53 protein-coding genes, 1 other RNA gene and 1 pseudogene (2 of these 55 running past the window's edge) are annotated in these 54,589 nt (G+C 69.5%); 26 read left to right on the forward strand and 29 right to left on the reverse strand.

The features are described from left to right. Positions 1–17: the 5' portion of a DUF6473 family protein gene (locus LOKHON_RS06760; RefSeq protein ID WP_017928856.1), read on the reverse strand. 736 nt of this gene lie to the left of the window's left edge; 17 of the gene's 753 nt are visible here — the first part of the coding sequence; the start codon lies at positions 15–17; the stop codon falls past the left edge of the window. 135 nt (positions 18–152) lie between these two features. On the opposite strand from LOKHON_RS06760, the gene LOKHON_RS06765 reads away from it, so the two are divergent. Next, positions 153–1,028 (forward strand): 3-hydroxybutyryl-CoA dehydrogenase, encoded by an 876-nt coding sequence (locus LOKHON_RS06765; RefSeq protein WP_017928857.1) that lies wholly within the window; start codon positions 153–155, stop codon positions 1,026–1,028. A gap of 19 nt (positions 1,029–1,047) precedes the next feature. Here the strand turns inward: LOKHON_RS06765 and LOKHON_RS06770 are convergent, their stop codons facing one another. The 6 genes from LOKHON_RS06770 to LOKHON_RS06795 are packed head-to-tail and all read right to left on the reverse strand — an operon-like array spanning position 1,048 to position 5,578. After that, on the reverse strand, positions 1,048–1,320 hold the full coding sequence (locus tag LOKHON_RS06770; protein ID WP_017928858.1) for an HPr family phosphocarrier protein: 273 nt from the start codon (positions 1,318–1,320) through the stop codon (positions 1,048–1,050). Further along, positions 1,317–1,736 carry a PTS sugar transporter subunit IIA gene (locus LOKHON_RS06775; RefSeq protein ID WP_017928859.1) on the reverse strand — a complete coding sequence of 140 codons (420 nt, stop codon included), beginning with the start codon at positions 1,734–1,736 and terminating at the stop codon, positions 1,317–1,319. Before LOKHON_RS06775 ends, LOKHON_RS06770 begins: the two co-directional genes overlap by 4 nt. After that, a complete protein-coding gene (gene rapZ, locus LOKHON_RS06780) occupies positions 1,733–2,683 on the reverse strand; it encodes an RNase adapter RapZ (protein WP_051059657.1) in 951 nt (316 codons plus the stop codon). The genes LOKHON_RS06775 and rapZ overlap by 4 nt, the downstream gene beginning before the upstream one ends. Further along, the gene (locus LOKHON_RS06785) at positions 2,680–3,108 is read right to left on the reverse strand and encodes an HPr kinase/phosphorylase (protein ID WP_017928861.1); all 429 of its coding nucleotides are present in this window, start codon (positions 3,106–3,108) and stop codon (positions 2,680–2,682) included. The genes rapZ and LOKHON_RS06785 overlap by 4 nt, the downstream gene beginning before the upstream one ends. 5 nt (positions 3,109–3,113) lie before the next feature. Then, positions 3,114–4,847 (reverse strand): HAMP domain-containing histidine kinase, encoded by a 1,734-nt coding sequence (locus tag LOKHON_RS06790; RefSeq protein WP_017928862.1) that lies wholly within the window; start codon positions 4,845–4,847, stop codon positions 3,114–3,116. A gap of 29 nt (positions 4,848–4,876) precedes the next feature. After that, the gene (locus LOKHON_RS06795; RefSeq protein ID WP_017928863.1) at positions 4,877–5,578 is read right to left on the reverse strand and encodes a response regulator transcription factor; all 702 of its coding nucleotides are present in this window, start codon (positions 5,576–5,578) and stop codon (positions 4,877–4,879) included. A gap of 328 nt (positions 5,579–5,906) precedes the next feature. Here LOKHON_RS06795 and LOKHON_RS06800 point away from each other — a divergent pair, with 328 nt between their 5' ends. Next, positions 5,907–7,505, forward strand: coding sequence for a phosphoenolpyruvate carboxykinase (locus LOKHON_RS06800; protein WP_017928864.1), 1,599 nt, complete (start codon positions 5,907–5,909; stop codon positions 7,503–7,505). 83 nt (positions 7,506–7,588) lie between these two features. Then, positions 7,589–8,683 carry an alpha/beta hydrolase family protein gene (locus LOKHON_RS06805; protein WP_017928865.1) on the forward strand — a complete coding sequence of 365 codons (1,095 nt, stop codon included), beginning with the start codon at positions 7,589–7,591 and terminating at the stop codon, positions 8,681–8,683. On the opposite strand, the gene LOKHON_RS06810 is transcribed toward LOKHON_RS06805, so the two are convergent. After that, on the reverse strand, positions 8,680–9,315 hold the full coding sequence (locus LOKHON_RS06810; protein WP_017928866.1) for a ribonuclease T2 family protein: 636 nt from the start codon (positions 9,313–9,315) through the stop codon (positions 8,680–8,682). The genes LOKHON_RS06805 and LOKHON_RS06810 overlap by 4 nt on opposite strands. 132 nt (positions 9,316–9,447) lie before the next feature. Between LOKHON_RS06810 and LOKHON_RS06815 the strand changes: the two genes are divergently transcribed. Further along, complete coding sequence (locus tag LOKHON_RS06815; RefSeq protein WP_017928867.1) at positions 9,448–10,221, forward strand: DUF1013 domain-containing protein; 774 nt, start codon at positions 9,448–9,450, stop codon at positions 10,219–10,221. A 48-nt stretch (positions 10,222–10,269) separates the two neighbouring features. Here LOKHON_RS06815 and LOKHON_RS06820 read toward each other — a convergent pair whose 3' ends face one another. The 9 genes from LOKHON_RS06820 to LOKHON_RS06860 form a co-directional block, all read right to left on the reverse strand. Next, a complete protein-coding gene (locus tag LOKHON_RS06820) occupies positions 10,270–10,716 on the reverse strand; it encodes a PACE efflux transporter (RefSeq protein WP_017928868.1) in 447 nt (148 codons plus the stop codon). Between the two features lie 117 nt (positions 10,717–10,833). Continuing rightward, positions 10,834–11,427: a recombination mediator RecR gene (gene recR / locus LOKHON_RS06825; protein ID WP_017928869.1), complete on the reverse strand. Its 594-nt coding sequence runs from the start codon at positions 11,425–11,427 to the stop codon at positions 10,834–10,836. Positions 11,428–11,494: 67 nt separating this feature from the next. After that, positions 11,495–11,839 carry a YbaB/EbfC family nucleoid-associated protein gene (locus LOKHON_RS06830; protein WP_017928870.1) on the reverse strand — a complete coding sequence of 115 codons (345 nt, stop codon included), beginning with the start codon at positions 11,837–11,839 and terminating at the stop codon, positions 11,495–11,497. Positions 11,840–11,916: 77 nt separating this feature from the next. Continuing rightward, on the reverse strand, positions 11,917–13,680 hold the full coding sequence (locus LOKHON_RS06835; protein ID WP_017928871.1) for a DNA polymerase III subunit gamma/tau: 1,764 nt from the start codon (positions 13,678–13,680) through the stop codon (positions 11,917–11,919). 71 nt (positions 13,681–13,751) lie between these two features. Then, positions 13,752–14,141 (reverse strand): DUF202 domain-containing protein, encoded by a 390-nt coding sequence (locus LOKHON_RS06840; protein ID WP_017928872.1) that lies wholly within the window; start codon positions 14,139–14,141, stop codon positions 13,752–13,754. A 43-nt stretch (positions 14,142–14,184) separates the two neighbouring features. Then, positions 14,185–15,204 carry a ribosome small subunit-dependent GTPase A gene (gene rsgA / locus LOKHON_RS06845; protein ID WP_017928873.1) on the reverse strand — a complete coding sequence of 340 codons (1,020 nt, stop codon included), beginning with the start codon at positions 15,202–15,204 and terminating at the stop codon, positions 14,185–14,187. 137 nt (positions 15,205–15,341) lie between these two features. Continuing rightward, positions 15,342–15,439, reverse strand: an RNA gene (gene ffs, locus LOKHON_RS06850) — signal recognition particle sRNA small type. 52 nt (positions 15,440–15,491) lie between these two features. Further along, positions 15,492–16,151: an HAD family hydrolase gene (locus tag LOKHON_RS06855; protein ID WP_017928874.1), complete on the reverse strand. Its 660-nt coding sequence runs from the start codon at positions 16,149–16,151 to the stop codon at positions 15,492–15,494. Further along, positions 16,127–18,040, reverse strand: a complete 1,914-nt coding sequence (locus LOKHON_RS06860; protein ID WP_017928875.1) for a 5'-nucleotidase C-terminal domain-containing protein — start codon at positions 18,038–18,040, stop codon at positions 16,127–16,129. Before LOKHON_RS06860 ends, LOKHON_RS06855 begins: the two co-directional genes overlap by 25 nt. A 145-nt stretch (positions 18,041–18,185) precedes the next feature. Here LOKHON_RS06860 and nudC point away from each other — a divergent pair, with 145 nt between their 5' ends. Both nudC and LOKHON_RS06870 read left to right on the forward strand, forming a co-directional pair. Then, positions 18,186–19,148: an NAD(+) diphosphatase gene (nudC, locus tag LOKHON_RS06865; RefSeq protein WP_017928876.1), complete on the forward strand. Its 963-nt coding sequence runs from the start codon at positions 18,186–18,188 to the stop codon at positions 19,146–19,148. Between the two features lie 58 nt (positions 19,149–19,206). After that, the gene (locus tag LOKHON_RS06870) at positions 19,207–19,668 is read left to right on the forward strand and encodes an SRPBCC family protein (RefSeq protein WP_017928877.1); all 462 of its coding nucleotides are present in this window, start codon (positions 19,207–19,209) and stop codon (positions 19,666–19,668) included. 20 nt (positions 19,669–19,688) lie between these two features. Here LOKHON_RS06870 and LOKHON_RS06875 read toward each other — a convergent pair whose 3' ends face one another. Beyond that, positions 19,689–20,540, reverse strand: coding sequence for a prephenate dehydratase (locus LOKHON_RS06875; protein WP_017928878.1), 852 nt, complete (start codon positions 20,538–20,540; stop codon positions 19,689–19,691). Positions 20,541–20,660: 120 nt separating this feature from the next. Here LOKHON_RS06875 and LOKHON_RS06880 point away from each other — a divergent pair, with 120 nt between their 5' ends. The 5 genes from LOKHON_RS06880 (at position 20,661) to LOKHON_RS06900 (ending at position 27,061) form a co-directional block, all read left to right on the forward strand. After that, on the forward strand, positions 20,661–21,182 hold the full coding sequence (locus LOKHON_RS06880; protein WP_026147529.1) for a c-type cytochrome: 522 nt from the start codon (positions 20,661–20,663) through the stop codon (positions 21,180–21,182). 204 nt (positions 21,183–21,386) lie between these two features. Next, on the forward strand, positions 21,387–23,261 hold the full coding sequence (locus LOKHON_RS06885; protein ID WP_017928880.1) for an extracellular solute-binding protein: 1,875 nt from the start codon (positions 21,387–21,389) through the stop codon (positions 23,259–23,261). An 18-nt stretch (positions 23,262–23,279) separates the two neighbouring features. After that, positions 23,280–24,353 carry a microcin C ABC transporter permease YejB gene (locus tag LOKHON_RS06890; protein WP_017928881.1) on the forward strand — a complete coding sequence of 358 codons (1,074 nt, stop codon included), beginning with the start codon at positions 23,280–23,282 and terminating at the stop codon, positions 24,351–24,353. Further along, positions 24,354–25,481 (forward strand): ABC transporter permease, encoded by a 1,128-nt coding sequence (locus LOKHON_RS06895; protein ID WP_017928882.1) that lies wholly within the window; start codon positions 24,354–24,356, stop codon positions 25,479–25,481. Continuing rightward, positions 25,478–27,061: an ABC transporter ATP-binding protein gene (locus tag LOKHON_RS06900; RefSeq protein ID WP_017928883.1), complete on the forward strand. Its 1,584-nt coding sequence runs from the start codon at positions 25,478–25,480 to the stop codon at positions 27,059–27,061. The genes LOKHON_RS06895 and LOKHON_RS06900 overlap by 4 nt, the downstream gene beginning before the upstream one ends. 149 nt (positions 27,062–27,210) lie before the next feature. Here the strand turns inward: LOKHON_RS06900 and LOKHON_RS06905 are convergent, their stop codons facing one another. The 3 genes from LOKHON_RS06905 to LOKHON_RS06915 form a co-directional block, all read right to left on the reverse strand. After that, positions 27,211–27,900: a fumarylacetoacetate hydrolase family protein gene (locus LOKHON_RS06905; protein ID WP_017928884.1), complete on the reverse strand. Its 690-nt coding sequence runs from the start codon at positions 27,898–27,900 to the stop codon at positions 27,211–27,213. Between the two features lie 121 nt (positions 27,901–28,021). Next, complete coding sequence (locus LOKHON_RS06910; protein ID WP_017928885.1) at positions 28,022–29,500, reverse strand: D-alanyl-D-alanine carboxypeptidase family protein; 1,479 nt, start codon at positions 29,498–29,500, stop codon at positions 28,022–28,024. Positions 29,501–29,829: 329 nt separating this feature from the next. Beyond that, a complete protein-coding gene (locus tag LOKHON_RS06915) occupies positions 29,830–30,531 on the reverse strand; it encodes an HAD family hydrolase (RefSeq protein ID WP_017928886.1) in 702 nt (233 codons plus the stop codon). 146 nt (positions 30,532–30,677) lie between these two features. Here LOKHON_RS06915 and clpS point away from each other — a divergent pair, with 146 nt between their 5' ends. From clpS to LOKHON_RS06930, 3 genes are read left to right on the forward strand one after another with little or no spacing between them, the layout of a single operon-like run. Continuing rightward, positions 30,678–31,016, forward strand: a complete 339-nt coding sequence (gene clpS / locus LOKHON_RS06920) for an ATP-dependent Clp protease adapter ClpS (RefSeq protein WP_110549253.1) — start codon at positions 30,678–30,680, stop codon at positions 31,014–31,016. A 43-nt stretch (positions 31,017–31,059) separates the two neighbouring features. Continuing rightward, positions 31,060–32,055: a class I SAM-dependent methyltransferase gene (locus LOKHON_RS06925; protein ID WP_017928888.1), complete on the forward strand. Its 996-nt coding sequence runs from the start codon at positions 31,060–31,062 to the stop codon at positions 32,053–32,055. A 25-nt stretch (positions 32,056–32,080) separates the two neighbouring features. Next, positions 32,081–32,884 carry an SDR family NAD(P)-dependent oxidoreductase gene (locus LOKHON_RS06930; RefSeq protein WP_017928889.1) on the forward strand — a complete coding sequence of 268 codons (804 nt, stop codon included), beginning with the start codon at positions 32,081–32,083 and terminating at the stop codon, positions 32,882–32,884. An 18-nt stretch (positions 32,885–32,902) separates the two neighbouring features. On the opposite strand, the gene LOKHON_RS06935 is transcribed toward LOKHON_RS06930, so the two are convergent. After that, positions 32,903–33,274, reverse strand: coding sequence for a hypothetical protein (locus LOKHON_RS06935; protein ID WP_162561766.1), 372 nt, complete (start codon positions 33,272–33,274; stop codon positions 32,903–32,905). A 129-nt stretch (positions 33,275–33,403) separates the two neighbouring features. Here LOKHON_RS06935 and hemF point away from each other — a divergent pair, with 129 nt between their 5' ends. Both hemF and LOKHON_RS06945 read left to right on the forward strand, forming a co-directional pair. Next, positions 33,404–34,282, forward strand: coding sequence for an oxygen-dependent coproporphyrinogen oxidase (gene hemF, locus LOKHON_RS06940; RefSeq protein WP_245631438.1), 879 nt, complete (start codon positions 33,404–33,406; stop codon positions 34,280–34,282). An 80-nt stretch (positions 34,283–34,362) separates the two neighbouring features. Continuing rightward, the gene (locus LOKHON_RS06945; protein ID WP_017928892.1) at positions 34,363–35,061 is read left to right on the forward strand and encodes a DUF2270 domain-containing protein; all 699 of its coding nucleotides are present in this window, start codon (positions 34,363–34,365) and stop codon (positions 35,059–35,061) included. Between the two features lie 4 nt (positions 35,062–35,065). On the opposite strand, the gene hemE is transcribed toward LOKHON_RS06945, so the two are convergent. Further along, positions 35,066–36,118, reverse strand: a complete 1,053-nt coding sequence (hemE, locus tag LOKHON_RS06950; RefSeq protein ID WP_017928893.1) for a uroporphyrinogen decarboxylase — start codon at positions 36,116–36,118, stop codon at positions 35,066–35,068. A gap of 109 nt (positions 36,119–36,227) precedes the next feature. Here hemE and hemC point away from each other — a divergent pair, with 109 nt between their 5' ends. Beyond that, positions 36,228–37,172: a hydroxymethylbilane synthase gene (hemC, locus tag LOKHON_RS06955; protein ID WP_017928894.1), complete on the forward strand. Its 945-nt coding sequence runs from the start codon at positions 36,228–36,230 to the stop codon at positions 37,170–37,172. 36 nt (positions 37,173–37,208) lie between these two features. Here the strand turns inward: hemC and LOKHON_RS06960 are convergent, their stop codons facing one another. Continuing rightward, a complete protein-coding gene (locus LOKHON_RS06960; RefSeq protein ID WP_051059658.1) occupies positions 37,209–37,769 on the reverse strand; it encodes a hypothetical protein in 561 nt (186 codons plus the stop codon). A 221-nt stretch (positions 37,770–37,990) separates the two neighbouring features. Here LOKHON_RS06960 and LOKHON_RS06965 point away from each other — a divergent pair, with 221 nt between their 5' ends. Further along, positions 37,991–38,896, forward strand: coding sequence for a DUF2189 domain-containing protein (locus tag LOKHON_RS06965; RefSeq protein ID WP_017928896.1), 906 nt, complete (start codon positions 37,991–37,993; stop codon positions 38,894–38,896). 37 nt (positions 38,897–38,933) lie between these two features. Here LOKHON_RS06965 and LOKHON_RS06970 read toward each other — a convergent pair whose 3' ends face one another. Then, positions 38,934–40,574, reverse strand: coding sequence for a glycoside hydrolase family 13 protein (locus tag LOKHON_RS06970; RefSeq protein WP_017928897.1), 1,641 nt, complete (start codon positions 40,572–40,574; stop codon positions 38,934–38,936). Positions 40,575–40,726: 152 nt separating this feature from the next. Between LOKHON_RS06970 and LOKHON_RS06975 the strand changes: the two genes are divergently transcribed. Then, entirely contained in the window at positions 40,727–41,890 is a 1,164-nt protein-coding gene (locus tag LOKHON_RS06975; RefSeq protein WP_017928898.1) for a CaiB/BaiF CoA transferase family protein, read from the forward strand. Between the two features lie 201 nt (positions 41,891–42,091). Next, positions 42,092–42,712, forward strand: coding sequence for a 30S ribosomal protein S4 (gene rpsD, locus LOKHON_RS06980; RefSeq protein WP_017928899.1), 621 nt, complete (start codon positions 42,092–42,094; stop codon positions 42,710–42,712). A gap of 67 nt (positions 42,713–42,779) precedes the next feature. Here rpsD and LOKHON_RS06985 read toward each other — a convergent pair whose 3' ends face one another. After that, positions 42,780–43,592 carry a hypothetical protein gene (locus LOKHON_RS06985; protein ID WP_017928900.1) on the reverse strand — a complete coding sequence of 271 codons (813 nt, stop codon included), beginning with the start codon at positions 43,590–43,592 and terminating at the stop codon, positions 42,780–42,782. A gap of 110 nt (positions 43,593–43,702) precedes the next feature. On the opposite strand from LOKHON_RS06985, the gene hisC reads away from it, so the two are divergent. Both hisC and LOKHON_RS06995 read left to right on the forward strand, forming a co-directional pair. Further along, a complete protein-coding gene (gene hisC / locus LOKHON_RS06990) occupies positions 43,703–44,782 on the forward strand; it encodes a histidinol-phosphate transaminase (RefSeq protein WP_017928901.1) in 1,080 nt (359 codons plus the stop codon). Continuing rightward, on the forward strand, positions 44,779–45,723 hold the full coding sequence (locus tag LOKHON_RS06995) for a prephenate/arogenate dehydrogenase family protein (RefSeq protein ID WP_017928902.1): 945 nt from the start codon (positions 44,779–44,781) through the stop codon (positions 45,721–45,723). Before hisC ends, LOKHON_RS06995 begins: the two co-directional genes overlap by 4 nt. On the opposite strand, the gene LOKHON_RS07000 is transcribed toward LOKHON_RS06995, so the two are convergent. Then, positions 45,720–46,688 carry a DUF2125 domain-containing protein gene (locus LOKHON_RS07000; RefSeq protein ID WP_017928903.1) on the reverse strand — a complete coding sequence of 323 codons (969 nt, stop codon included), beginning with the start codon at positions 46,686–46,688 and terminating at the stop codon, positions 45,720–45,722. The two genes, LOKHON_RS06995 and LOKHON_RS07000, sit on opposite strands and share 4 nt — an antisense overlap. A gap of 64 nt (positions 46,689–46,752) precedes the next feature. On the opposite strand from LOKHON_RS07000, the gene LOKHON_RS07005 reads away from it, so the two are divergent. From LOKHON_RS07005 to LOKHON_RS07015, 3 genes are all read left to right on the forward strand, one after another. Then, entirely contained in the window at positions 46,753–47,298 is a 546-nt protein-coding gene (locus tag LOKHON_RS07005) for a gamma-glutamylcyclotransferase (RefSeq protein WP_017928904.1), read from the forward strand. A gap of 106 nt (positions 47,299–47,404) precedes the next feature. Further along, positions 47,405–48,586 (forward strand): hypothetical protein, encoded by a 1,182-nt coding sequence (locus tag LOKHON_RS07010; RefSeq protein WP_017928905.1) that lies wholly within the window; start codon positions 47,405–47,407, stop codon positions 48,584–48,586. A 3-nt stretch (positions 48,587–48,589) separates the two neighbouring features. Then, positions 48,590–50,788, forward strand: coding sequence for a peptidoglycan -binding protein (locus LOKHON_RS07015; RefSeq protein WP_017928906.1), 2,199 nt, complete (start codon positions 48,590–48,592; stop codon positions 50,786–50,788). 75 nt (positions 50,789–50,863) lie between these two features. Here the strand turns inward: LOKHON_RS07015 and clpA are convergent, their stop codons facing one another. Together clpA and gloB are read right to left on the reverse strand one after the other, a co-directional pair. Further along, on the reverse strand, positions 50,864–53,194 hold the full coding sequence (gene clpA / locus LOKHON_RS07020; protein ID WP_017928907.1) for an ATP-dependent Clp protease ATP-binding subunit ClpA: 2,331 nt from the start codon (positions 53,192–53,194) through the stop codon (positions 50,864–50,866). 202 nt (positions 53,195–53,396) lie between these two features. After that, positions 53,397–54,158 carry a hydroxyacylglutathione hydrolase gene (gene gloB, locus LOKHON_RS07025; protein ID WP_017928908.1) on the reverse strand — a complete coding sequence of 254 codons (762 nt, stop codon included), beginning with the start codon at positions 54,156–54,158 and terminating at the stop codon, positions 53,397–53,399. Positions 54,159–54,254: 96 nt separating this feature from the next. Between gloB and LOKHON_RS07030 the strand changes: the two are divergent. Beyond that, positions 54,255–54,589, forward strand: a pseudogene (locus tag LOKHON_RS07030) (methyltransferase domain-containing protein); it runs 428 nt beyond the window's last position.

The raw sequence follows: 54,589 nt of genomic DNA on the forward strand, positions 1-54,589 counted from the left end.
AAATTCTCGTGCCTCATGGCGTTGCCTCACCCGTTTTCCCGCCCCGCAGGAAAGCACGAAACCCTTGCGATACCGCTAAGCCCGGCCCGCCCTTGTGAGCGGGGCGGCCGCGGACCTATGGTGCGCCCGAAACCGGGAGAAGGAATTCGCAGATGGCGATCGAGAAGGTGGGCGTGGTCGGCGCCGGGCAGATGGGCAATGGCATCGCCCATGTCTGCGCGCAGGCGGGCTTCGAGGTGATGTTGACCGACATCAGCGCCGAGGCGCTCGACAAGGCGGTGGCGCTGATCGGGCGCAACCTCGACAGGCAGCTCTCCAAGGGCGCGATCACCGAGGCCGACAAATCCGCGGCGCTGGGCCGGATCACCACCACGCAGACCCTGACCGATCTGGGCCCCTGCGACCTGATCGTCGAGGCCGCGACCGAGCGCGAGGCGATCAAGACCAAGATCTTCGAGGAGCTGGTGCCGCATCTGGCCGGGCACACGATCCTGGCCTCGAACACCTCTTCGATCTCGATCACGCGGCTGGCCTCGCGCACCGACCGGCCCGGAAAGTTCATCGGCTTTCACTTCATGAACCCGGTGCCGGTGATGAGCCTCGTCGAGCTGATCCGCGGCATCGCCACCGACGACGCGACCTTCGAGGCCTGTCTCGGCGTGGTCGAGCGGCTCGGCAAGACGGCGGCGACGTCCGAGGATTTTCCGGCCTTCATCGTCAACCGCATCCTGATGCCGATGATCAACGAGGCGGTCTATGCCTTGTTCGAAGGCGTCGGCTCGGTGGCATCCATCGACACCTCGCTCAAGCTGGGGGCGAACCACCCGATGGGGCCCTTGGAGCTTGCCGATTTCATCGGTCTCGACACCTGCCTTGCCATCATGAACGTGCTGCATGACGGGCTGGCGGACACGAAATACCGGCCCTGTCCGCTGTTGACCAAATATGTCGAGGCCGGCTGGCTCGGGCGCAAGACCGGGCGCGGCTTCTACGACTACAGCGGCGAGACGCCGGTGCCGACGCGCTGACAGGGGCGGGGGAGGGGGCTCAGCCCCCTTCGCCGAAGCAATCGGTGACCAGCGCCTCGATCGCGTCGGCGAGCCGCTCGGCCTCGGCGCCCGAGGTCTCGACCTCGATCCAGGTGCCGCGCGAGGCGGCGAGCATGAGAAGGCCCATGATGCTGTCGCCGGTGGTCGACAGCCCGTCCCGGCTGACGGTGGCCTCGGCGTCGAAGGATTCGACGCATTCGGCGAGCTTGGCGGAGGCGCGGGCGTGAAGCCCCTTCACGTTGATGATCTGCAGGCGTCTTGAAGTGGTCATGTTCCGGTGCGTGTCTCCGTCTGCAGTCCCGCATCGACGATCAGGCTGTCGATGTATTTGCGCCCCGCCGTGAGCGCCGCGCGCACCGCCTCGGGGACGGATTTGCCGCGCGACTTGGCGAGCTTGATGAGCATGGGGAGATTGGCGCCGTAGAGAATGCGCCGGTCCGACACCGAGCAGGCCCGAAGCGACAGGTTCGACGGCGATCCGCCGAACATGTCGGTGACGATCACCACGCCGTTGCCGGTGTCGACGGCATCCGCGGCCGAGCAGATCTCGTCCTGCTTGGCGGCGCGGTCGTCGTCGGGCAGGATGGTGATGGCCATGACACCGGTCTGGTGCCCCACCACGTGTTCCACCGCCGCGAGGTATTCGCGTGCGAGGCCCCCATGGGCCACGATGACGATTCCGATCACGCGACTTGTCCCCGTTCGGCCGGCGGAATCCTCGTCCCGGCGCGGCGTTCCAGCTCCCTGTGACGTTTAGACACCTGCCATCCCTCCTTCGCAAGGGTCTTGGCCAATCGTTCGGTCACGGCGACCGACCGGTGTTGCCCCCCGGTACACCCAAAGCCGATGGCGAGATGCGTCTTGCCCTCGGCATGATAGGCGGGCAGCAACGGTAATACAAAATCGCACATCGAGGTGAAGAAGCCGTCAAAGCGGGGGTCGCCCGCAACATGCGCGTCGACCGCGGCATCGCGCCCGTCGAGCGGACGCAGATCGGGCTCCCAGTGCGGGTTGCGCAGAAACCGGCAATCGATCACCAGGTCGAGCCCGCGCGGCAAGCCGCGCTTGTACGAAAAGCTGTGCAGCGTCACCGCCAGCGTCCGCCCCTCGGGCGGGGCGAACCAGCGTTCGATCTCGGCCCGGCCTTCATGCGGCGACAGGCCGGTGGTGTCGATCAGCACGTCGGCGCGCGCCCGGACCGGCCCCAGAAGCTCGCGCTCGCGCGCGATGCCCGCGGCGGGGCTGTCGGCGGGGGCCAGCGGGTGGCGGCGCCGCGTCTCCGAGAACCGCTGCACCAGCACGTCCTCGTCGCAGTCGAGATAGAGCACCTGAAGCGCCATGTCGCTGCGCTGCCCCAGCCGGTCGATGACGTCGATCAGCGCGTCGGTGGTGAAGTCGCGGTTGCGCACGTCGAGCCCGAGCGCCAGCGGGCGCGTCAGCGGCGGGCCCTCCAGAAGCCGTGGCAGCAGCGACAGCGGCAGGTTGTCGATCACCTCGTGGCCGAGATCCTCGAGCAGGTTGATCGCGGTGGTCCGCCCGGCGCCCGAGGGGCCGGTGACCAGCACGAGCGTCTGTCGCCGTTCCTCGGGCGGGTCCGGCACAAGAGGGGAAGCAAGGGCAGGGTCGGGTATCATGGCTCTCTCCGTCCTGCCTTCAGATACTGCAGGATCGCGGGCGCGAAATGGCCCGTCCCGATATCGTGAAGCAAGGGGAGCGAACAGCCCAGATGCGTGACGTGACGTTCCGGCGGCAGACGTGCCGTCTCGGCCCGGCCCAGATCCACGGCGAGGCTCAGCCGCACCGGCCCACATGGCACCGCCCCGAGCAGGCCTACACCGCGCGCCTCGATCATCCCGGCGATGGCGGCGGGGCAGCTCGCCCAGAGCCCGCCGCCCGGCGCGGGGGCGAGATGGGTCCGGTCATCGGCCACCAGATCGCAGCCCAGCCCCATCAGCGCCAGCGCCAACGTCGACTTGCCGCTGCCGGAAGGCCCGGTGATCAGCACGCCGCGCCCGCGCCAGGCCACGCAGCTGGCATGCAGGGTGAGCGGCGGCGGCATCCGCCTCAGACCGGCAGGCCGACCACGAAGCGCGCGCCCAGCGGCTCGGAGGTCGGGTCGGCCTCGGTGGGGCGGATGTTCTCGGCCCAGATCACGCCGCCATGCGCCTCGACGATCTGCTTGGAGATGGCGAGGCCGAGGCCGGAATTGTTGCCGAACTGCTGCTCTGGCCGCTCCGAATAGAAACGCTGGAAGATCTTGCTCAGCGCGTTCTCGGGGATGCCCGGCCCGGTGTCCTCGACCACCACCAGCACCCGGTTCTCGCGCTGGCGCGCCCAGATGCGGATCGCGTCGCCATCCTCGCAGAACGAGATGGCGTTGGTGATCAGGTTGACGAAGACCTGCGCCAGCCGCCCTTCGAGGCCCTGGATCTCGATCGGTCGCGACGGCAGGTCGGCGATGAAGTCGATCCCCTTGAGCGTCGCCTCGCGGCCGAGGAAATCGTTCAGGTTGGTCAGCATCTTGAGAAGGTCGAACCGCTCCTCCTCCTCCTTGACCAGCTCGGCGTCGAGCCGCGAGGCGCTGGAGATGTCCGAGACCAGCCGGTCGAGCCGGCGCACATCGTGCTCGATCACGTCCAGAAGCTTTTCGCGGTGGTCCTCGCGCTTGACGATGCGCAGGCTGCCGACGGCGGAGCGCAGCGAGGCGAGCGGGTTCTTGATCTCGTGCGCGACATCGGCGGCGAACTGTTCGTTGCCCTCGATCCGGTCGTAAAGCGCGGCCACCATGCCGCGCAGCGCCGCCGACAGGCGGCCGATCTCGTCGGGCCGGGCCGTCAGGTCGGGGATGCGCACCTTGGTGGGGGCGAATTTGCGGGCGTTGCGGTCGCGCCCGGTTTCGGCGGCGGCGGCCAGCTCCGACAGCGGGTTGGCGATGGTCGAGGCGAGCACGAGGCTCAGCCCGATCGACACGAGGATGCCGACCACGAACATCTGCAGCACCTGCTCGCGCTCGCGCCGCACCAGCGCGTCGATCTCGCCCGCCGCCGAGGTGACGGCGACGACGCCGACGGCGCGGCGGCCCTGTTGGACCGGCGTGGCCACCGCGAAGATGGTGCGCCCCTGGGCATCGGTGCGGGTCTGCACCGCCGTGCCGCCCGACAGCGCGGGCGAGACCAGCGCCCGCGCCGCGTCGGCGGTGCCGAAGGCAGGCGCCGGGGCGCTGGCGGGCGAGAGCAGCCCGGCGATCGCCTCCCAGCCGGCGTTGAGCATGTCGGTCAGCACCGTGCCGCCGGGGTCGAGGGCGAGCCCGCTCACCGCCGTGCCGTCCTGGGCCGCGGTTTCGCCCACCAGCCGGCCCGACGGGTCGAACACCCGCAGCTCGATCCCGTCGCGCAGATCGAGAGAGCCGAGGCTGGCGGCCACGTCGATCCCGTCGCCGGTGATCAGGTTGACCGGCCCGCCCGAGGGCAGCTGCACCTCGAACAGGTCGGCAATCAGCTCGGCCTGGCTGACCAGCGAGGAGGCGCGCTGAAAGGCGAGATTGTCGCGCGACGGCGCGAGATAGAGCATCCCCGCCACCAGCAGCAGCAGCGCGATCAGGTTGAAGGTGATGATCTTGCGCGCCAGCGGCGAGCGGTTGAGCTGCACCAGCCTGCGGCGGCGGCGCGGGGCGGTCCCGGTCTCCGGCGTCACCCAGTCCTCGCCGAGCACCACCCGCTCCTGCGCCTCACCGCCGGTCCGGGCGGCGCGCCGGACCGAGTTGAGATCCCGCACGTCGATCTTGGGGGCGGCGGTCATGGCGCGCTCATCCTCCGGGGAAAGCCCTGTTATTCCTCGTTGTAGCGGTAGCCGATCCCGTAGAGGGTCTCGATCGCCGAGAAATCGGGATCGGCGTTGCGCATCTTCTTGCGCAGCCGCTTGATGTGGCTGTCGATGGTGCGGTCGTCGACATAGACCTGGTCGTCATAGGCCACGTCCATCAGCTGGTCGCGGCTCTTGACGAAGCCCGGGCGCTGGGCCAGCGCCTGCAGCAGCAGGAACTCGGTCACGGTGAGCGACACGTCGCGGCCCTTCCAGCTCACGGCGTGGCGCAGCGGGTCCATGGTCAGATGGCCGCGCTCCATCACCTTGTTGTCCTCGGCGACCTCGACCGGCTCGCCCGAGATCGCGTCCTGGCGGCGCAGCAGCGTGCGGATGCGCTCCACCAGCAGGCGCTGGGAAAACGGCTTCTTGACGTAATCATCGGCCCCCATGCGCAGGCCCAGAACCTCGTCGATCTCGTCATCCTTGGAGGTCAGGAAGATCACCGGCATCTGGGTCTTCTGGCGCAGCCGCTGCAGCAGGTCCATGCCGTCCATGCGCGGCATCTTGATGTCGAGCACGGCCATGTCGGGCAGCTTCTTGTTGAAGGCGTCGAGCGCCTGTTGGCCGTCATTGTAGGTTTCGACCTCGAAGCCCTCGGCCTCGAGCGTCATCGCCACGGATGTCAGGATGTTCCGGTCGTCATCCACCAGCGCGATTTTCGACATTGGCATCCCTTTCCAGCTCGATTTCTTCTTTTGGGCTTTGATCCGTCATCCTGTTTTGCCTCCCCCAAATCAAGAGCGCAGAGCGAATCGCAGCCTCAATGCCGCCCCATTTGTGCCGAAATGGGATAACCAATGGCTAAAATGCCTCACCTTTTCGGGGCGGACGGCGGCGGATTCGCCGCCTCCGAAGCGGGGCGGGACGCGTGGGGCGGGGCGGTTGCGCTAACAGTCAGGATGGTTGCGCTAACTGGATGGCCGCCTTGGAAATCATCGTGTTAAGCCGGTTGCAACGGGTCGGAAGGGCGGCCCTGTCGAGAGGAGCCGGACGATGCAGCATGGACGCGTGAACCCCGAAATGACGCTCGAGGCGCAGGGCGTGACGGGGCTGGGGGAGGTCTATTACAACCTCACCGAACCACAGCTGATGCAGGCCGCGATTCGCGCCGGCGAAGGCACGCTGGGACAGGGCGGCACGTTGCTCGTGACCACCGGCCAGCACACCGGCCGCAGCCCCCGCGACAAGTTCGTGGTCCGCTCCGCCACCACCGAGAACACCATCTGGTGGGAGAACAACGCCGCGATGGCGCCGGAAGGCTTCGCCACGCTCAAGGCCGACATGCTGGCCCATCTCGCGGGCCGCAAGGTGCATGTGCAGGATCTTCATGCCGGCGCCGATCCGGCGCACCGCATCGACGTGCGCATGGTGACCGAGCTGGCCTGGCACGGGCTGTTCATCCGCCACCTGCTGCGCCGCCCCGAGCGCGCCGCGCTCGACGGCTTCGTCCCCGAATACACCGTCATCAACGCGCCGAGCTTCCGCGCCGACCCCGAACGGCATGGCTGCCGCTCCGGCACCGTCATCGCGATCAATCTCGACGAGAAGACGATCCTGATCGGCGGCACCGAATACGCGGGCGAAAACAAGAAGGCCGTGTTCACGCTGCTGAACTACCTGCTGCCGGAAAAGGGCATCATGCCGATGCACTGCTCGGCCAACCACGCGCCGGGCAACCCCGTGGACACCGCCGTCTTCTTCGGCCTGTCGGGCACCGGCAAGACCACGCTTTCGGCCGACCCGTCCCGCGTGCTGATCGGCGATGACGAACACGGCTGGTCCGAGCGCGGCACCTTCAACTTCGAGGGCGGCTGCTACGCCAAGACGATCAGCCTCTCGGCCGAGGCCGAGCCCGAGATCTATGCCACCACGCGCAAGTTCGGCACCGTGATCGAGAACATGGTGCATGACGCCGACACGCTGGAGCTCGATTTCGAGGACAGCTCGCTCACCGCGAACATGCGCTGCGCCTACCCGCTGCACTACATCTCCAACGCCTCCGAGGACGCGCTGGGCGGGCATCCCAAGAACATCGTGATGCTGACCTGCGATGCCTTCGGCGTGCTGCCCCCGATCGCGCGGCTGACGCCGGCGCAGGCGATGTACCACTTCCTGTCGGGCTTCACCTCCAAGGTGGCCGGCACCGAGCGCGGCGTGACCGAGCCCGAGCCGACCTTCTCGACCTGCTTCGGCGCGCCCTTCATGCCGCGCCGCCCCGAGGAATACGGCAAGCTCTTGCAGGACAAGATCGGCAATCACGGTGCCACCTGCTGGCTGGTGAACACCGGCTGGACCGGTGGCGCCTATGGCACCGGCAAACGCATGCCGATCGCCGCGACCCGCGCGCTGCTCTCGGCGGCGCTCGACGGCACGCTGGCCGAGGGCGCCTTCCGCAAGGATGCGAATTTCGGCTTCGACGTGCCGGTCTCGGTCGAGGGTGTCGACGACGCGCTGCTCGATCCGCGCGGCACATGGGCCGACGCCGCCGCCTATGACGCGCAGGCCGCCAAGCTGGTGCAGATGTTCGCCGACAATTTCGCGCAATACGTCCCGCATATCGACGAGGACGTGCGCGCCGCCGCCATCGGCTGAGGAGAGCCGAGAGGGCGGGGCGGCGCTTGACAGGGAGGAGCGCCGCCCCCCTCATGGCCGGGCGAATAGGAGGAGATCCGCCCGTGCCGAGCCTGCGTCCCGCCCTGCTGATCGCCCTGCTGCTGGCCGCCGCCCCCGGCCATGCGCAAAGGGCGGGCGCGGCGGCCCCCGGAGAGGAGCCGGGGGCCGCACCGGCGATCGAAATCGACGCCGAGACCGAAGCGGCACCCGATCCGGCGTCCGATCCGGCGTCCGGCCCCGAGGCCGGAACGGGGGAGGAGGCCGGGGCCTCGGATGTCGATCTTTCCACTCTCATGGTCATCGCGCCATGGCCGCGCCCGCTGCCGCTGTCGGACGGGCGCGCGGGGCTGTCGGACCGCGTCTCCATCGAGGTCGATGGCACGCCGGTCCACGGCCTGCTGGCGACACCGCCGGGCGGGCCCGCGCCGGTGGTGCTGTTGCTGCACGGCTTCACCGGCGACCGCGACGAGCTCGACATCGCGGGCGCGGGCGAGGGGGTGTTCGCCCGCACCGCCCGGCTGCTGGCCGAGGCGGGCTATGCCAGCCTGCGCATCGATTTCCGCGGCTCGGGCGAAAGCACCGAAGGCTTCGATTTCGCGCGCACCACCTTCGACAGCCAGATCGCCGACGCGCAGGCCGCGCTCGACTGGCTGGCCGCGGATGCGCGCGTCCTCGGGCGGCCCTACCTGATCGGCTGGAGCCAGGGCGGGCTGGTCGCGGCCTCCGTCGCCGGGCGCGGCGCGCCGGTCGAGGCGGTGGCGCTCTGGGCCGGGGTGGCCGATCCGCAGATCACCTTCGCCACGCTGTTCGGGCCGAAGATGCTGGAGCAGGGCGTGCTGTCGCCCGAGCCGACCAGCGTGACGCTGCCATGGGGGGCCGAGATCACGCTGGCGCAGCCCTTTTTCGAAGCCATCCTCGACGCCGACCCGCTGGCCGAGATCGCGCGCTATGACGGGCCGCTCTTCGTCGCCCAGGGCAGCGAGGACGCCACCGTCGACCCGGCGCAGGCCGAGATGTGGCTGTCGGCCCATGACGGGCCGGAGGAGCTGTGGCTGCGCGAGATGGACCACGCCTTCGATGCCTATCAGGGCCCCGACCGGCTCGACGAGATGGTCGCCGCCACCGTCGCCTTCTTCGACCTCTTGGGCGCGCCCTAGCGGATCGGCAGCATCAGCGCGTCCGAAAGCGCGCAGTCGCGGATCACGTCCGCGCCGCAATCGCGCGGCGCAAGATCGCGGGTCAGGCAGATCCGCACCTCCTGCACCATGCCCTCCCGGCAGGTCACGGTGAGCCCGTCCGCCGAAAGATCCGGGTTGTCGCGCAAAAAAGCCTGCTCGACCACCGCGGCGGGCAGGGTGATCTCGTCATTCAGCCTGCGGAATTCCTCGGGCCGCTCGATTTGCGCGAAGGCCGCGCGCGCCGTGTCGAAATAGGTCTCCGACGACAGGCCCGAACAGGTGCCGTGCTTCTTCCACTGGTGCCAGGCCGAACCGCCGGTGCCCATGATGTCGGCCATCGCGCCCGTGTCGCGGCGCGACGGCGGGCGCGCGCCGGTGTCGCAGTAATCGGGCCAGCCCGTCTCGTATTGCGGCCAGAGCCCGTGCAGCACCCAGCCCAGGTCGCGGTCCTCGTCGCACTGCGCCGAGCCGCGCGCGTCACCTTCGCGCGCGCACCAGCCGGGCGACCAGCTTAGGCTCACCACGTAGTAATCGAATTCGCCCGCCGTCTCGGCCCGCAGCGGCGAGGCCAGAAGCGCCAGCGCCGCGATCGCTCTTGCCGCAAGGGTCATTTATGTCTTTCCTCCTGCCTGTGTGATCCCTATATAGCCCGTTGAGTTCCCCGAAAATGGAAACCAAGGACCGCCAGGCGGTCCGCCCCAGGCCGGGGCCGGGGGAAGACGTGCTTTCGAAAGGGTGTTCCAATGGCTGACAAACCGCTCATGGCGAAGGCCACCGCCGTCTGGCTGGTGGACAACACGACGATCAGCTTCAAGCAGATCGGCGATTTCTGCGGGCTGCACGAGCTCGAGGTGCAGGGCATCGCCGATGGCGACGTGGCCGCCGGCGTGAAGGGGTTCGATCCCGTCGCCAACAACCAGCTGACGCAGGACGAGATCGACAAGGCCGAGAAGAACCCGCTGCACAAGCTGAAGCTCAAGTTCAACGCCTCCGCCCAGGGCGAGGAAAAGCGCCGCGGCCCGCGCTACACGCCGCTGTCCAAGCGCCAGGACCGCCCCGCCTCGATCCTGTGGCTGGTGAAGTTCCACCCCGAGCTCAGCGACGGCCAGATCTCCAAGCTGGTCGGCACCACCAAGCCGACGATCCAGGCGATCCGCGAGCGCACCCACTGGAACATCGGCAACATCGACCCGATCGACCCCGTCGCGCTGGGCCTGTGCCGCCAGTCCGAGCTCGACGCCGCCGTGCAGCAGGCCAACGCCAAGCGCCTGCGCGACGGCTCGGCCATGACCGATGACGAACGCCGCAAGCTGGTCTCCACCGAGCAGAGCCTCGGCATGTCGTCCGAGCCCAAGATCCCCGCCTCGATGAGCGGTCTCGAAGGCTTCACCCTCTCCGAGAGCAACGCCACCGAGGAGGAGCCCGAGGAAGAAGAGGACACGCGCGACGTCAAGGACGCCGACAGCTTCTTCAACCTGCCCAAGGGCGGCGATGACGAGGACGACGACGAAAAGTGATCTCCGGCGCGCCGGGGGCCTTGCGCCCCTGGCGGCACGGCGCGCGGGTCAGGCCTGAACGGTCTGGCCCGTTTGCGTTTGCGTGTCCGGGTCGGGAAAGACCCGCTCGTAGCCCCAGGTGAAGGCGAAGGTGTAGACGAGGTAGAACATCGCGAAGGTCATCTGGACCACGAAGGATTCGACATAGCCGAGACCCAGCCACCATGAGAAGATCGGCAGCAGGATCAGCACCAGCCCCAGCTCGAACGCCGTGGCGTGCAGCACCCTCAGCGGCAGCGTCTTGGCGGTGGTGCCGCGCCAGCGCTTCATCGCGTGGTCGAAGCCGAAATTGAACGTGTAGTTCCAGCAGGTCGCCACCAGCGACGAGATCACGCTGATCGCGCCGATGTCGAACAGCGGAAAGCCGTAGACCCAGCTGCCGAGCGGCGTGACCAGCGCCAGCCCCAGAAGCTCGAAGCTGACGGCCTGACGGATACGATCTGATTTGGTGCGCATGGAGCCTCCGCATTGCCATGTCCGCCGGGCCGTCCCGGTATGTCATGCCCACGATGGGGGGAGGTCGTCCTCGCTTCTTCAGGTAGATAGCCGACGGATCGGTTCTGCCGCAAGAGGTTACAGGTTGCGCCGCGCCCTGAGCGCCGCGCTGATCGTGCCGTCGTCGAGATAATCGAGCTCGCCGCCCACCGGCACGCCCTGTGCCAGCGAGGTCACCGACACCTCCGGCAGCTGGTCGGCGATGTAATGCGCCGTGGTCTGCCCGTCGATCGTCGCGCCAAGCGCGAGGATCACCTCGGACACCGCCTCGGCGCGCACCCGGTCCATCAGCCGCGGGATGCGCAGCTCCTCGGGGCCCACGGCGTCGAGCGCCGAAAGCGTGCCGCCGAGCACGTGGTAGCGGCCCTTGAACACGCCCGCGCGTTCCATCGCCCAAAGATCGGCCACGTCCTCGACCACGCAGATCTGCCCCGTCGCGCGGCGCTCGTCGGCGCAGATGCCGCAGACATCGCCGGTGCCGACATTGCCGCAGTTGAGACATTCGCGCGCGGTCGCGCCCACCTCCGTCATCGCCTCGGCGAGCGGGGTGAGCAGCGTGCCGCGCTTCTTGACCAGATGCAGCACCGCGCGCCGCGCCGAGCGCGGCCCGAGACCGGGCAGGCGCGACATCAGCTCGATCAGTTTGTCGATCGCCTCGCGGTCACCGCTCATGACCGGGCCTTGCGCGGGCGGATGCGGCGGATCTGCGTATTTGGGGAATGGTGAAGCAGGGCGGGCCTCAGAACGGCAGGTTCATGCCCGCGGGCAGGCCGAGCTCTTCCTGGATCTTCTTCATCTCCTGCTGCGACCGCTCGGTCGCGCGCGACTGCGCGTCCTTGATCGCGGCGAGGATCAAATCCTCGACCACCTCCTTTTCGGAGGCCACGAAAATCGACGGGTCGATGTCGAGCCCGGTCAGCTCGCCCTTGGCCGTCGCGGTCGCCTTCACCAGGCCCGCGCCGCTCTCGCCGGTCACGGTGATGGTGTCGAGATCCTCCTGGATCTTCGCCATCTTGCCTTGCATCTCCTGCGCGGCCTTCATCATCTTGGACATGTCGCCCAGGCCACCAAGCCCCTTGAACATCGCTGATCTCCTCGAATGCGTTGCGCCAGAGATACGGTCGCGCAGGCCCTGTCACAAGGGCGACGGCCGATTTGCGCTCACTCTTCCTCGAACGGGTCCCATTCGTCCTCGACCTCGGCCAGCGCCTCCTCGGCCGCGTGCTGGCTGCGCTCGGCCTCGGTGCGGATCTCGGTGATCTGCGCCTTGGGAAAGGCCGCGAAGACCGCGCGCACCAGCGGGTGCGCCTCGGCCTCCTGTCTCAGCGCGTTGGCCGCCGCGTCGCGGGTCTCGGCGATGGTGGGCGCGCCGCCTTCATTGGCGACGCTGATCGCCCAGCGTGCGCCGGTCCAGGCCTGCAGCTTCTGGCCCAGCCGCTGCGCCATGTCGGACCGGGCATCCGCCGTCGGCTCGAACTCGATCCGGCCGGGGGCATAGCGCACCAGCCGCAGCGTCGTCTCGACCTCGATCAGCATGTGCACGTCGCGATGCGTGCGGATCAGCTCGACCACCTGCTCGAAGCTGGCATAGCGGGCGAGAGGATTCTCCGCCTGCGCCATGGCGGGCTGGGCCGAGCCGCGGGCCGACGGGCCCGAAGGCCCGGCATGGGTGGGGGCGGGCGCGCCGCGCGCCTGCGTGGTGCCGCCCGGCGCCGGGCGGGCGCCACCACCACCACCCCCGCCGCCCGAAGGGGGCGGGGGGACGGGCGCGTCGGCCAGCTTGCGCACCAGCTCCTCGGGGCTCGGCAGGTCGGCCACATGGGTCAGCCGGATCACCGCCATCTCGGCGGCCATCATCGCGTTGGGGGCATGGGCGACCTCTTCGAGCGCCTTCAGCAGCATCTGCCACAGGCGGGTCAGAACCCGCATCGGCAGGTTCTCGGCCATGGCCGCGCCGCGCGCCCGCTCGTCGGGGCCGACGGTGGGGTCGTCGGCGGCCTCGGGCGTGATCTTGATCACCGACACCCAATGCGCGATCTCGGCCAGATCGCGCAGCACCGCCATCGGATCGGCCCCTTCGGCGTATTGCGCCGACAATTCGGTCAGCGCCGAGGCCGCGTCGCCCTTCAGGATCATGTCGAACAGGTCGAGCACCCGGCCACGATCCGCCAGACCCAGCATCGCGCGGATCTGTTCGGCCGTGGTCTCGCCCGCGCCGTGGCTGATCGCCTGGTCCAGAAGCGAGGTCGCATCGCGCGCGGAGCCTTCGGCGGCCCGCGTGATCAGCGCCAGCGCGTCATCGGCGATCTGCGCCCCTTCGGCGTCGGCGATGCGGCGCAGCATCCCGATCATCACCTCGGGCTCGATCCGGCGCAGGTCGAATCGCTGGCAGCGCGACAGCACCGTCACCGGCACCTTGCGGATCTCGGTGGTCGCGAAGATGAACTTCACGTGCTCGGGCGGCTCCTCCAGCGTCTTCAGAAGCGCGTTGAACGCCCCCGTCGACAGCATGTGCACCTCGTCGATGATGTAGACCTTGTAGCGCGCCGAGGCCGCCCGGTAATGCACGCTGTCGATGATCTCGCGGATATTGGCGACGCCGGTGTTCGAGGCCGCGTCCATCTCCATCACGTCGACATGGCGGCCCTCCATGATCGCCGTGCAATGCTCGCACTGGCCGCAGGGCTCGGTGGTGGGGCCGCCCTGACCGTCGGGGCCGATGCAGTTCATGCCCTTGGCGATGATCCGCGCGGTGGTGGTCTTACCGGTGCCGCGGATGCCGGTCATGATGAAGGCCTGCGCGATGCGGTTGGCGGCAAAGGCGTTCTTCAGCGTGCGCACCATCGCGTCCTGGCCCACGAGATCGGCAAAGGTCTCGGGCCGGTACTTGCGGGCGAGAACCTGGTAGGCGGGGGCGTCGGACATGCATCGGGCTCCGGGGATCGGGACCGGGCCAAACTAGGCGCAGGCGACGCCGAGGTCCACCTCGCGGCGGCTCACAACAACCACAGGATCGCCCCCGTGGCCAATCCGCCGAGCGACAGCATGAGCGCGAGGGCCAGCATCCGCCGCGCGCCTTGCGCCTCGGCGTCATGGCTGGAAATGCGCGCCTGCGCGCGCCGCGCCTCGCGCGCCGCGGCGGCAAAGATCAGCAGCGCGATCAGGATGAAGATCGAGGCGACGGCCTTGGCCAGCCAGGTCGGTTCGAACGCGCCGAACACCGCCTTGAGACCGATCGCCACGCCGAGCGCGGCCATGCCGGTGCGCATCCAGCCCGCGAAGGTCCGTTCATTGGCCAGAAGCGTCCGGTCCTCGGCCCAATCGGTGCGGTCCTCGGCCCATTCGGTCCTGGCGTCGGTCTCGCGGTCGCCTTCGGTCTTGTCCATGCGTCCTCCTGCCGGACCATCAGGCCCGGCAGGAGGCGGAGAATCAATCGCCTTTGCGGCGGCGCGCGCCACGCTGGATCGACTTGTTGCGCCGGGTGATGGACTTGCCCCGCGCGCGGCCCTCGGCCAGCGTCTCGCTGTTGTGCCGGTCCTCGGCCTCCAGCTTGCGCCAGCGCGCCAGCCGCGCGGGGTCGAGATCGCCCGTCTCGATGGCGGCGCGCACCGCGCAGCCCGGCTCGGTCTCGTGCGCGCAATCCGAGAAACGGCACCGCGCCACCAGATCGGTCACGTCGTCGAACAGCTCCTCGATACCCTCGGCGGTGTCGGTGAGCTGCAGCTCGCGCATCCCCGGCGTGTCGATCAGCCAGCCGCCGGCGCGGCAGCGCCTGAGCGCGCGGTGGGTGGTGGTGTGGCGGCCCTTGGCGTCGTCCTCGCGGATGCCCGCCGTCGCCTCGGCCCCGCCGGTGAGCGCGTTCTGCAGCGTCGTCTTGCCGACGCCCGACGAGCCGACGAGCGCCAGCGTCTGGCCGGGCTTGCACCACGGCTCCAGCCGCGCCGCGTCCGCGATGTCGCGCGCATCGAGCGCCATGGCCACCACCAGCGGCGAAATCGCGCGCGCCTGTGCCAGGTAGGGGGCCGGGTCGTCCACCATGTCGGATTTGGTGAGGATCACCAGCGGCAGGCAATCGCCCGCCATCGCCAGCGCCACGTAGCGCTCCAGCCGCGCCGGGTTGAAGTCGTCATTGCAGCTGGTGACGATGCCCAAGCTGTCGACATTGGCGGCCACGAGCTGGCGCGACACGGTGTGACCGGCGGCGCGGCGGGCGATCTGGCTGCGCGGGGCCAACCGGGTCCGCGCCGCGCCGTCGCGCATGCCGACCCAGTCGCCCACGGCAAAGCTGCCGGCGCCGGAGGGCGCCATGAGCTTGACCGGGCCGTCGGGCGTCAGCGCCACGAGCAGGGTACGATGGATTTCGGCCACGCGCGCGGGCGCGTCGCCATCTTCGAGCTGTCGCGCGAAGTGATCCGACCAGCCGAGGTCGGAAAGTGTGAGATTCGTCAATGTTTTGATCCCGTCACGAAAGAACACGGGCCCGCCGGGGCGGGCAGCTTCGCGTCGGGCGCAGGGCGGCTCAGGCGGCCCCGGCCCGGAGGGCGATCACAATCTCCATGATGTCCTCCGTCATTCGTGCGTCATGCGGGTGAGAGGCTGAACACGACCCAAGCGGGACTCGTTGCGGCTGCTTCCTTCCGGACCTGACCGGGTTGGCGAGGCGCCTGCCCGCGCCAACCTCTCAAATCGCGATATAGGGAAGGGTGCGGCGGGACGCAAGCCCGTCCCGCGCCGCGTCAGGCCGGAAGCGGCAGCAGCCCCGCGGCGCGCGCGCCCGCCACGAGACTCTCGGCCAGATGCGTGGCGTGGCGGCCGTCGCTGGGGTTCAGATCCGGCACCTGCACCACCGTCATGCGCGCGGCCATGCCCGCCTGCGCGCCGGTCTCGCTGTCCTCGAAGACGAGACAGCGGGCGGGGGCGGCGCCAAGCCGGCGCGCGGCCTCGAGATAGGCGTCGGGGGCGGGCTTGGCGGCGTCGACGTCCTCGACCGTCACGATGGCGTCGAGATGTGCGTCGAGCCCGGCGGCGCGGATCTTGGCCAGCCCCGGCGCGCGGCGCGAAGAGGTGGCGATCGCCATCGGCAGGCCGAGATCCGCGATCGCCGCGATCAGCGCCTCCGCCCCGGTCTTGAGCGCCAGCCCCGGCGCGAGCCGGGCTTCGACCCGCGCGTCCCAGTCGGCGTAGAAACGCTGCGCGTCGAGCGGCTGGCCGGTGTGCGCGCGGATCAGCTCGACCCGGCGGTCGTCATGCACGCCCGCGAGGCTTTCGAAGAAATCGACGCCGATCTCGATGCCCTGGGCGGCCAGCGCCGGCAGCGCCGCCTCGTTGCACAGCGTCTCGGTGTCGACCAGCGTGCCGTCGAGGTCGAAGATCACGGCGTCATAGCGGCGGGGCATCTGGGCGTCCTTGTCCTGGCCGGGCCGCCATAGCCAAGCCTGGGCGCGGAGTCGATGGGCGGCGGCCCGCTCTCGGGGCCGAAACGCAGCCGGTAGCGGTAGAGCCCGTCATCGCCGAGGCCGAGCGGCGCGATGTCGCGGCTGCCGATCAGGAGCGCGGCGGCGCAGGCCTCGGGCGGGGCCTCGAACCACGCGGCGGTGCCGGGCAGGGCGGCAAAACGCCAGGAACGGCGCGGGCGCGGCGTCACCGGCGCGGCCGAAAGATGCGCGCGCAGCGCCGCGCGCAGCGACGGCGCCTCCACCGCCACGCGCCCGCCGCGCAGGCCCTGCGGCAGCGGCCCCGTGCCGGTCAGCCTGTGGCTGCTGGTGGCGACGACGAAGCGGTCCTCTGGGCCGACCGGGCGGCCCGCATGGCGCAGATCGCCGATCCGCGCCCCGGCCGGGCGGCTCGGGTCGATGCGCCAGCTCAGCCCGTCGATCACGTCGAAGCCGTAAGGGGGCCTGCGCGGGTCGATCAGCCGCTGGTCGCGGCGCTGCGGCAGCACCTGGCAGAACGTCGCCGCCCCGCCTTCGAGCCAGGCCAGCAGCTCCGCGCGCCGGACCACCGACAGGCAGAGCCGGTCGGGATGCGGCTGCAGCGCCCGCAGGTGGCGTTCCGTCACCGGCCCCGGCGGCAGCGACAGGTAGCCCTCGGCGCCGGCATGCCCGCCGCTTCGGAACGGGCTGACCGCGACCAGCAGCGGCAGCGCCGCCTCGGGGCGCCCGACCAGCAGCCGCCGCGCCGCCGCGCGCCACGCATCGGCGATGAGCTGCAACGAAGCGTCCGGCGCGACCAGCGCGAAATGGCTGGTGATCGGCAGGGTGGTATGGCCGACCGGGCGGCGCAGCAGGCGCCGGGTGCGCAGATGCGCCCGCTGCGCCGGGGCCGCCGTGGCGGGGTCGTGGGGCGGGCCGGTCCGGGCCACGGTGTCGAGCCGCCCGGTGCCGTACACCACCCGCCAGCGCCCGCGCGCGCTGCGGTGCAGTTCGAGATCGATGACGCCCAGATGGCTGCCGAACCTGCCGGGCTGCACCATCGGCGTGCCGCGCAGCACGCCGGGGGCGCCCGGCGCGGGATGCGCCGCATGCGTGTGGCCGAGAAACAGCGCGTCGATCCCGGGCAGCGCCGCCAGCGCCCGGCCCGCGTTCTCGGCGCCGGGCAGGGGCCGCTCGGGGCCCGTGCCGCAATGCGCCAGCGCGACGACGATGTCGGCCCCCCGCCGGCGCAGCGCGCCGGCCTGCGCCCGGGCCTGCGCGACAATGTCGCCCGCCGCGATCCGCCCGGCGAGCCGCATCCGGTCCCATTCGACCGTCTGCGGCGGCGCCACGCCGACCACGCCGATCCGCAGCACCCGCATCTTCCCGTCCCGCGTGCGCAGCCTGCGCCGCAACAGCAGCCCCTCGGGCGCGAGAGGCGTGGCCGGGCAGGTCAGGTTGGCGCTGGTGACGGGGTGGCCGAGCTGCCCCAGCACCCGCCGCAAGAGGCCGAGCCCGTGGTTGAATTCATGGTTGCCAAGCGTGCCCGCGTCGTAGCCGAGCCCGTTCATCGCCGCCGCCATCGCGTGTGGCCCGCCGCCGGTCCCTTGCGCCAGCCGCGCGCTTTCGGCATCGGCCATGGGGTTGCCATGCAGGAAATCGCCGTTGTCGAACAACAGCGTATTGGCCGCGCGCCGCCGGTGGTCGCGGATCAGCGGCGCAAGGCGCGACAGGCCCAGCGGCGCGTGCCGGTCGGTGAGATAATCCCAGGGCAGCACGTGGCCATGCAGGTCCGTCGTGCCCAGAAGCCGCAGCGCGATCCGTTCGCTTTGCCCGGCCCAGCTGTCTTGCAGCAAGTCAGGATCGGTCCGCATGCCCCCGCCCCCCTGTCGTCGCCCCGGCTCCCGCGCAGCGGCTGACTTCAACTTTAAGGGTAGCCGCGCATCTGCATAGCTTTACATCGGCGGAATGCTGCGCATTGTGCCGCGTGTCGCAACGTCACGACAGGGGAGACCGCGCATGGCCGCGTCAGATCGGATCACCTTCGGGGGTGGCGGGCTCGACCGGGCCGCCGCGCTGCGCGGCGATTCGCGGGCCGTCGCCGCGCTTGCCGCGCGGCCGGGGGCGCGGGTGCTGCCGCTGTGGCGGGGCCGGATGCTGCTGTCGGGCGAGGGGCTCGTGGCGCTGCCCTTCGATCACCCCGCGCTCGCCGGCGCGACGCCCGCCGAAGAGGCGGAGACGGTGCTGCTCGGGCGCTGTGCGGCGGGCGAAGGGATCTGGGCGCGGCCCCTGTCCGACTGGGACGGCGCGCCGCAGGAAACGGCGCCGGGCGAGGAGGTGGCGCATCCCGCGATCGGCGGCGCGGCCTTTGCCGAATTGCGCGGCCGCATGGCCGGTCTCGGCGCGCGGGAGGCGGAGCTTGCGGCGATGGGGCGCGCGGTGCTGAACTGGCACGACGCGCACCGGTTCTGCGCCCGCTGCGGCGCGCCCAGCCATGTGGCCGAGGCGGGCTGGCGGCGCGCCTGTCCGGCCTGCGGGGCGCAGCATTTCCCGCGCACCGACCCGGTGGTCATCATGCTGGTGACGCATGGCGACGCGGTGCTCCTGGGCCGCGCGCCGGGCTGGCCCGAGGCGATGCATTCGGTGCTGGCGGGCTTCGTCGAGCCGGGCGAGACGGCCGAGGCGGCGGTGCGCCGCGAGGTGGCCGAAGAGGTCGGCGTGACGGTCGGGCCGGTCGATTACGTGGCCAGCCAGCCCTGGCCGTTCCCGGCCTCGCTGATGCTCGGCTTTCATGCCCGCGTCACCGGCCCCGAGCGCCCCGTGCTGCGGCCCGACCCGGCCGAGATCGCCGCCGCGCACTGGGTGCCGCGGCAGCGGCTGGCGCGGATCTTCGCGGGCGAGGACCACGCGATCCGGGCGCCGCTGCGCGGCGCGATCGCGCGGCATCTCATGTGGAACTGGCTTGCGGGCCGGCTGGATTGACGCGAGAACCGGGGCCGCGGGCGATCACGCGCCCCATGAGGCAGAGCGAGGCAGAGCCATGGAATTCTCGTCGCAGCAGCGGGTCGCGGCCCCGCGCGATTTCGTGTTCGAGCAGGCCAGCGACTTCACCGCCTTCGAGCGGCAGGCGCTGCGCCGGGGCATCGAGGTCGAAAGCCGGGGCGGCCCCGATCCGCTGGGCCGCGGCTGGAGCGCCGCCGTCCCGGTGATGGGCCGCGAGCGGCAGATCGTCGCCGAGATCGTCGGCTATGACGCGCCGCGCGACTACGCGGTGCGCGGCGAAAGCTCGGGCGTGGAGATCCTGCTTAGGGTCGAGGCGCTGGAGGCCGAAAGCGGCAGCCAGCTGGGCCTGTCGGTGACGATGGCGCCGCGGTCGATGCCCGGACGGCTGGTGCTGCAATCGCTCAAGCTGGCGCGCGGCTCGCTGGAGAGCCGCCTCGCGGGGCGGCTCGAAGGCTATGCCCGCGAGATCGAGGCGCGCTGGGCCCGCCGCGCGGGCTGAGCCCCCGAAAGCCCGCCCGCTCAGCCGCGCGGCGCCGTCTCGTGGCGGCGCGGCGCGGCCGGGAACACGCCCATCAGCCGGATGCTGTCGGTGAAGTAGTCCAGCTCGTCGAAGGCGAGCTGGACGTTGCGGTCGTCGGGGTGGCCCTCGATCTCGGCATAGAACTGGGTCGCGGTGAAATGGCCGCCGACCATGTAGCTTTCGAGCTTGGTCATGTTGACGCCGTTGGTCGCGAAGCCGCCCATCGCCTTGTAGAGCGCGGCGGGAATGTTTCGCACGCGAAACACGAAGCTGGTCATCATGCCCGCGCTGCCGCGCCGCTTGAGATCGGGCTCGCGCGCCATCACCAGAAACCGCGTGGTGTTGCGGTCGTGATCCTCGATGTGGCGCGCCAGCACGTCGAGCCCGTAGATGTCGGCCGCGATCTCGGAGGCCAGCGCCGCGTGGCGCGGATCGCCGGCCTCGGCGATGGCGCGGGCCGATCCGGCGGTGTCGGCGCCGGTGTGCGGGGTGATGGAATGCTCGCGCAGGAAACCGCGGCACTGGCCCAGAAGCACGGTGTGGCTGGTCGCGGTCTCGACCTGCGCGAGCCGCGCGCCCTTCACGCCGAGCAGGTTGATATGCACCCGCACGAAGGCCTCGTCGACGATGTGCAGCCCGCTTTCGGGCAGCAGGTGGTGCACGTCGGCCACCCGGCCATAGGTCGAATTCTCGACCGCGATCATGCCCAGATCGGCATCGCCGCGGCGCACCGCCTCGATCGCGTCCTCGAAGGTGGTGCAGGGCAGGGGCTCCATTTTGGGCCGCGCCTCGGCGCAGGCCTGGTGCCCGTAGGCGCCGAGCTCCCCCTGGAATGCGATGCGTCCGGCCATGGCGGATCCTCCCCTGAACAGGCGTCCCCATAAGGGCAATTGGTCGCGGGACTACACCTTGCACCCCGGCACGGGAAGCGGATACATACCCCCGAAACGCCGAACGGAATGGAACGCGACATGTTCGACACGATGACCCTGACCAAGGTCGTTGGCGGCCTTTGCGGCACGCTGCTGGTCTTCCTCCTTGGTGGCTGGGCCGCCGACATCATCTATGGTGGCGGCCATGGGGGCCATCACGGCGAGGTCGAACAGGCCTATTCCATCCCGGTCGAGGATGGCGGCGATGCCGGCGCGGCCGAGGAAGAGGCCGTGCCCTTCGAGGAGATCTATGCCTCGGCCGATGCGAGCGCCGGCGAAGGCGTGTGGCGCAACTGCCGCTCCTGCCACGCGCTCGAAGAGGGCGTGAACGGCACCGGCCCGTCGCTGCACGGCGTGGTCGGCCGCGCGGTGGGCGCCGAGGCGGGCTACAGCTATTCCGGCGCGCTCGTCGCGGTGGCCGATGTCTGGAGCCCCGAGAACCTGAACGGCTTTCTCGAAGCGCCGCGCGATTACGCGCCGGGCACCAAGATGACCTATAACGGTCTCAAGGACGCCGAGGACCGCGCCAATCTCATCGCCTATCTCGATACGATCAACTGATCCCGCCCTTTGGGTGCTGCGCTTCAGGGCCGCCCCGACGGGGCGGCCCTTTTTGCATCCCGCGATGCGGCAGACACGCGCCGCTCACGCATTCTCGCCTTGAACGTCAGGCGCTTGCGCCGCTAGCCTCGCCTTCAGGCTGTCCCGCCGGAGGAGTGCAAGATGTAAGCGACCCGCCACACCGCCCGTGCCGTTTCCCGCCCCGTGGGCGAGGCGCGCCTCTGGATCACCGGTTCGGCGCTGGCGCTGGGGGCGCTGCTTCTGGCCCCGCCCGCGACCGCGCAGGAGGCCGAGGCCACGACCACCAGCCACGGCTTCGCCAATTTCGGCGAGCTGAAATACCCCGCCGATTTCGCGCATCTCGACTACGTCAACCCCGACGCACCCAAGGGCGGCGAGATCAGCCAATGGGCGATGGGCACCTTCGACAGCTTCAATTCCTTTGCGCGGCAGGGCGTGTCGGCGGCGCTCAACACGCTGCCGCTCGAAAGCATCATGACCTCGACCGCCGACGATCCCTACGGGCTCTACTGCTATTTGTGCAGCACCATCACCTATCCCGAGAGCCTCGATTGGCTGATCCTCGACCTGCGCGACGACGTGACCTTTTCGGACGGCACGCCGATGACCGCCGAGGATGTGAAATTCTCGGCCGAGCTGTTTCTCGAACAGGGCATCACCGAGTACCGCACCCGCGTCGGCAGCCTGATCGACGAGATCGAGGTGCTGGGCCCGCACGAGGTGAAGTTCAGCTTTGCCCCCGAGGCGCCGCGCCGCGACGTGGTCGGGCTGGCGGGCGGCACGGTCGTCTTTTCCAAGGCGTGGTTCGAGGAGACCGGCGCCCGGCTCGACGAAAGCCGCGACGCGCCGTTCATGGGCACCGGGCCCTATTTGCTGGAGAGCGCCGACATCAACCGGCGGGTGGTCTATGGCCGCAACGAGAATTTCTGGGGCGCGGACATCCCCTTCAATGTCGGGCGCAACAATTTCGACACCATCAGGATCGAGTATTTCGCCGACAGCGCCGCCGCCTTCGAAGGGTTCAAATCGGGCGAATACACCTTCCGGGCCGAGAACTCCTCCAAGGATTGGGCCACGGGCTATGATTTCCCGGCGGCGCAGAAAGGCTGGGTCGTCACCGAGGAGATCCCCGACGGCAATATCGGCACCGGGCAGGCCTTCGTGTTCAACCTCGACGACCCGACATGGCAGGACCCGCGCGTCCGCGAGGCGATCGGGCTGATGTTCAACTTCGAATGGTCCAACGAATCCCTGTTCTACGGGCTCTACGAGCGGGTCGAGAGCTTCTGGGAGAACTCGGATCTCGAAGCCGTGGGCACCCCGTCGGAGGCCGAGCGCGACCTGCTCGCGCCGCTGGTCGAGGAGGGGCTGTTGCCCGAGAGCATCCTGACCGACGAGGCGCGCCGCGCGCCGGTGCTCGATGCGGGCGCCAACGGCCCCGACCGCGCCACCTATCGCCGCGCCGGAAAGCTTCTGGAGGAGGCGGGCTGGAGCGTCGGCGATGACGGGTTGCGGCGCAAGGACGGCGCGGTGCTGGAGTTGGTCTTCCTGCAGCGCAGCCCGCAATTCGACCGCATCGTGAACCCCTTCATCGAGAACCTCGCGCGGCTCGGCGTGCGCGGCGTGCTGGAGCGGGTCGACACCTCGCAATACGTGGAACGCACCCGTTCGGGCGATTTCGATCTGGTCAACCATAGCTTCACGATGGGCTTCGAGCCGGGCGGCGAGTTGGAGCAGTGGTTCGCCTCCAAGACCGCCGATGACAGCTCGCGCAACCTGATGCGGCTGCGCAGCACGGCGGTGGACCGGCTGATCCAGGAGGTGCTCGACGCTGGCGCGCTCGATGAGCTGACCACCGCGACCCACGCGCTCGACCGAGTGCTGCGCGCCGAGATGATCTGGGTGCCGCAGTGGTACAAGGACGTGCACACCGTTGCCTATTACGACCAGTTCCGGCATCCCGACCCGATCCCGCCATTCGCGCGGGGCGAGCTGGACTTCTGGTGGTACGACGCCGAAGCCGCCCAGGACCTGCGCGCCGCGGGCGCGCTGCGATAAGGGAGAGCCTTCGACCGCATGGGCGCTTACATTCTCAGACGATTGCTGCTCGTGATCCCGACGCTGCTCGGGATCATGATCATCAACTTCACGCTGGTGCAGTTCGTGCCCGGCGGCCCGATCGAGCAGATCATCGCCCAGATGGAGGGCGGTGGCGACGTGTTCGAGGGCATCGCCGGCGGCGGCAGCGAGATCAGCCAAGGCGGCGAGAGCGACTATATCGGCGCGCGCGGCCTGCCGCCCGAATTCATCGCCGAGCTGGAGCGCGAGTTCGGCTTCGACAGGCCCCCGCTCGAGCGCTTCCTCACCATGATGTGGAACTACATGCGCTTCGATTTCGGGGAGAGCTATTTCCGCTCGATCTCGGTGGTCGATCTGGTGCTCGAAAAGATGCCGGTCTCGATCACGCTGGGGCTGTGGTCGACGCTGCTGGCCTATCTGATCTCGATTCCGCTGGGCATCCGCAAGGCGGTGCGCGACGGGTCGTCCTTCGACACGTGGACCTCGGGCGCGATCATCGTCGGCTATGCGATCCCCGGATTCCTTTTCGCGATCCTCTTGATCGTGCTCTTCGCGGGCGGCTCCTACTGGCGGATCTTCCCGCTCCGGGGCCTGACATCGGACAACTGGGAAAGCCTGAGCCTGATCGGCAAGGTGCTCGATTACTTCTGGCACATCGCGCTGCCGGTCCTGGCCTCGACCATCTCGGCCTTTGCCACGCTGACGCTTCTGACCAAGAATTCGTTCCTCGACGAGATCAAGAAGCAATACGTGATGACCGCGCGGGCCAAGGGCCTGTCGGAGCGCAAGGTTCTCTACGGCCACGTGTTCCGCAACGCGATGCTGATCGTGGTCTCGGGGTTTCCGGCGCTGTTCATCGGCGTGTTCTTCGGCGGCAGCCTGATCATCGAGACGCTGTTCTCGCTCGACGGTCTGGGGCGGCTTGGCTTCGAGGCGGCGGTGGCGCGCGATTACCCGGTGGTGTTCGGCACGCTGTTCGCGTTTTCGCTGATGGGGCTCGTGGTGGGCATCGTCACCGACCTGACCTATGTGCTGATCGATCCGCGCATCGACTTCGAACGGAGAGGCTGAATGGCGCTGTCGCCGCTCAACGCGCGCCGCTGGCGCAATTTCAAGCGCAACCGCCGGGCGCTATGGTCGCTCGTGATCTTTTCGGTGCTGTTCGGGCTGAGCCTGTTCGCCGAGCTTCTGGCCAATGACAGGCCGCTCCTCGTGAGCTATCGCGGCGAGTGGCGCAGCCCGATCGTCAGTTTCTATTCGGAGCAGGATTTCGGCGGCGATTTCCCGACCGAGGCCGCCTATTCCGACCCGGAGGTCGAATGCCTGATCGTCACCGGCGGTCTGACCGATTGCTTCGTGCAGCCCGACGCGCTGATCGCGGCGGTCGAGGCGGGCGGGGATCTGCCGCCGCTCGAAGAAAGCGACAGGGCTGATTTCGCGCCGGGCTGGGTGCTCTGGCCGCCGATCCCCTATGCCTATGACACCATCGTCGACGTGCCCGGCGTCGCGCCCGCGCCGCCCTCCGAGACCAACTGGCTCGGCACCGACGACACCAAGCGCGACGTGGTGGCGCGCGTCATCTACGGCTTCCGTCTCTCGGTGGTCTTCGCGATCGTCGTCACGCTGGCCTCGTCGCTGATCGGCATCGTGGCAGGGGCGGTGCAGGGCTATTTCGGCGGCTGGACCGATCTGATCTTCCAGCGGATCATCGAGATCTGGACCGGCACGCCGTCGCTTTACGTGATCATCATCGTCTTCGCGATACTGGGGCGAAGTTTCTGGTTGCTTGTATTCCTCACCGTGCTGTTCGGCTGGCCGGCGCTGGTGGGCGTGGTCCGGGCCGAATTCCTGCGCGCGCGCAACTTCGAATACATTCGCGCCGCCCGCGCGCTCGGCGTCTCCGACACGACCATCATGTTTCGCCACATGCTGCCCAACGCCATGGTGGCGACCGTCACCATGCTGCCGTTCCTCGTCACCGGGGCGATCGGCACGCTCGCCTCGCTCGATTTCTTGGGCTTCGGCCTGCCGTCCTCGGCGCCGTCGCTGGGCGAGCTGACGCTGCAGGCCAAGCAGAACCTGCAGGCGCCGTGGCTCGGCTTCACCGCCTTCTTCACCTTCGCGATCATGCTGTCGCTTCTGGTGTTCATCTTCGAGGGCGTGCGCGATGCCTTCGACCCGAGGAAGACCTTTTCATGACCGACACGATCCTCGAGGTGCGCGACCTGCGCGTGAACTTCCGGCAGGACGGCGCGCTGATCCCGGCGGTGCGCGGCGTGTCGTTTCACGTCGGCCGCGGCGAAACTGTGGCGCTGGTGGGCGAAAGCGGTTCCGGCAAATCCGTCACCGCGCTGTCGACCGTGCAGCTTCTGGGAGAGACGGCGCAGCTCGAAGGCTCGGTGACTTACGAGGGCCGCGAAATGGTCGGCGCGCCCGAGGCCGACCTGCGGCGGGTGCGCGGCAACGACATCTCCTTCATCTTTCAGGAGCCGATGACCTCGCTCAACCCGCTGCACACGCTGGAGCGGCAGCTGCGCGAATCGATCGAGCTGCATCAGGGCCTGCGCGGCGCGGCGGTGCGGACCCGCATCGTCGACCTGCTCACGCGGGTCGGCATCCGCGATCCCGAAAGCCGTCTCGACGCCTATCCGCACCAGCTTTCGGGCGGGCAGCGGCAGCGGGTGATGATCGCGATGGCGCTGTCGAACAACCCCGACATGCTGATCGCGGACGAGCCGACCACCGCGCTCGACGTGACGATCCAGGCGCAGATCCTCGAGCTTCTGGCCGAGCTCAAGCGCGACACCGACATGTCGATGCTGTTCATCACCCACGACCTCGGCATCGTGCGGCGCATCGCCGACCGGGTCTGCGTGATGAAGGATGGCGAGATCGTCGAGCAGGGGCCGACGGCGGAGATATTCGCCGCCCCGAAGCACCCCTATACGCGGATGCTGCTCGAAGCCGAATCGACCGGCCTGCCCGAGCCGGTGCCAGCCGGCGCCCCCGTGGTGGCCGGGACCGAGAACCTGAAGATCTGGTTCCCGATCCAGCGCGGGCTTCTGAAGCGCACGGTGGGCCACGTGAAGGCGGTGAACGACGCCACGCTGTCGGTGCGCGCGGGCGAGACGGTGGGCATCGTCGGCGAAAGCGGCTCGGGCAAGACGACGCTGGCGCTGGCCATGGTGCGGCTGATCGGATCGGAGGGCCGCATCCTGTTCGACGGGCAGGAGATCCAGTCGCTCAACGAACGCCGGATGCGGCCGCTGCGATCCGAGATCCAGATCGTGTTCCAGGACCCGTTCGGCTCGCTGAGCCCGCGCATGACAGTGTCGCAGATCATCGCCGAGGGCCTGGGCGTGCACGGCGTCGAGAAGGGCCGCGACAAGCGCGGGATGGTGGCCGAGATCATGCGCGAGGTCGGGCTCGACCCCGCGGCGATGGACCGCTACCCGCACGAGTTTTCCGGCGGGCAGCGCCAGCGCATCGCCATCGCCCGCGCGCTGATCCTGCGGCCCCGGCTCATCGTGCTCGACGAGCCGACCAGCGCGCTCGACATGACGGTGCAGGTGCAGATCGTGGATCTGCTGCGCGCGCTGCAGCGCAAATACGGTCTCGCCTACGTGTTCATCAGCCACGATCTCAAGGTCGTGCGCGCGCTGAGCCACAAGGTGATGGTGATGAAGAACGGCGACGTGGTCGAGGCGGGCCCGGCCGAGGACATCTTCGGCGCGCCGAATACCGGTTATACGCGCGAATTGATGGCGGCGGCGTTCTGAACCTGCGCCGCCCCGCTTGGGGCGGCGGGGTGCCATGCGTATTTAGGGAATGGTGAATGACAGGCGCGGCGCCTGGATGGGACGCGCGGCGCTTGGGGGTTCACCATTCTTCAAATACGCAAAATCCAGCCTTTTCCGCCGCCCCGCCGTCAGGGCTGGTAGCGAAACCGCGCCTCGCCCAGGCCCTCGATCGCGACGACGCAGTCCTGTCCCGGCGCGACCGGGCCGACGCCTTCGGGCGTGCCGGTCATGATCAGGTCGCCCGGATGCAGCGTCACAAGGCGCGACAGATGCGCCACGATTTCCGCCACGCTCCAGATCATGTCGGACAGATCGCCCGCCTGCGCCTCGGTTCCGTCGACATGGCAGGTGATGCGGCCCCGCGCCGGGTGGCCTATCTCGCGGGCGGGGTGGATCGGGCCGAGCACGGCGGAGGCGTCGAACCCCTTGGCCATGTCCCACGGGCGGCGCATCTCCTTGGCCTCGGCCTGCAGGTCGCGGCGGGTCAGGTCGTTGCCCGCGCCGTAGCCCCAGACATGGTCGAGCGCATCCGCCACCGCGATATCCGCGCCGCCCGTGCCGATCAGCACCACCAGCTCGGCCTCGTGGTGCAGGTTCGATGTGGCGCGCGGATAGGGCAGGGTGACGCCGCTCGCGACGGCGGCGCAGGCGGGCTTGGTGAAGAAGAAGGGCGGCTCGCGGTCGTCGGCGCCCATCTCGCGGGCATGGGCGGCATAGTTGCGCCCGACGCAGAAGATCCGGTGCAGCCCGACCTCGATGGCCGGATCGCTGGTGGCAAGGCGCGGCGCGGCGGGCGGTGTGACGGCGAGACGGGTCATGCGAACTCCTCGGCTATGCGGCGTCATCTGACGCAGGGACGGCGCCGAAGACAAGACGGCGCCGCGCTTCGGGAGGGAAAGCGCGGCGCCGAAAGGGTCGTGACGAGCGGGGAGGAGGCGCTCAGGACGGCCCGATCATGAAACACATCGCGCCGCGCGCCTGCAGGCGGCGGCAGGCGAGATCGGCGGCCTCGTTGGTCAGGCCCATGAAGTTGGCGTCGAAGCCGCCCGCGCGCTGGGTCACCCGGCGCAGCGCGCCGTCGAGCGCACCCGGCTCGTTGAGCGCGGTCTGGATCAGCACCCGCTCGGCGCTGCCACGGCTGTTGTAGCGGCCGACATTGATGCCCCAGAGCCGCCCGCCGGAGGTCGAGACGCGGGTCACGACCTCGGGCACCGCCTGCATCCGCGAGGCATCGACTGGCGCGATGGCGGCGGCGGTCATGATGATCTCGGTCGGGCGCGGCTCGGGCGTGGTTTCGGGCATCATCGCGGGCGCCACGCCGGCCTCGGCGAAAAGCTGCGCGGTTTCGGGCGCCATTTGGCTCAGATCTGTGGTCGGGGCGGCGGGGGCCGCAGCGGGCGCCTCGGCGATCTCGACCGGGGCTTGGGCAGGAGCAGGGGCGGCGGCGGCGGGCGCGGCGGAGACGAGCAGCGCGGCGGCCAGCGCGTCCTCGATGCCCGAGGTGGAGGCGACCTGCACCGCCGCGCTCGTGCCGGGGCGCTGCTGCGGGCGCAGGCTGTGCCGGACCACGCCGCTCACCCGGATGGTGTGGGCGCCGCTGGTCGGGCCGAGCGCCGGGGCCGCGGCGACCAGCGCGGGGGCCCGCGTCGCGCCGGGCGCGGTGGGCGAGGAGGCAAAGCCCTGGTCGAGCAGCTTCATCACCCGCGCGTTGCGGTTGGCGGTGGAGGTGCCGCCGAAGACGGTGGCGATGATCCGGCGGTCGCCGCGCCGGGCCGAGGCCACGAGGTTGTAGCCGGCGGCGTTGGTGAAGCCGGTCTTGATGCCGTCGGCACCGTCATAGGCGTCCAGGAAGCGGCGGTTGGTGTTGTTCACCTGCTTCATGCCCGCATCGGCGGAGCGGCGCGAAAACAGGTTATAATACTGCGGGAAGTCATAGATCATGTGCCGGCCCAGCACGGTCATGTCGCGCGCCGTCGACATGTGGCCATTGGTCGTCAGCCCGTGCTGGTTGACGAAGGTGGTGTTGCGCATGCCCATCGCCTGCGCGGTGGCGTTCATGCGCTTGGCGAAGTTCTCTTCGCTGCCCGAGATGGCAAAGCCGATCGCGGTGGCGGCGTCATTGGCGGATTTGACGGCGGCGGCGCGCAGCAGGTAGCGGAACTTGATCTTCTGACCGGTGCGCAGCCCGAGCTTGGAAGGCGGCTGGGCGGCGGCGCGGGACGGGATGGTCACCACCGAATCGAGCCCGATCTCGCCGCGCTGGATCGCCTGAAAGGCGATATACAGCGTCATCATCTTGGTGAGAGAGGCAGGGTGCAGCCGCGTGTCGGCGTTTTCCTCGTGGATGACGGCGCCGGTCTTGGCGTCGACGACCATCGCCGCATAGGGTGCGGCAAGCGCGCCGGTGGCCACGGCCATGCCCGTCATGAGTGTGGTAACGAGAAACAGCCCGATCCGGGCCGTCCGAAACAGACGACTGCTCACGTGGATTGCCCTTTTACTTGCCTCGCGGGTGCCGGTTTTTTTGGAGTGGGCACCTCAATCATTGTCTCAAAAAATAACACAAACGTTGCGTCACGAAAATAGGCTTATTTCCAATTGGTTTGCTTGAGAACTTCAGGCAACGCCCTAGGACGGGCCCGACTCGCCCTATGCGGAAGAGGTGCTTTCGCAACAGGCGTATAGCGGGCGCGATGAGCGAGGTGGGCGTGGCGCAAAAGCCGCAGGCAAGAGCCGCCCGGACCCGGTCAGGCCCGCAGGCGCGCAACCTCCGCGGGCAGTGCCGCGAGGCTGTCGATCTGCCGGAACCGCGGATGCCCGAGCGGCGGCGCGGCGTGTTCGAGCTCCCAGGTGGCCTCGAAGGGGACGTGGATGCCCCAGCCGCCCGCCTCGATCACCGGGATCACGTCGGATTTGAGCGAATTGCCCACCATCACCGCGCGGGCGGGCGCCACCGCGTGGCGCGCGAAGATCGCGGCATAGACCGGGGCGGTCTTGTCGGAGACGATCTCCACCGCGTCGAAGGCGTCGCCGAGGCCCGATTGCGCCAGCTTGCGCTCCTGGTCGAGCAGGTCGCCCTTGGTGACCAGCATCAGCCGCGCGGCGCCCGACAGCGCCTCCACCGCCTCGCGCACGCCGGGCAGAAGCTCGATCGGATGGGCCAGCATGTCGCGCCCCATCGCCATGATCTCGCTGATCGCGGTGGCGGGCACGCGGGCATCGCTCACCTCGATCGCGGTCTCGATCATCGACAGCACGAATCCCTTCACCCCGAAGCCGTAGCGCCCGAGATTGCGCCGCTCGGCCGCCAGGAGCCGTTCGCGCAGGTGATCCTCGCCCGCGTGATCGCGCAGCAGCTCGACGAATCGCGACTGGGTCGACCGGAAGAACCGCTCGTTGTGCCACAGCGTGTCGTCCGCATCGAAGGCGATGGTCCAGCGATCGGGCATCCGCGGCACTCCTGGGGCGATGGCCGGGCTTTTCACCACGGCCGGGGCGCTTATATAACGGAGCGCGAGCGAGAATGGCAACGAGACGCGGAGCCCAAGCCGAGATGGCCGGAGAGCGGATGACGATGCAAGGCACGATGACGCGCATGGCGCAAACGCGGATGGCGGGCCCGAATGACGGCGAGGGCGACGATCTCACCGGCGTCAAGACCGAGACGCGCCCCAAGACCAAGCGCCCGCCGCTCTACAAGGTGCTGATCCTCAACGACGACTACACGCCGATGGAGTTCGTCGTGCATGTGCTGGAGCGGTTCTTCGGGCTGAGCCACGCGCAGGCCTTCGAGATCATGCTGACCGTGCACAAGAAGGGGCTCGCGGTGGTCGGCGTGTTCTCCTACGAGATCGCCGAGACCAAGGTGGCGCAGGTGATGGATTTCGCCCAGCGCCACCAGCACCCGTTGCAATGCACGATGGAAAGGGAATAGGGGCCCCGGTGCCCCAATTTTCCCCCCTGCCTTCGGAGTGCCCATGGCCGATGCCCGCCTGACCACCGCGATCGAGAGCGGCGCTTTTTCCCTTCCCGACGGCGCCGTCGCCGTGCTGCGCCCCGCCGCCGGCACCGACCTGTCGGCGCTGCCGCGCGAGCGCAGCGTGATCCTGCACGGGTTCCGCCCCGATATCGACTGGTGGGAGGCGCAGGGCTGGCGCGTGGCCGAAGCGACCGACACCGCCGAGATGGCGGTGGTCTGCGTGCCGCGCTCCAAGCGGCTGGCGCGCGCGCTGGTGGCGCGGGCGGCGCGGATCGCCCCGGTGGTGGTGGTCGACGGCCAGAAGACCGACGGCGTCGACAGCCTGTGGCGCGAGATGCGCGCCCGCATCGGCGACCTGCCTTGCGTGACCCGCGCGCATGGGCGGCTGTTCTGGTTCGCATCCGCCGATGTCGAGCTGTCGGATTGGGACGCGCCGGAGCCCGCGCCGGTCGATGGCGGTTTCGTCACGCAATGGGGCGCCTTTTCCGCCGATGGCCCCGATCGCGGCTCGCAGCTTCTGGCGCGCGCGCTGCCGAAGAAGCTGCCGGCGCGGATGGCCGATCTCGGGGCGGGCTGGGGCTATCTCGCGCGTGCCGCGCTCGAACGCGACGGTGTGACATCCATCGACCTGGTCGAGGCCGAGAAGCTGGCGCTCGACTGCGCGCGGGCCAATGTCACCGATCCGCGCGCGGGCTTCCACTGGGCCGACGCGACGCGTTTCAAACCCGATCATCTCTATGACGGCATCGTGTCGAACCCGCCCTTCCACACCGGGCGGGCCGCCGATCCGGGGCTGGGCCGGGCCTTCATCACCGCCGCTGCGCGGATGCTCGCCCCCTCGGGGCAGCTGTGGATGGTCGCCAACCGGCATCTGCCCTATGAAGCCGCCCTGCGCGACAGCTTCCGCACCGTCGAGGAGATCGGCGGCGACAACGCGTTCAAGCTGTTCCACGCGATCCGGCCGCTGAAGCCGACCGACAAGAAACCCCGCTGATACCGTCCTTCCACCGGAGACCGTCATGAGCTTTTCCATCGCCGGCAAGACCGCGATCGTGACCGGGGCCGCGCATGGCGTCGGGCTCGCCATCGCCCGCGCCATGGTCGAGGCCGGGGCCAACGTGGTCTTCGTCGACCGCGACGAGGCCGCGCTCGAACGCGAGACATCGGTGCTGCGCGAGGCCGACGGGCCGGTGCGGCATTTCGCGGGTGACCTGCGCGAGCGGCTGACCATCACCAACCTTCTGTCCTTCACGGTCGACGCCTTCGACCGGATCGACATCATCGTCAACGCGGCGCGGCAGGTGCGGGTCACCGACCCGTTCGACGCCGAGGATGATTCGGTCGAGCGGCTCTTGGACCAGAACCTGATGTCGGCGCTCCGGCTGAGCCAGGCGGCGGCCAAGCGGATGATCAAGCAGGCCGATCCCGACAGCGACGCGCCATTGGGATCGATCATCAATCTCAGCTCGATCGCGGCGCGGCTGACCCACCCGCAGCTTCTGGCCTATTCGGTGAGCTGCGCCGCGCTCGACCAGATGACCCGGTCGATGGCGGTGGCGCTGGCCTCCAAGCGGATCCGGGTCAACGCCGTGGCCTTCGGTTCGGTGATGAGCGCCTCGCTCAAGCATTCGCTTTCGGATGACGACGAGGTCCGCGAGGCGATCTTGCAATGCACGCCGCTGGGCCGCATCGCCAGCGCCAGCGAGGTGTCGGACGCGGTGCAGTACCTCGCCTCCGACGCCTCGGCCTTCGTCACCGGGCAGGTCATCACCGTCGATGGCGGGCGCAGCCTGATCGATCCGAGCCACGTCCCCGCCCACTGAGGCGATCCGCGCCGCCGGTCAGGACGGGTGGCGCGCCACGCATTGCGCCCGCGCCGCGGCCTCGGCCCCGGCCATGCGCTCGCGCCGCGCCAGAAGCTGGTCGAGCTTGACCTTCTCCGCCTCGATGTCGAGCGTGACCGGCACCCGGATGTCCTCGGCCACGGTGCGGTCGCAAAACCGCCGGACGATGTCGCCGTCATCGGTGCGGTAGCGGCAGAGCTGGCGCCGCGTGCGCAGCTCCTCGCGCTCCTCGATGCCATAGCCGCGGGCGATGTTGCCGCGGGTCTGCGCGATCAACGCGTCGACGACGCGGCCCTGGCGGCTGACATCGGACAGGCAGGCCTCGCGCGGGGTGGCGCAGGCGGCCAGGGCGAGAGGCAGAACAAGCAACAGGGCGGGGCGCATCGTGGATCTCCGGGTCGATTCGGTCGGGCCAGCTGGTCGCATGGCGGGCCGTTGGAGGGGATGCTAGACGGGGCCGATATTCAATAGCAGGGGGTGCGCATGACCTCGACCATCATGACAAACGAGAAAGCCGAGGCGGCGGCGTGGTTTCGCAGCCTGCGCGACGAGATCGTCGCCGCTTTCGAGGCGCTCGAGGACAGCCAGTCCGAGGGGCCGCTGTCGGAGCGCGCGCCGGGCCGCTTCGAGGTGACCCCGACCTCGCGCAGCGGCGATGATGGCGAGGATGCGGGCGGCGGGCTGATGAGCGTGATGCGCGGCGGCCGGGTGTTCGAGAAGGTCGGCGTCAACGTCTCGACCGTGCATGGCCGGCTGGGGCAGGCGGCGCAGGCCTCCATGGCGGCGCGCGGCGTGCCGGGCATCGAGGAGGATGCGCGGTTCTGGGCCTCGGGCATCAGCCTCGTGGCGCATATGCAGAACCCGCACGTGCCGGCGGTGCACATGAACACGCGCATGTTCTGGACGCCGAAAGCGTGGTGGTTCGGCGGCGGCGCCGATCTCAACCCCTGCATCGAATACGCCGAGGACACCGCGCATTTCCACGACACGCTGAAGCGCCATCTCGATCCGCACGGGGCGGATCTCTACCCGGCGCTCAAATCCTGGGCCGACGAGTATTTCTACATCCCGCACCGCAAGCGCGCGCGCGGCGTCGGCGGCGTCTTCATGGATGACCGCTGCACCGATGACTGGCGCGCGGATTTCGCGCTGACGCAGGATATGGGGCGCGGTTTCCTGCCCGCATTCCTGCCGCTGGCCGACCGGCGGCGCGGCATGGCCTGGGACGAGGCCGACAAGGAGACGCAGCTTCTGCATCGCGGGCTCTATGCCGAGTACAACCTCGTCTATGACCGTGGCACCAAGTTCGGGCTGGCCACCGGCCACGATCCCGACGCGGTGCTGATGAGCCTGCCGCCGCTTGCGAAATGGGCCTGAACTTTCGGCTGATCTTCCAAGGGCTTTGACCGCCGCGCCGTCCCGGTGTCTTATGATCGGGCAGGCAGCGGGAGATGCGGATGAGTTCGGTCGACAGGCCCGTGGAGGATCAGGGCGCCCCGATCCGGCAGGAGTTGAGCTCGGCCGAGATGGGGGCGCTGGCGCATCTGTGGCGCGGCGAGGTCTACCGCTCGACCATCTGGCGCACCCGGCTCGACACCACCACCAACTGGGCGGTGGTGACGCTGGGCATCGCGCTCTCCATCGCCTTCGCCTCGCGCGAGGCGTCGCCGCTGCCGCTGGTGCTGGTCGGCATCCTGATCCTGTTCTTTTTGATGCTGGAGGCGCGGCGCTATCGTTATTTCAACGTCTGGCGCGCCCGCTGCCGCTGGCTGGAGACGCATTTCTACGCGCCGATGCTGCAGGACGGGAACCTGCGGCTGGGCGAGGGCTGGCAGAAGGAGCTGGCCGAGGATTACTGGGTGCCGCGCTACCACGTGTCGTTCCGGGTCTCGGTCGGGCGGCGGATCCGGCGCAACTACCTGTGGATCCTGCTGATCCAGACGGCGGCCTATATCGGCAAGCTGATCGTGCATCCCAACCCGGTGGCGAATGTCGAGATGTTCGTCGACCGCGCCGCGATCGGCCCGGTGCCGGGGCTGGTGGTGCTGGCAATGGGGGCCTTCTACGTCATCGTGTGGAGCGGCTGGGCGATGCAGAGCTGGCACCATGACCGGCGGCGCTGGGGCTCGACCCAGCGCCCGACCGGCATGGGATAGGCGTTCAGCGGGTTTCGCGCAGCGTCTCGATCATCAGGGCGACGTTGTCGGGGTCGGCATCGGGCGTGATGCCGTGGCCGAGGTTGAAGACATGCGGCCCCTTCGACAGCGCGTCGCGGATGCGCCGCGTCTCGTCGATCAGATCCTGCCCGCCGGTCACCATGTGACGGCTGGCGAGGTTGCCCTGCACGCAGGCGATCGGCTGGACGTGTTCGGCGGCCCATTCGGGGCTCACCGCGTCGTCGATGGCGATGCAGTCGGCGCCGATGGCGCGCGCGGCATCGGTGAAGCGCGTGCCTGCGCCGCGCGGAAAGGCGATCACCGGAAGGCCCGGATGGCGCGCCTTGAGCGCGGCGGTGATCCGCGCCATCGGCGCGATCGAATAGCGGTCGAGATCGTCGCCCGAAAGCGATCCGGCCCAGCTGTCGAACAGCTTGACCACCTCGGCCCCCGCCGCGACCTGCGCGGAGAGATACTCGATCGTGGCCTCGGTGATCCGGTCGATCAGCGCCTCGAACTCGGGACGGTTCTCGTCTTTCAGCGCATGGGCCGGGCCCTGATCCGGCGTGCCGCGCCCGGCGATCATGTAGGTGGCCACGGTCCATGGCGCCCCGGCAAAGCCGATCAACGTCGTCTCGGAGGGCAGTTCGCGCGAAAGGATCTTCACCGTCTCGTAGACCGGGGCGAGGTGGTCGTGGATCGCGTCGGCGGGTTTCAGGGCGGCGACGCCGCCCTTTTCCGCGATCGGCGACAGGCGCGGGCCCTCGCCGGTGACGAACCACAGGTCGAGCCCGAGCGCCTGCGGCACCAGCAGGATGTCGGCGAACAGGATCGACGCGTCGAAGCCATAGCGGCGGATCGGCTGCAGCGTCACCTCGGCGGCAAGGTCGGGGGTGTAGCACAGCGACAGGAAATCGCCCGCCTTGGCGCGGGTGGCACGGTATTCGGGCAAATAGCGTCCGGCCTGCCGCATCATCCAGATCGGCGGCACGGGCAGGGTCTCGCCCGCGAGGGCGCGCAGCAACAGCTTCGACGGGGGGGTGGGGGCAATGCTCATGCATCCTCGTCCCGCCGCCGCGCCGCAAAGTCAAGCCGGGCGGGGCGCGGCCCGCGGTCGCGGTTGCCCGAGCTTGCCCAAGACGGACCCCGCGCGTAGAGACGGGGCCATGACCCGCGACCTCCCCACCCCCGCCCAACCGCTTCGCATCGGCACCCGCGGCTCGCCGCTGGCGCTGGCGCAGGCCAACGAGACGCGCGCGCTGCTGGCGCGGGCCTGGGACCTGCCCTTCGAGGCCTTCGAGGTGGTGATCATCCGCACCACCGGCGACAAGGTGATCGACCGCCCCCTGAGCCAGATCGGCGGCAAGGGGCTGTTCACCAAGGAGATCGAGGACGCGCTGCTCGATGGCGGCATCGACATCGCGGTGCATTCGATGAAGGACATGCCGGTGGCGCAGCCCGAGGGGCTGGTGCTCGACGGCTATCTCGAACGCGAAGACCCGCGCGACGCCTTTGTCAGCCTGCAGCACGGCGCGATCCCCGACCTGCCCGCGGGCACCACCGTCGGCACGTCGAGCCTGCGCCGCCGCGCGCAGATCCTCGCCCGGCGGCCCGATCTCGAGGTGGTGGAGTTCCGCGGCAACGTGCAGACCCGGCTCAAGAAGCTTGAGGACCGGGTGGCCGAGGCGACCTTTCTCGCCATGGCGGGGCTCAACCGGCTTGGCATGATCGGCGAGGTGCCGGCCACCGCCATCGGCGAGGACGAGATGCTGCCCGCGATCGCGCAGGGCGCCATCGGCATCGAGCGGCGCGGCGCGGATGCCCGCGTGGCGGCGCTCCTGGAGCCGATCCACCACGAGGCGACGGCGCAGCGGCTGGCCTGCGAGCGCGCCTTTCTCGCCGCACTCGACGGGTCGTGCCAGACGCCGATCGCGGGGCTGGCGGAGCTGTCGGGGGGGCGGCTGCGCTTTCGCGGCGAGATCCTGCGCCCCGACGGCTCGGAGGTGCTGGCCGAGGCGGGCGACTGCGCCATCGCCGATGGCGCGGATCTGGGCCGCGAGCTGGGCGCTGCGCTGCGCCGCATCGCGGGCCCCGGCTTCTTCACGCTCTGAGAGGGGCCGCGCGCGCAGCACGCGCGCGGCGCCGGTTCATTCCATCATCATCATGCCCATGTCGGCATCGGTGGTGAACAGGTAGTTGTCGCCCGCGTTCTGGTGGCAGGCGATGCAGCCCGCATCGGCGTTCTTGCCGACCAGGCCGGCCAGCGCCACGCCATTCGGGTTCTGGTCGAGCGAGCCGTCGGGCAGGTACTTGGCGTAGAACCAGTTGCCGGTCTCGTCGTCATAGCCCGCCTCGCGCATGAACATCACCGTCACCGCGCCCAGATGTTCGCCGGGGCTGCCCAGCACCTGGTCGACCGTGACGCCCTCGGGGCCGTAGTTGCGCTTGACCACCAGCGCGCCTTCGTGGCCGTCGATCGTGGCGCTGGAGTAGAAGGTTTCCAGCATCATCCCGTGCGGGTCGGTGCCCGGATAGGGGAATGACATGATCGCGCCGTCACCGGCGAGATTCTGGTCGACCATCGCCTGCCAGACCTGCTCTGCATAGGCCTGGTCCTCCTCGCCGCCGAACATCGGCGCGTCCTGCGCGATCGCCATCCCGGCCAGCCCCAGCGCCGCCGCCATCGTTATTCCAAACTTCATCGCCATCGTTACCTCCCTGATTGTCACGTGCGGTCAGCCTACGCGCGCGGGCCGGTGACGCGGAATAACGTCGGCTCACGACTGCGCGACAGGATGAAACCTTTGGACACGTCGCGGTGAAAGCCATCGCCGCGAAACCGTGTTAGCATCGGCCCATCCGGATGACCCCGCCGCGGCGCATCCGGTCCGGGCGGGGCCGTCCCTTGGCGATCAGGGAGGACGGCATCATGGCCAAGACCGACGGCCACATCGACAAGACCATCGGCAACCCGCTCAGCTGGGCGGCGCATGTGATCGATGCGGGCTCGCATCACCTGGGCGAGGGCGCCCGCGAAACCATGGGGCGCGACACCGCGCCGATCGTGCTGCGCAAGATCGGTACCCAAGATCTGCGTGCCGCGCTGCGCGCGGGCTACGAGGATTTCAAGGCGTTCCGATCGGACGTGATCTTTTTGTGCGTGGTCTATCCGCTGGCGGGGCTGGTGCTGATCCGCTTTGCCATGAACGAAACCCTGCTGCCGCTTCTGGTGCCGCTGCTCACCGGCTTTGCGCTTCTGGGCCCGGTCGCGGCGGTCGGACTCTACGAGATGAGCCGCCGGCGCGAGGCGGGCGGGCATCCCAGCTGGGCCGCGGCCTTCAAGGTGGCCGAGGCGCCATCGGCCATCGCGATCCTGACGCTGGGGCTGTTGTTCCTCGCGATCTTCGTGGTGTGGATGCTGGCGGCATGGATCATCTACGCGGTGACGCTCGGCCCCGAGCCGCCGGTGTCGGCGGCCGCCTTCATCAGCGACACGCTGACCACCACGCCGGGCTGGGCGATGATCGTGGTCGGCACGGGCGTGGGCTTCGTGCTGGCGGCCTCGGTGCTGGTGATCGGGCTGATCTCGTTTCCGCTGCTGCTCGACCGGCATGTCGGCGTGCGCCGCGCGGTGCGGGCCTCGGCCCGGCTGGCGCGCGAGAACCCGCGCACCGTGGCGATCTGGGGCGCGGTGGTCGCTCTGGGGCTGGGGCTTGGCATGGCGACGCTGCTGATCGGGCTGATCTTCGCGCTGCCGATCCTCGGCCATGCGACATGGCATCTCTATCGCCGCGCGGTGGAGCCGGCCAAGCCGCAGGACACTCCGCAGGCGTGACGAACGGCGCGGGCGGAGACACGCCCGCGCCCATCTCTTACGTTTCCAGGATCGCGACCGCCTCGAAGGGGCGCAGATCGACCCGGCCCGACAGCGCGGCCCGGCCCGGATAATTGGCGCTGATCGCCCGGCCCGCGATCGCGAGCCCCTCGGGAATGTCGACCGCCACCTCCTCTCCGGTGAAATTGGCCAGCACCGAGATCCGCGCCTCCGCGTGGCGGCGCGCATAGGCCATGACCTTCGGGTGGTCTTCGAGATAGGGGGTGAAGTCGCCCTCGCGCATCACCGCCAGTTCGCGGCGCAGCCGCGAGAGGTTCCGGTAATGGGCGATGATCCCGTCCGGGTCGGCGCGGTCGGCGGCGACGTTGATCGTGGCGTGGTTGGGGTTCACCTCGATCCACGGCGCGCCGGTGGTGAAGCCCGCATGGCGCGTCGCATCCCACTGCATCGGCGTGCGGGCGTTGTCGCGGCTGTTGGAATTGGCCCCGGCGAGAAAATCGCCCGGCGTCACCCCGGCGGCGGTCTGGATGCGGTGGAAATTCAGCGTCTCGATGTCGCGGAACTGGCTGATATCGGTGAAGGGCATGTTGGTCATGCCGATCTCCTCGCCCTGATAGATATAGGGCGTGCCCTTCATCATGTGCAGCGCGGTGGCGAGCATCTTGGCCGAGACCACGCGAAACCGCCCGTCATCGCCGTATTTCGACACCGCGCGCGGCAGGTCGTGATTGCTCCAGAACAGCGAGTTCCAGCCATCCTCGGCCAAGGCGAGCTGCCATTCGGCCAGCACCTTCTTGAGCGCCACGAGATCGAAGGGCCTGGGCTTCCACTTGCCATGCAGCTCGTCCCAGCCCTGCACGATATGGGCGAACTGGAACACCATCGACAATTCGCCCGCGTCGCGACCCGAATATTTCAGCGCGCCCTCTGGCGTCGCGCTCCATGCCTCGCCCACGGTGACGACGTCGCGGCCTTTCAGCGTGGCGTCGTGCATCTCGCGCAAAAACGGGTGCAGGTCCGGCCCGTCGGCGGTGATGCCGGCATCCGGGTCCTTGCCGATCAGGTCGATCACATCCATGCGAAAGCCCGCGACGCCGCGGTCGAGCCACCAGTTCATCATGTCGTAGATCGCGTGGCGCAGCTTTGGGTTCTGCCAGTTGAGGTCGGGCTGCTTGCGGTCGAACAGATGCAGGTAATATTGCCCCGCCACCTCGTCATAGCTCCAGGCCGGGCCGCCGAAATTCGACTGCAGGTCGTTGGGCGCGCCGCCATCCGGGGCCGGGTCGCGCCAGACGTAAAAGTCGCGATAGGGATCGTCGCGGCTTTGCCGGGCCTGCCGGAACCATGCGTGTTCGTCCGAGGAATGGTTCACCACGAGATCCATGACGATGCCGATGCCGCGCGCGCGGGCCTCGGCGATCAGCCGGTCCATGTCGGACAGCGTGCCGAATTCCGGCGCGATGTCGCGGTAATCGGCGATGTCATAGCCATTGTCGGCCATCGGGCTGCGATAGACCGGCGACAGCCAGACGAAGCCGACGCCGAGATCGGCGAGGTGGTCGAGCCGGGAGATGATGCCGGGAATGTCGCCGATGCCGTCGCCATCGCTGTCGCAAAAGCTGCGCGGATAGATCTGGTAGGCGGTGGCGGCGTGCCACCATGGGGAGGTCTGGCTCATGGGGTCGGTCCTGCGCGGGGTGGGTCGTCTTTAGCCTTGCGCCGCGCCGCGCTTGGCGCAACCCCGGTGACGGGCCCGGTGACGGGCGATCCGATTGCCGTCCGCCCGCCCGCCCGCTAGCGTGCCGCGCGCAGCCACCGGGGAGGGACGTGATGGGCAAGGCAACGACGCAGGCACCGCTGGCCGGGCTCAGGGTGGTGGAGCTGGCGCGTATTCTCGCCGGGCCATGGGCGGGGCAGGTGCTGGCCGATCTCGGTGCCGAGGTGATCAAGATCGAGGCGCCCGAGGGCGACGACACCCGCCGCTGGGGCCCGCCATGGATCGAGGTCGATGACGACCGCTCGGCCGCCTATTTCCACGCCTGCAACCGCGGCAAGAAAAGCGTCACCGCCGATTTCCGCACGCCGCAGGGGCTGGAGCTGGCCCGGTCGCTGATCAAGGGCGCCGACGTGGTGATCGAGAATTTCAAGGTCGGCGGGCTGGCGAAATACGGGCTCGATTACGACAGCCTGAAAGAGCAGAACCCGGCGCTGGTCTATTGCTCGATCACCGGCTTCGGACAGGACGGGCCCTATGCGAACCGTGCAGGCTACGATTTTCTCATCCAGGGCATGTCGGGGATCATGGATCTGACCGGCGATCCCGAGGGGCAGCCGCAGAAGATCGGCGTGGCCTTCACCGACATCTTCACCGGGCTCTATTCGGTCATCGCGATCCAGGCGGCGCTGGCGGCGCGCGAGAAAACGGGGCGGGGCCAGCATATCGACATGGCCTTGATGGATTGCGCGACCGGCGTGCTCGCCAACCAGGCGATGAACTTCTTTGCCACCGGCATCGCACCGCGCCGGCTTGGCAACGCGCATCCCAACATCGCGCCCTATCAGGTGTTCTCGGCCGCCGATGGCGACCTGATTCTCGCGGTCGGCAATGACGGGCAATTCGCCCGCGCCTGCGGCGTGCTCGGGCTCGACGGGCTGGCCGGTGACGCGCGCTTTGCCACCAATGGCGCGCGGGTCGCCAACCGCGCCGCGTTGAGCGATGCGATGGCGACCGCCTTCGCCGGGTGGCGCCGCGATGCCGTTCTCGCCGCGCTGGAGGCCGCGACGGTGCCCGCCGGGCCGATCAACCGCGTCGACCAGGTCTTCGACGACCCGCAGGTGGTGGCGCGCGGCCTGCGCATCGCCCCCGACGGCGTGCCGGGGCTGCGCAGCCCGATGCGGTTTTCCGACAGCCCTCTCGTGCTTGGCCGCCGGGCGCCGAAGCTGGGCGAGCATGGCGCGCGGGACGGTGAGGATGGCGGGCGCGGGGCGGAGTGATCCCGCAACGGGGCAGGGCGGTTGACCTCCCCCGCGCAGGCTGTATAAGCCGCCCGTCCCGGGGCCTTGCGCGCCGGGGTTTTCATTGGTGTTGGCGGACCCCGCAAGGGGATCCCTGTCGGGAGGCGGCGCAGGCCGTCCCAGAGGACAACGCCCTTCGAGACATGGCCCCCCGCAAGGGCCGAGAGAAGGAGATCAGCCGTGACCAAGCGCACCGCTGCCAAGTACAAGATCGACCGCCGCATGGGCGAGAACATCTGGGGCCGTCCGAAGTCCCCGGTGAACCGCCGCGAATACGGCCCCGGCCAGCACGGCCAGCGCCGCAAGCAGAAGCTGTCGGATTTCGGCATCCAGCTGCGCGCCAAGCAGAAGCTCAAGGGCTACTATGGCGACCTGACCGAAAAGCAGTTCCGCCGCATCTTCGGTGAAGCCGAGCGCGTCAAGGGCGACACCGGCGAGAACCTGATCGGCCTGCTCGAGCGCCGCCTCGACGCCGTCGTGTACCGCGCCAAGTTCGTGCCGACCGTCTTCGCCGCCCGCCAGTTCGTGAACCACGGCCACGTCACCGTGAACGGCAAGCGCGTGAACATCCCCTCCTACCGCGTCAAGGAAGGCGACGTCATCGCCGTTCGCGACAAGTCCAAGCAGCTCGCTTCGGTCCTGGAGGCGATCCAGCTGCCCGAGCGCGACACCCCCGACTACCTCGAGGTCGACACCTCCAAGCTCACCGCGACCTTCGCGCGCGTGCCCTCGCTGGGCGACGTGCCGTACCCGGTGGTGATGGAGCCCAACCTCGTCGTCGAATTCTACGCCAAGAACTGATCCGAACAACGGATCGAGGGACGTCCGGGCCGCGCGGGAAACCGCGCGGCCCTTTCTTGTTCCCGGCTCAGGCTTCGAGCCGCCCCAGCCGGCGTCTCTGCGCCCAGTCGCCCAGCGCGGCAAAGCGCGCGGCGGTGCCTTCGGGCAGGTCGAATTGCGGCAGGTCGGCGATCAGGTCCCAGAATCGCCGCTCGGCTTCGGGGCCCTGCGCCATCGCCTCGCGCGCCATCCGCACCAGCGCCTCGGGCAGCCGCCGCTGCGGCCAGCCATGGCTGTAGTAAAGCGCGAAGGGGGCCGAGTTCAGCCCCGCCACTACCTCGGCCAGCCGTCCGAAGAGCGGCGTCACGTCGGCCCCCTCGGGCAGGCTGTGCAAAAGCGCGGCAAAGCTGCGGCCCTGCTGCACTGTCTGCACCGTTGACAGGATGAAGCTCACCGCTAGCGTCAGCACCACCATGCCGTTGACGCCCGCCAGCACCTCCACCGCGTTCCACAAGGTGCCGCCGGGCCGGGTGATCGCGCCGCCCAGCGTCGAGAGCAGGTGCCCGGCATGGGCGGCGGCGTCCCAGAACCCCGCCTGCGCCGCCGATTGCGTCAGCACCACCGCATCGCGCGGCGCCGACAGGAACACATGCGTCCAGCCCAGCGCGGTGCCCAATATCCAGAAACCGGCGACCGTGCACATCACGATCACCCCGCTGATCCGGGCCAGCACGCGGGCCGGGCGGTGCCGGGTGATGTGCCGCAGCAGCGCGAAGACGCCGCGCGCGATCCGGTCGGACAGGATCACCCGCGGCGCCGCGCCGATGGTCGCGAGCAGGAAATCGACCGAAACGACCGCGAGGATCGCGACGCCGGCAACGAGATGCAGCGGCTGTTCCATTCCGGGACACATAGCGGCGCCGCGCGTCCGGGCGAGGGGTGCGGCGCGCTTGCCGCTGGAAACCGGGTGCGCCCCCGGCTATGGAGGCCGGGGTCCGAAGGAGCGCAGACATGAGCATTACCCCGCAGCCCGGCATCATGGACATCGCCCTCTATGTGGGCGGGCAGAGCAGGCTGGAGGGTCACGCCGACCCTCTCAAGCTGTCGTCGAACGAAAACCCCTACGGGCCGAGCCCGCGCGCCATGGCCGCGCTGGAGCGGTCGGCGGCGATGCTGCATCGCTACCCCTCGACCGATCATGCCGAGCTGCGCGCCGCCATCGCCGAGATCCACGGGCTCGATGCCGAGCGCATCGTCTGCGGCGTCGGCTCCGACGAGGTGCTGCAATTCCTCGCGCAGTGCTATGCCGGGCCCGGCGACGAGGTGATCCACACCGAGCACGGCTTTGCCATGTACCCGATTCTCGCGCGGGCCGCCGGCGCCACGCCGGTCGAGGTGCGCGAACGCGACCGGGTGGTCGACGTGGACGCGATCCTCGCCGCCTGCACCGATCGCACGCGGCTGATCTATCTCACCAATCCGGGCAACCCGACCGGCACGATGATTCCGCTGTCGGAGGTCGAGCGGCTGGCCGGGGCGATCCCGGATCACGTCATCCTCGTGCTCGACGGCGCCTATGTGGAGTTCACCGAAGGCTATGATGGCGGGGCGTCCCTGGTCGAGAGCCGCGAGAACGTGGTGATGACGCGCACCTTCTCCAAGATCCACGGTCTTGGCGGGCTGCGCATCGGCTGGGGCTACGGGCCGCGCGCGATCATCGACGTGCTCAACCGGGTGCGCCAGCCCTTCAACCTGTCCAACAGCCAGCTTGCGGCCGCCGAGGCCGCGATCCGCGACACCGGGTTCACCGCGCATTGCCAGAGCGAGAACGCGCGGTTGCGCGTCTGGCTGCGCGACGAGATCCTGGCCTTGGGCATCGGCTGCGACGAAAGTCACGCCAATTACGTGCTGGCGCGCTTTGCTGACGAGGCCGAGGCCATGGCCTGCGACGCGGCGCTGCGCGAAGCGGGCATTCTCGTGCGGCGGGTGGGGGGCTATGGCTTTCCCGAAGCGCTGCGCATCACCGTCGGCGACGAGGCGGGCTGTGCCCGCGTGATCGAGGCCATCAGCCGTTTCAAGGCCGCGGCATGAGCGCGCCGGTCTACGATCGCGTCGCGCTGATCGGGCTGGGCCTCATCGCCTCGTCGATGGCGCATGCGATGCGGCGCGCCGGTCTCGCGGGCGAGATCACCGGCCATGCCCGCTCCGCCGAGACGCGGCGGATCGCGGCCGAGATCGGCCTCGTCGACCGGGTCTGCGCCACCGCCGCCGAGGCGGCGGAGGGTGCCGATCTGGTGGTGCTCTGCGTGCCGGTGGGCGCGATGGGGGCGGTGGCCGAGGAGATCGCGCCGGTGCTGGCGCCCGGCGCCACGGTGTCGGATGTCGGCTCGGTCAAGAAGGCGGTGATCGAGGCGGTGGCCCCGCATATCCCCGAGGGCGTGCATTTCATCCCCGCCCATCCGCTGGCGGGGACCGAGCATTCGGGCCCGCGTTCGGGCTTTGCCGAGCTGTTCGACAATCGCTGGTGCCTGATCGTGCCCGCCACGCCCGGGACCGACGACGCCGCGACGGCGCGTCTGTCGGCGCTGTGGGAGGGCATGGGCGCGCATGTCGACGTGATGGACGCCGATCACCACGATCTCGTGCTTGCCGTGACCAGCCACACGCCGCATCTCATTGCCTATACGATGGTCGGCGTGGCCGATGATCTGCGCCGCGTGACCGACAGCGAGGTGATCAAGTATTCCGCCGCCGGTTTCCGCGATTTCACCCGTATCGCCGCGTCGGACCCGACCATGTGGCGCGACGTGTTCCTCACCAACAAGGAGGCGACGCTGGAGATCCTCGGCCGCTTCACCGAGGAACTGTTCGCGTTGCAGCGCGCGATCCGCACCGGCGACGGCGATCACCTGCATGAGTACTTCACCCGCACCCGCGCGATCCGCCGCGGCATCATCGAGGCGGGGCAGGACACCGCGGCGCCGGATTTCGGCCGCGGCGCCACCCGGGCCGGGCGCGAGGGCCGCGGCTAGCGCAGCCGCGGCGCCGCCCCGAGCGGGATGAAGCCAAGCCGCATCTCGCCGCCCGCGAAGGTGATCGGCGCGGTGAGCACGCCGTCTTGCGCCATGCCGTCCAGCGCGCCGCGCAAGAGCGAGGAGGTCGCGATCGGCGCGCCCGCCTGCGCCGCGACGTCGAGCAGCGCCTCCCAGCCGGCGATCTCGAAGGTCAGCTCGCCCTCGGGCGCGCCGTCCGGGCCGATCTCGAGCTGGCCGCGGCCCGTCGCCTGCACCGGGCCCCAGTCGATCGACATTTCGTGCAGATCGACCCGCTCGACCGCCGCCGAGCCGCCCGACAGCGCCAGCGGCGCGTCGAGCCCGAGATCGGCGTCGAAGGTCAGCGCCCCGATTTCGGGCGGCAGCGTGCCGGCGGGATCCCACGCCGCGCGCCACGCCTCGGGCAGGGCGATGCCCGCCGCCTTGGCATAGGCGTCGTAGCCATGCACCGCCGCGCCCTCGCGCAGCGCCGCGATCAGGCTGTCCACCCGCGTCTGCCATCCCAGCGAGGAGGCGATGACGAGATCGCCGGCCTCGGCGGTGAATTCGGTCACGGGCAGCGTGTCGCCGATCCGCACCGCGGCGGAGGCGCGCGGCCCGGTCACGGTGACGTCGAGATCCTGCCCGGGCACCGAGACGCGGTGCGTCTCGTCCGCTGCGACGATGAACCGGTTGGGCTGGTAGCTTTGCGCCACGACCCGCATCCGCGGGCTCTGCCAGCCAAACACGCCGTCGGGCGACACCAGGTCGAGATCGCGCAGGTCGAGGTCGAAGCGATAGGGAAACCCGCCGGTGCCCTCCGTGTCGTAATCGACCTGCCAGCCCGCCGCGCGCAGCTCCTGCGTCAGATCGGCCAGCCGCGCATCGGCGGTGCGGCTGCCCCAGATCCACCAGCCGCCGAAGGCCAGCGCCACAAGCGCCACGAAAATGAGAAGAAATCGCATGAATGGAGGCCCTTTCGCCCGGTCAGGATCGGGTATTTACAGGGGCGGAGCTAGGAGGGCCAGCATGACCGACCAGACCGCGCTTTGGGTATTCGGCTACGGATCGCTTCTGTGGAACCCCGGTTTCACGCCAGAGGAGGTGGTGGTGGCCCGTCTCGATGGCTGGCACCGCAGCTTTTGCATGTCGTCGATCCATCACCGCGGCTCGCCGGAGGTGCCGGGGCTCGTGCTCGCGCTCGACCGGGCGCCGGGATCGGTCTGCACCGGTCTGGCGCTGCGCGCGCCCGAGGCCGAGCGCGACCGCGTGATCGCCATGCTGCGCGAACGCGAGCTGGTCTCGTCGGCCTATCTCGAAACGCACCAGCCGCTCGCGCTCACCGACGGGCGGGTGGTCGAGGCGCTGACCTACGTGATCGATCCCGGCCATGAACAATATGTCGCGCTCGATCTCGAAACGCAGGCGCGGCGCATCGCGGGTGCGGTCGGCGGGCGCGGGCCGAACGACGAATATCTCTTCAACACCGCCGCGCATCTGACCGAAATGGGCGTGCACGACCCCGATCTCGACTGGCTGGTCGAGCGGGTGGCGACGCTGAAATCGGGCGGTTGAGAGGCGGCGGCGCCACAGCCCGGCCCCGCGCCGCGAAAGGCCATTGGCCACCCGGCCCCGCGATCCCTATGATTCGAGCGTTGCAACCACGAGGACACCGCCCCGCATGAGGCAGCCACAGGCGAAACCGCATTTCACCCAGCCGGTCCGGCAGATCCTGTCGATGCTGGTGGCGCTGGGGCTGGTCGGGGCCGGTCTGGTGCTGGGCCAGAACGTGCTGCGCGGCATCTTCCTGTCGAACCCGTGGCTCAACAGCGCGATCTCGGCGTTTTTCGTGCTCGGCGTGCTGGCCTGCTTCTGGCAGGTGATCGCGCTGATCCGCTCGGTCGGCTGGATCGAATCCTTCGTCCGCACGCCCAAGACCACCGGTCCGGCGCCGGGGCTCCTGCTGCCGCTGGCGACGCTGTTGCGCTCGCGCGGGGCAAGGATGCAGATTTCGCCCGACAGCGCGCGCTCGATCCTCGAATCGGTGGGCCAGCGGATCGACGAGGAGCGCGAGATCACGCGCTACCTCTCCAACACGCTGATCTTTCTCGGCCTGCTCGGCACGTTCTACGGGCTTGCCACCACCGTGCCCGCGCTGGTCGAGACGATCCGCTCGCTCAACCCCGGCGCGGATGAAAGCGGCACCGCCATCTTCGGGCGGCTGCAACAGGGGCTGGAGGCACAGCTCGGCGGCATGGGCACGGCGTTCTCGTCCTCGCTTCTGGGGCTCGCGGGGTCGCTGGTCGTGGGTCTTCTGGAGCTGTTCGCCACGCATGGTCAGAACCGGTTCTACCGCGAGCTGGAGGAGTGGCTGTCGACCATCACCCGGCTCGGCTATGCCTCGGGCGAGGAGCATGCGGGCGGCGGCGCCGATACCGGTCTTCTGGCGCAGATGGTGGAGCGGCTGAGCGACCGCATGGACGGGCTCGGCGAGGCGATCGGCGCCGCCGGAGAGGCCCGCCGCGAAAGCGAGGCGCGCCTCATGGCGCTGACCGACACGCTGGCGCGGCTTGCCGACCGGATGGACCCGGAGGCCGAGCGCGCCGCGCTCGACCGCATCGCCGAAGGCCAGGCGGAGGTGCATGCCGCGCTCATCCGCGCCGCCGAGGGCGGCAATGACAGCGAAACGCGGATGCGGCTGCGCAACATGGACGTGCAGCTTCTGCGCATTCTCGAAGAGATCGCCGCCGGCCGGCAGGAGATGCTGGCCGAGCTGCGCACCGACCTGTCGGGGCTGAGCCGGGTGCTGCGCGAAAGCCACCACCCCGGAGGCCTGCGCGCCACCCGCCACACGGAGTTCTGAGCCATGGGGCTCAAGCGCCGCCACGCCAACCGCTTCCAGGCCTCGATCTGGCCCGGCTTCGTCGATGCGATGACCGGGCTTCTGCTGGTGCTGATGTTCGTGCTGACCATCTTCACCGTGGTGCAGTTCGTGCTGCGCGACACGATCACCGGGCAGGCGAGCGAGCTGGACGAGCTGGGCGAGGAGGTCGAGCGGCTGACCGGCGCGCTGGGGCTCGAACGGGCGCGGGGCGAGGATCAGCAGGCCGAGATCGGCAGCCTCGGGGCCGAGCTGGCGCAGGCCCGTGCGCGGGCCGAACAACAGTCGGGCCGGATCGAGGTGCTGACCGCCGAACGCGCGGCGCAGGCCACCGCGCTCGACACCGCGCAGGAGAAGATCACCGCCTTCGAGGCGCGGGTGGCGGGGCTTCTGGCCGACCGGGCCGAGGCGCGCGACCGGATCGCCGGGCTGCGCGAGGATCTGGAGACCGAGCGCAACCGCGCGGGCGAGGCCGAGAGCGGGCGCGACGCCGCGCGCCTCGCGCTCGGCCTCGCGCGCGAGGAGATCGACGCGCAGGCCGAAGCCGCCCGGCTCGCCGCCGCAAGGCGCGAGGCGCTGGAGGCGCTGGTGGCGGATCTGGAGGCGGGGACCGCCCAGGACGCGGAGACCATCTCCGGGCTGGAGGCCGACCGGCTGGCCGATGCCGCCGCGGCGCAGGCGCTGCGCGACCGGTTGCAGGACGCGGATGCGGAACTGTCGGCGATGACGCTGGCGCTCGAGGAAAAGCGCCGCGAGGCAGAGGAGACGCTGACGCTTCTGGCCGCTGCCGAAGCCGCGCGCGACGATCTCGACATGAAGCTCGCCGAGGCGGTGCTGGCGCGCCAGGAAAGCCAGAACGCGCTGACCCGGTCGCTGCGGGCGGGCGAGGGGCTCGACGCGCGGCTGGCCGCGGCGCTCGATCTTGCCCAAGAGACCGGGGACGATCTGGAACAGGCGCGCGCGGCGCTGGCGCAGGCCGATGCCGAGAGCGAGGATCTTTCCACCCGGCTCGCCGCCGCGCTGGCCGCACGCGAGGCGGGGGAGGCCGATCTCGCGGCGGTGCGCAAAGAGCTTTCGGCGGCGCTGGAGGCGGGCGAGACCACCGAGGCCGCGCTGCAGGAACGTCTCGCCGCCGCGATCCTCGACCGCGACGCGGCGCGCGCCGAGGCGCAGGCCGCGCGCGCCGCCGGTGCGGCGGCCGAGCGGGGCCGCGCCGATCTCGCCGACCGGCTCTCCGCCGCGCTGTCGGCGCGCGAGGCGGCGGAGACGCGCGCGCGCGCGCTGTCGCAGGACCGCAGCGAGACCGAACAGCAGCGCGCCGATCTCGAATCGCGGCTCGCGCAGGCCCTGGGCGATCTCGACGCCGCGCGGGAGCGGGCCGAAACCCAGGGCAGCGCGGCCGAGCGCCGCGCCGCGTTGCTCGCCACCGCCCGCGCCGCTCTGGCCGAGGAGGAGGACGCCTCCGCCGCGGCCCAGCGCCGCATGACGGCGCTCAACGCGCAGGTCGCGGCGCTGCGCGAGGACGTGGCCGAACTGCGCGACCTGCTGGGGCAGGCCGAGACCGAGGAGATCGTCGCCGAGGCCGAGATCGAGGATCTGGGCCGCAGGCTCAACACCGCGCTGGCCCGCGCCGCCGCCGAGGAACGCCGCCGCCGCGAGCTCGAGGAAGAGGAGCGGCGGCGTCTCGAAGAGGAAACCGCGCGGCTGGCGGCACAGGCCGAGAACCTCGAACGCTATCGTTCGGACTTCTTCGGCGAATTGCGCGGCATGCTCGAGGACGAGGAGGGCGTGCGCGTCGAGGGCGACCGCTTCGTGTTTTCCTCCGAGGTGCTGTTCGGGCAGGGCGAGGCGACCTTGTCGGAGGCGGGCAAGGACGAGATCGCCAAGGTCGCGGCGCTCTTGCGCCGGATCGGGTCGGAGATCCCGCCGGGCATCGACTGGGTGATCCGGGTCGACGGCCATACCGACGACATCCCGATCCGGGGCGGGCGCTTTGCCGACAACTGGGAGCTGAGCCAGGCGCGTGCGCTGTCGGTGGTGCGCTACATGAGCGAGGCGGAGGGCATCCCGCCCGCGCGGCTGGCGGCCAACGGGTTCGGGGAATACCAGCCGATCGACCCCGCCGACAGCCCCGAGGCGCGGGCACGCAACCGCCGGATCGAGCTGAAGCTGACCGAGCGCTGACGCCGCCATGCTGCTGAACGAAAAAGGCGCGGCCCCGAGGGGCCGCGCCTTTTCATGTGCCGTGCCGTGCCCGGTTCATTCGGCGGTGAGCAGCGGCGGGCGGTTGCCCGAAAGCCGCTTGGCGCCCGGCTCCTCGAAGGACAGCTCGATCTTGTCGTCCTTGACGCCGACCCGGACGAGGCCGCCCTTGGTCAGCTGGCCGAACAGCAGCTCCTCGGCGAGCGGCTTCTTGATGTGCTCCTGGATCACCCGGCCCAGCGGGCGGGCGCCCATCTTCTCGTCATAGCCCTTCTCGGCCAGCCATTCGCCGGCCTCGCGGGTCAGCTCGATATGAACGTTGCGGTCCATCAGCTGCGCCTCGAGCTGGAGGACGAACTTCTCGACCACCGACAGGATCGTCTCGGGCGCCAGCGGCGCGAACGAGATCACCGCGTCGAGACGGTTGCGGAACTCCGGCGTGAAGGTCCGCTCGATCGCGGCCGTGTCCTCGCCCTCGCGGCGGCCCCGGCCGAAACCGATCGCCTCCTTGGCCTGCTCGGCGGCGCCCGCGTTCGAGGTCATGATCAGGATCACGTTGCGGAAATCGACCGCCCGGCCGTTATGGTCGGTGAGCTTGCCGTGATCCATCACCTGCAGAAGGATGTTGAACACGTCCGGGTGCGCCTTCTCGATCTCGTCGAGCAAGAGCACGCAATGCGGGTGCTGGTCGACGCCGTCGGTCAGAAGCCCGCCCTGGTCGAAGCCGACATAGCCCGGCGGCGCGCCGATCAGGCGCGAGACCGCGTGCTTTTCCATGTATTCCGACATGTCGAAGCGCAGCATCTCCACGCCCAGCGTCTGGCTGAGCTGCTTGGCCACCTCGGTCTTGCCGACGCCGGTGGGGCCGGCGAAGAGATAGTTGCCGATCGGCTTTTCGGGCTCGCGCAGGCCGGCGCGGGCCAGCTTGATCGCCGAGGACAGCGCGGTGATCGCGTCGTCCTGGCCGAACACCACGCGCTTGAGCGTCGGTTCGAGATCCTTGAGCACCTCGGCATCGTCCTTGGAGACGTTCTTGGGCGGGATGCGGGCGATCTTGGCGATCACCGCCTCGATCTCCTTGGCGCCGATCGTCTTGCGCCGCTTGCTCTCGGCCACGAGATGCTGCGCCGCGCCGGCCTCGTCGATCACGTCGATCGCCTTGTCGGGCAGCTTGCGGTCGTTGATGTAGCGCGCCGACAGCTCCACCGCGCTCTTGATCGCGTCGGCGGTGTACTTGATCTGGTGGTGATCCTCGAAATAGGGCTTGAGGCCCTTGAGGATCTTCACGGCGTCATCGACCGAAGGCTCGTTCACGTCGATCTTCTGGAACCGGCGCGACAGGGCGCGGTCCTTTTCGAAGTGCTGGCGGAACTCCTTGTAGGTGGTCGATCCCATGCAGCGCAGCTTGCCGCCCTGCAGCGCGGGTTTCAGCAGGTTGGAGGCGTCCATCGCGCCGCCCGAGGTGGCGCCCGCGCCGATCACGGTGTGGATCTCGTCGATGAACAGCACCGCGTCGGGGTGGTTCTCCATCTCGGTCATCACCGCCTTCAGCCGCTCCTCGAAATCACCGCGGTAGCGGGTGCCCGCCAGCAGCGCGCCCATGTCGAGGCTGTAGATCGTGGCCTCGGACAGCACCTCGGGCACCGCGCCCTCGACGATCTTCCAGGCGAGACCCTCGGCAATGGCGGTCTTGCCGACGCCGGGATCGCCGACCAGCAGCGGGTTGTTCTTGCGGCGGCGGCACAGCACCTGGATGCAGCGCTCCACCTCGTGCTCGCGGCCGATCAGCGGGTCGACATCGCCCTTGCGCGACTTGGCGTTCAGATCGACGCAGTATTTCGCGAGCGCGCTGTCCTTTTCCTCGCTGCCGCCACCGCCGGAGGCGGTTTCGCCCTCATCGTCCTTTTCGGCGGCGCCGGTGACGGGGCGGCTTTCGCCGAAGGCGGGATCCTTGGCCTGGCCATGGGCGATGAAATTGACCGCGTCGTAGCGGGTCATGTCCTGCTCCTGCAGGAAATAGGCGGCGTTGGATTCACGCTCGGCGAAGATCGCGACGAGCACGTTGGCGCCGGTGACCTCGGTGCGGCCCGAGGATTGCACATGGATCGCGGCGCGCTGGATCACGCGCTGGAACGCGGCGGTGGGCACGGCCTCGGAGCCGTCCACGTCGGTGACGAGGGTGGAAAGATCATCCTCGATGAAATCCTCGAGCGACTTGCGCAGCTCCTCGAGATCGACGGCGCAGGCGCGCATCACGCGGGCGGCGTCGGGTTCCTCGATCAGGGCCAGCAGGAGATGCTCGAGGGTCGCGAGTTCATGGCGGCGGGCATTGGCCAGAGCCAGCGCCGCGTGGATGGACTGCTCGAGAGTTGTCGAAAAAGACGGCACGGTGATGTGCTCCTCTGATCGGGGGTCCGGGCGGGGGATGACCCCGCCATGACCGTGGCCTCTATGTTCAAAGATCGGGTTTATCCGCCGCGCTTCAAGTTAAAACTCGCAAAAACCGACATGTTGACGGTGCGACGTCACGCAGCTGTGTTCTTTGCACGGCCCGGTCTCACGAACCGTTGCCGCGACGCCGCGGAATGCGTCAGAAGCGATCTTTCCTGCCGCGGATCTCGGCAAAGACCTTGGCGGCGTCCTGCCCGTCGAATCCCATCGCGCGTTGCAGTTCGGGCGCGTCGGCGCGCAGGAACGGGTTGGTCGCGCGTTCCTCCGAGAGCCGCGACGGCACGGTCGGATGGCCCTCGGCGCGGGCGCGGGCGATGGCGGCGGCCCGGTCGCGCAGCGCCGCGTTGTCCGGTTCGATGGTGAGCGCGAAGCGCGCATTGGTCTCGGTGTATTCGTGACCCGAACAGATCAGTGTCTGGCCCGGCAGGTCGCGCAGCTTGCGCAAGCTGTCCCACATCTGCTCGGGCGTGCCCTCGAACAGCCGGCCGCAACCCATCGCCATCAGGCTGTCGGCGGTGAAGGCCATGCGCGAGCCGGGGAAGTGAAAGGCCATATGCCCCACCGTGTGGCCCGGCACGTCGATCACCTCGACCCGTTCGCCCAGCACCTCGAGCGGATCGCCGGGCGCCACCGCGAGATCGAGCGGTGGCAACCGGTGCGCATCCGCCGCCGCGCCGATCACCCGCGCGCCGTCGCGCAGCTCGGCCAGCCCGGCCACGTGGTCGTCGTGGTGATGCGTCAGCAGGATGTCCGACAGCGTCCAGCCATGCGCGTCGAGCGCGGCGCGGATCGGCGCGGCCTCGGGCGCGTCGACAAGCGCGGTGCGCCCGGTGGCGGCGTCGTGCAGCAAAAAGGCGTAGTTGTCAGAGAGGCACGCGACGGTGAGAAGTTCGAGAGGCATGGCGGCATCCGTGATTTGGTTGTTATGGTGGTCCCGGACCTAGACCGGCCTCCGCCACCGGCTCGCAAATTCTGAACCAAGGACCGCCGGCCCGCAATGCATCTGGACGTGCTCGACCTGCGCAATTTCTACTATCGCAGCGCGCTTGGCCGCGCGGCGCAGAAGGTGATCCGCGACCGGCTGGTCGAATGGTGGCCCGCCGCGCATGTACAGGGCCAGACGGTGGCGGGGTACGGCTTTGCGGTGCCGCTGCTGCGTCCCTATCTCGCCGATGCGCGGCGGGTGATCGGGCTGATGCCGGGGCCGCAGGGGGTGATGCCCTGGCCCGCGGGCCAGCCCAACGTGTCGGTGCTGTGCGAGGAGACGCTCTGGCCGCTCAGGACGGGGCAGGTCGACCGTCTGGTGCTGATGCACGGTCTGGAGACGTCGGA

Origin of the sequence: Limimaricola hongkongensis DSM 17492 (assembly GCF_000600975.2) — a bacterium.
GTDB classification, from domain to species: Bacteria; Pseudomonadota; Alphaproteobacteria; order Rhodobacterales; family Rhodobacteraceae; genus Limimaricola; species Limimaricola hongkongensis.

What these genes read in the sequence shown, in the direction of transcription:
- LOKHON_RS06765 (WP_017928857.1), top strand. Translation starts at nt 153, where the DNA reads ATGGCGATCGAGAAGGTGGGCGTGGTCGGCGCCGGGCAGATGGGCAAT.
- LOKHON_RS06770 (WP_017928858.1), bottom strand. Translation starts at nt 1,320, where the DNA reads ATGACCACTTCAAGACGCCTGCAGATCATCAACGTGAAGGGGCTTCAC.
- rapZ (WP_051059657.1), bottom strand. Translation starts at nt 2,683, where the DNA reads ATGATACCCGACCCTGCCCTTGCTTCCCCTCTTGTGCCGGACCCGCCC.
- LOKHON_RS06785 (WP_017928861.1), bottom strand. Translation starts at nt 3,108, where the DNA reads ATGCCGCCGCCGCTCACCCTGCATGCCAGCTGCGTGGCCTGGCGCGGG.
- LOKHON_RS06790 (WP_017928862.1), bottom strand. Translation starts at nt 4,847, where the DNA reads ATGACCGCCGCCCCCAAGATCGACGTGCGGGATCTCAACTCGGTCCGG.
- LOKHON_RS06795 (WP_017928863.1), bottom strand. Translation starts at nt 5,578, where the DNA reads ATGTCGAAAATCGCGCTGGTGGATGACGACCGGAACATCCTGACATCC.
- LOKHON_RS06800 (WP_017928864.1), top strand. Translation starts at nt 5,907, where the DNA reads ATGCAGCATGGACGCGTGAACCCCGAAATGACGCTCGAGGCGCAGGGC.
- LOKHON_RS06810 (WP_017928866.1), bottom strand. Translation starts at nt 9,315, where the DNA reads ATGACCCTTGCGGCAAGAGCGATCGCGGCGCTGGCGCTTCTGGCCTCG.
- LOKHON_RS06815 (WP_017928867.1), top strand. Translation starts at nt 9,448, where the DNA reads ATGGCTGACAAACCGCTCATGGCGAAGGCCACCGCCGTCTGGCTGGTG.
- LOKHON_RS06820 (WP_017928868.1), bottom strand. Translation starts at nt 10,716, where the DNA reads ATGCGCACCAAATCAGATCGTATCCGTCAGGCCGTCAGCTTCGAGCTT.
- recR (WP_017928869.1), bottom strand. Translation starts at nt 11,427, where the DNA reads ATGAGCGGTGACCGCGAGGCGATCGACAAACTGATCGAGCTGATGTCG.
- LOKHON_RS06830 (WP_017928870.1), bottom strand. Translation starts at nt 11,839, where the DNA reads ATGTTCAAGGGGCTTGGTGGCCTGGGCGACATGTCCAAGATGATGAAG.
- LOKHON_RS06835 (WP_017928871.1), bottom strand. Translation starts at nt 13,680, where the DNA reads ATGTCCGACGCCCCCGCCTACCAGGTTCTCGCCCGCAAGTACCGGCCC.
- LOKHON_RS06840 (WP_017928872.1), bottom strand. Translation starts at nt 14,141, where the DNA reads ATGGACAAGACCGAAGGCGACCGCGAGACCGACGCCAGGACCGAATGG.
- LOKHON_RS06855 (WP_017928874.1), bottom strand. Translation starts at nt 16,151, where the DNA reads ATGCCCCGCCGCTATGACGCCGTGATCTTCGACCTCGACGGCACGCTG.
- LOKHON_RS06860 (WP_017928875.1), bottom strand. Translation starts at nt 18,040, where the DNA reads ATGCGGACCGATCCTGACTTGCTGCAAGACAGCTGGGCCGGGCAAAGC.
- nudC (WP_017928876.1), top strand. Translation starts at nt 18,186, where the DNA reads ATGGCCGCGTCAGATCGGATCACCTTCGGGGGTGGCGGGCTCGACCGG.
- LOKHON_RS06870 (WP_017928877.1), top strand. Translation starts at nt 19,207, where the DNA reads ATGGAATTCTCGTCGCAGCAGCGGGTCGCGGCCCCGCGCGATTTCGTG.
- LOKHON_RS06875 (WP_017928878.1), bottom strand. Translation starts at nt 20,540, where the DNA reads ATGGCCGGACGCATCGCATTCCAGGGGGAGCTCGGCGCCTACGGGCAC.
- LOKHON_RS06880 (WP_026147529.1), top strand. Translation starts at nt 20,661, where the DNA reads ATGTTCGACACGATGACCCTGACCAAGGTCGTTGGCGGCCTTTGCGGC.
- LOKHON_RS06890 (WP_017928881.1), top strand. Translation starts at nt 23,280, where the DNA reads ATGGGCGCTTACATTCTCAGACGATTGCTGCTCGTGATCCCGACGCTG.
- LOKHON_RS06895 (WP_017928882.1), top strand. Translation starts at nt 24,354, where the DNA reads ATGGCGCTGTCGCCGCTCAACGCGCGCCGCTGGCGCAATTTCAAGCGC.
- LOKHON_RS06900 (WP_017928883.1), top strand. Translation starts at nt 25,478, where the DNA reads ATGACCGACACGATCCTCGAGGTGCGCGACCTGCGCGTGAACTTCCGG.
- LOKHON_RS06905 (WP_017928884.1), bottom strand. Translation starts at nt 27,900, where the DNA reads ATGACCCGTCTCGCCGTCACACCGCCCGCCGCGCCGCGCCTTGCCACC.
- LOKHON_RS06910 (WP_017928885.1), bottom strand. Translation starts at nt 29,500, where the DNA reads ATGGCCGTGGCCACCGGCGCGCTTGCCGCACCCTATGCGGCGATGGTC.
- LOKHON_RS06915 (WP_017928886.1), bottom strand. Translation starts at nt 30,531, where the DNA reads ATGCCCGATCGCTGGACCATCGCCTTCGATGCGGACGACACGCTGTGG.
- clpS (WP_110549253.1), top strand. Translation starts at nt 30,678, where the DNA reads ATGGCGCAAACGCGGATGGCGGGCCCGAATGACGGCGAGGGCGACGAT.
- LOKHON_RS06925 (WP_017928888.1), top strand. Translation starts at nt 31,060, where the DNA reads ATGGCCGATGCCCGCCTGACCACCGCGATCGAGAGCGGCGCTTTTTCC.
- LOKHON_RS06930 (WP_017928889.1), top strand. Translation starts at nt 32,081, where the DNA reads ATGAGCTTTTCCATCGCCGGCAAGACCGCGATCGTGACCGGGGCCGCG.
- hemF (WP_245631438.1), top strand. Translation starts at nt 33,404, where the DNA reads ATGACAAACGAGAAAGCCGAGGCGGCGGCGTGGTTTCGCAGCCTGCGC.
- LOKHON_RS06945 (WP_017928892.1), top strand. Translation starts at nt 34,363, where the DNA reads ATGAGTTCGGTCGACAGGCCCGTGGAGGATCAGGGCGCCCCGATCCGG.
- hemE (WP_017928893.1), bottom strand. Translation starts at nt 36,118, where the DNA reads ATGAGCATTGCCCCCACCCCCCCGTCGAAGCTGTTGCTGCGCGCCCTC.
- hemC (WP_017928894.1), top strand. Translation starts at nt 36,228, where the DNA reads ATGACCCGCGACCTCCCCACCCCCGCCCAACCGCTTCGCATCGGCACC.
- LOKHON_RS06960 (WP_051059658.1), bottom strand. Translation starts at nt 37,769, where the DNA reads ATGGCGATGAAGTTTGGAATAACGATGGCGGCGGCGCTGGGGCTGGCC.
- LOKHON_RS06965 (WP_017928896.1), top strand. Translation starts at nt 37,991, where the DNA reads ATGGCCAAGACCGACGGCCACATCGACAAGACCATCGGCAACCCGCTC.
- LOKHON_RS06970 (WP_017928897.1), bottom strand. Translation starts at nt 40,574, where the DNA reads ATGAGCCAGACCTCCCCATGGTGGCACGCCGCCACCGCCTACCAGATC.
- LOKHON_RS06975 (WP_017928898.1), top strand. Translation starts at nt 40,727, where the DNA reads ATGGGCAAGGCAACGACGCAGGCACCGCTGGCCGGGCTCAGGGTGGTG.
- LOKHON_RS06985 (WP_017928900.1), bottom strand. Translation starts at nt 43,592, where the DNA reads ATGGAACAGCCGCTGCATCTCGTTGCCGGCGTCGCGATCCTCGCGGTC.
- hisC (WP_017928901.1), top strand. Translation starts at nt 43,703, where the DNA reads ATGAGCATTACCCCGCAGCCCGGCATCATGGACATCGCCCTCTATGTG.
- LOKHON_RS06995 (WP_017928902.1), top strand. Translation starts at nt 44,779, where the DNA reads ATGAGCGCGCCGGTCTACGATCGCGTCGCGCTGATCGGGCTGGGCCTC.
- LOKHON_RS07000 (WP_017928903.1), bottom strand. Translation starts at nt 46,688, where the DNA reads ATGCGATTTCTTCTCATTTTCGTGGCGCTTGTGGCGCTGGCCTTCGGC.
- LOKHON_RS07005 (WP_017928904.1), top strand. Translation starts at nt 46,753, where the DNA reads ATGACCGACCAGACCGCGCTTTGGGTATTCGGCTACGGATCGCTTCTG.
- LOKHON_RS07010 (WP_017928905.1), top strand. Translation starts at nt 47,405, where the DNA reads ATGAGGCAGCCACAGGCGAAACCGCATTTCACCCAGCCGGTCCGGCAG.
- LOKHON_RS07015 (WP_017928906.1), top strand. Translation starts at nt 48,590, where the DNA reads ATGGGGCTCAAGCGCCGCCACGCCAACCGCTTCCAGGCCTCGATCTGG.
- gloB (WP_017928908.1), bottom strand. Translation starts at nt 54,158, where the DNA reads ATGCCTCTCGAACTTCTCACCGTCGCGTGCCTCTCTGACAACTACGCC.